Below are 56101 nucleotides of genomic sequence, written 5' to 3' on the forward strand. Positions count from 1 at the left end.
CCGCGCTGTCCGGCTTCCTGCTCGCCCAGCGCGACGGCGCCGATACACGCGAGCGCCTGTTCTGGAACCTGTTCATGTGGGCGGCCATGGCCGGGGCCACGCTGAGCAAGGGGCTGATCGGCATTCTGATTCCCGGCACCACGCTGGCGCTGTACTCGCTGCTGGCCCGCGATGTCCGGCCGTGGACGCGGATGAACTGGCTGCCCGGGCTGGCGCTGTTCCTGGTACTGAGCGTACCGTGGTTCGTGCTGGTGTCGCAGCAGAATCCCGGCTTCGCCCGCTTCTTCTTCATTCACGAGCACTTCCAGCGCTTCCTGACCACCGAACACCGCCGCACCGGCCCGGTCTGGTATTTCGTGCCGCTGCTGCTGGCCGGCTTCCTGCCATGGACCTCCCTGCTGCCGGCCACGCTGCGTGCCGGCTGGCAACGGGAGCCGGGCCGGTTCCAGCCGCGTCGGCTGCTGCTGGCCTGGTCGCTGTTCGTGTTCGTGTTCTTCAGCGTGTCCGGTTCCAAGCTGCCGTCGTACATTCTGCCGATGTTCCCTGCGCTGGCGCTGCTGCTCGGCCGGGAGCTGGAAACGATGACGGCGCCGCGCCTGGCCCGCCACCTGATTGCCCCGGCCCTGCTGTGGCTGGCGGTGCTGGCGGCACTGCCGTTCCATGCCCGTTTCTCCTCGGCCGAGACGCCACCCGCCGCGCTGCACGCGCTTGCCGTCGGTCTGGGCATTGCCGCCATCCTGTTTCTGCTGTGCGCGTGGTTTGCCTGGCGCGCGCTGCGCCGTGACGAACGCGGTCTGGCACTGGCCGCCTGGGCGCTGGGCGGCTTCCTGGCCGTCACTGCCGGGGCACTGGGTCACAACACCTTCGGCCAGCTGAAAAGCAGCAAGGCCGTTGCCGTGGCCGCCGCGCCGCTGCTGACGCCGGCCACGCCGGTGTTCTCGGTGGCGATGTATGACCAGACACTGCCGTTCTATCTGCGCCGGCCGGTCACCCTGGTTGCCTACAGCGATGAGTTCGCCTTTGGCCAGGCCGCCGAGCCGGACAAGTCGCTGCCCGATATCGCCTCGTTCACCCGACGCTGGCGCGAGCTGCCCGCCGCGGCCGCCATGATGGGTCCCGGCACCTTCACCACCCTGAGCCAGGACGGCCTGCCGATGCGCGTGGTCTACCGCGACGCCCGCCGCCTGTTCGTCATCAAACCCACCCCACCGGCCAATGGAGCCAATTAGTGAAACCGCTTGAATTTCTGCTGATCCTGATCGGCGTGCTGCTGAATGCCGGCGCACAACTGCTGCTGAAGGCCGGCGTGCGCCAGATCGGGCACTTTGAATTTACCGCCGCCAATGTGTGGCCGATCGGCCTGTCGCTGGCCGGCAACCCGCCGATCCTGGCCGGACTCGGCTGTTACGTGATCAGTGTCGGCGTCTGGATCATGGCGCTGTCACGCGTGGACGTCAGCATCGCCTATCCGATGCTGTCGATCGGTTATGTCGTCAATGCACTGCTCGCCTGGTGGCTGTTTGGCGAAGCGGTGACCGTCATGCGTCTGATGGGGATCGCCATCATCATCGTCGGCGTGCTCGTCGTCGCACGCAGTTAGCATCAAGGAGTCGTCATACATGGATTTCCTGCCCTTCACCCGCCCCGATATCGACGAGGACACCATTGCCGACGTGGTCGGCGTGTTGCGCTCCGGCTGGCTGACCACCGGCCCGCGCTGCAGCGAATTCGAAGCCGCGCTGTCGGCCCACGTCGGTGGCCGGCCGGTACGGGTGGCCAACTCGGCTACCGCCACGCTGGAGTTCGCGCTGCGCATCGCCGGAGTCGGCCCCGGTGACGAGGTCATCACCACGCCGCTGACCTGGGTCGCCACCGCCAACGTCATTCTGGCCGTTGGCGCCACGCCGGTGCTGGTCGATGTCGATCCGGCCACCCGGCTGATCGATCTCGATCTGGCCGAAGCCGCCATCACCCCGCACACCCGGGCCATTATCGCCGTCGACCTGGCCGGCCTGCCGGTCGACCGCGACCGGCTGTATACGCTGGCCACCCGCCATGGCCTGCGCGTGGTCGAAGACGCCGCCCAGTCGATCGGCGCCAACTGGCGTGGCCGGCGCATCGGCAGCGACGGCGACCTGGTCAGTTTCAGCTTCCATCCGAACAAGAACATCACCAGCGGCGAAGGCGGCTGCCTGGTCATGAACAATGAAAACGAGGTGCGGCTGTTCGAGAAGCTGCGGCTGCAGGGTGTGACCCGCCATGACGACGGCACGATGGATGTCGACATGCTGGGCGGCAAGGCCAATCTGACCGATATCGCCGCCGCCATCGGCCTGGGCCAGCTCAAACGGCTGGACGCATTCAATGCCCGCCGCCAGGCACTGGCGCGACGCTATTTCGAACAACTGCCGGACGATCTGGGCCTGGTGCTGCCGCCGGAGGATTTCCAGCATGGCAACTGGCACATGTTCCAGCCGCTGCTGCCGCTGGCCGACATGCAGGGCACGCGTCACGACTTTATCGCCGGCATGCGCGAACACGGCATCGGCATCGGCGTCCATTACCCGGCGCTGCACCTGTTCTCGCTGTACCGCGGGCGCGGCTTTGCCGAGGGGGATTTCCCGCATGCCGAGGATATCGGCCGCCGCACCGTCACCCTGCCGCTGTTCCCGGCCATGCAGGATGACGACATCGACCGCGTCTGCACGGCGATCGCCCGCGTGCTCCCGCCCCTGCTGGGGAGAGCCGCGTGACCAGCCCGGCAATGCTTTCCGTGGTCATTCCGGTCTACAACGAGGAAGCCACCCTTCCTGCGCTGTTCGACCGGCTGTACCCGGCACTGGACGCACTGGATGTCCGCTACGAGATCATTTTCATCAATGACGGCAGCGTCGACCAGTCGACGTCACTGCTGGCCAGCCAGTTCCATGCCCGGCCGGACGTGACCCGCGTCATCCTGTTCAACGGCAACTTCGGCCAGCATCGCGCCATTCTGGCCGGCTTCGCCCATGCGCGCGGCGAACGCATCGTCACCCTGGACGCCGACCTGCAGAACCCGCCGGAAGACATCCATTTGCTGCTGGCCGAGATGGACAAGGGGCACGACTACGTCGGCACCATCCGCCGCAGTCGCCACGACAGCCTGTGGCGCCATGTCGCCTCGCGGATGATGAACCGGCTGCGCGAGCGCATCACCCGCATCCACATGACCGATCAGGGCTGCATGATGCGCGCCTACAGCCGGCGCATCATCGACACCATCAACCAGTGCAATGAACTGAATACCTTTATCCCGGCACTGGCCTACCAGTTCGCGCAGAACCCGGTCGAGACCGTGGTCGGCCATGAACAGCGCCATGCCGGCGAATCCAAGTATTCGCTGTACAGCCTGATCCGGCTGAACTTCGACCTGGTGACCGGGTTCTCGGTGGTGCCGCTGCAGATGTTCTCGCTGCTGGGCACGCTGATCTCGTTCGGTTCGGCCATCCTGGTGGTCTACCTGCTGCTGCGCCGGCTGATCGTCGGTCCCGAGGCCGCCGGGCTGTTCACGCTGTTCGCCATCAGCTTCCTGCTGATCGGCGTGGCGCTGTTCGGCATCGGCCTGCTCGGCGAATACGTCGGTCGCATCTACCAGGAAGTGCGCCAGCGGCCGCGCTACCTGATTGCCGGCATCCTGGAACACAAGGAAGACGCATCATGACCCGTGCCGTCGTTTTCGCTTATCACGACGTTGGCGTCCGTTGCCTGAAAACCCTGCTGTCGCACGGCATCGATGTGGCGCTGGTGGTGACCCACCGTGACCGGGCTGACGAGAACATCTGGTTCGCCAGCGTCGCCGATACCGCTGCCGACTACGGCATCGAGGTCATCACCCCGGACGATCCGGATACGCCCGAAGTGCTCGACCGCGTTCGCGCCGCGCATCCGGACCTGCTGTTCTCGTTCTACTACCGCCACCTGCTCGGCACGGCACTGCTCGACAGCGCGCCGCTGGGCGCCTTCAACATGCACGGCTCGCTGCTGCCGGCCTATCGCGGCCGCGTGCCGGTCAACTGGGCGCTGATCCACGGCGAGACGGAAACCGGCGCCACGCTGCACGCCATGACCAGCAAGCCGGACAACGGCGCCATCGTCGACCAGATGGCGGTGCCGATCCTGCGCGACGACGATGCGGCCGACGTGTTCGCCAAGATCACGGTCGCCGCCGAAATCGTGCTGTCGCGCAGCCTGCCCGCGCTGGCCGCCGGCCGCGCGACGCTGACGGCGCAGGACCTGTCGCGCGGCGGTTATTTCGGCGGTCGCCGGCCGGAAGACGGCCATCTCGACCCGGTCTGGGACGCCGCGCGCCTGCACAACTTCATCCGTGCCCTGACCCGCCCGTTCCCCGGCGCCTTCGCCAGTCTGGCGGGGCGACAGTTGCGGATCTGGCGCAGCTTCCGTGCCCCGTTCCCCGTCGGCGCCCCCCGGCCCGCACGCGCCAGCCTGATGGCGGCCGGCGGCACCCTGTGGCTGCTGGCGGCCGACGGCCAGGCACTGCGCCTCACCGACGCCGAACTCGATGACCAGCCGCTCGACGCGGCGGCCTTCCATACCCTTTTTGATCAACAGACCCTCGAGCTGGCCTGACGCCTGCCCCGGCCTCCACCTGCTGGAACCCACCATGAAAAAAGTCCTCATCCTCGGCGTCAACGGCTTTATCGGCCATCACCTGACCCGGCGCATCATCGACACCACCGACTGGCACATCTACGGCATGGACATGAACTGCGACCGGATCCAGCCGTGGCTCGACCATCCGCGCTTCCATTTCTTCGAGGGCGATATCGGCATCAACAAGGAGTGGATCGAATACCACGTCCGCAAGTGCGATGTGGTGCTGCCGCTGGTGGCCATCGCGACCCCGGCCACCTATGTGAAGGCACCGCTGCAAGTGTTCGAGCTCGATTTCGAGGCCAATCTGCCGATCGTTCGCCAGTGCGTGAAGTACAACAAGCGCGTGGTGTTCCCGTCGACCAGCGAGGTCTACGGCATGTGCGGTGACGCAGAATTCGACCCGGAGAACTCGCCGCTGGTCTACGGCCCGATCAACAAGCCGCGCTGGATCTACGCCTGCTCGAAGCAGCTGATGGACCGGGTCATTGCCGCCTACGGCCAGCAGGAAGGGCTCGACTACACGCTGTTCCGCCCGTTCAACTGGATCGGGCCGGGCCTGGACAGCATCCATACGCCGAAGGAGGGCTCGAGCCGGGTCATTACCCAGTTCCTCGGCCATATTGTTCGTGGCGAACCGATCAAACTGGTGGATGGTGGTCAGCAGAAACGCGCGTTCACCTTTGTCGACGACGGCATCTCGGCCCTGGTCAGGATCATCGACAACCCGGCAGGCCGCGCCAGCGGGCAGATCTACAATATCGGCAACCCGACCAACAATTTCTCGGTGCGCGAACTGGCGACCATGATGCTGGAACTGGCCGCCACCTATCCGGAGTATCGCGACAACGCGGCCAGGGTCGAACTGATCGACGTCAGCTCGGGCACGTATTACGGCGATGGCTATCAGGACGTACAGAACCGGGTACCGAAGATCGAGAATACCTGTGCCGATCTGGACTGGGCACCGCGCGTCAGCATGCTCAGCGCACTGAAGAGCCTGTTCGACTTCTATCGCGACGAAGTGGCCAGCCAGCGCGACCTGGTGAGCTGAGCGATGAGCACGCTGGCGCTGAAAATCGACGTCGACACCTGGCGTGGCACGCGTGAAGGCGTGCCACGCCTGGTCGAACTGCTGCAGCGGCACCGGGCCGGCGCGACCTTCCTGTTCAGCCTCGGCCCGGACCATACCGGCCGCGCCATCCGCCGGGTGTTCCGTCCCGGCTTCCTGTCCAAGGTATCGCGCACCTCGGTGCTCGAACACTACGGGCTGCGCACACTGCTGTACGGCACCGTGCTGCCCGGCCCGGATATCGGCCGGCGCGCGGCAGCCACCCTGCGCGCCGTGCGCGATGCCGGTTTCGAGGTCGGCGTGCACTGCTGGGACCACATCCGCTGGCAGGATCATGTCGCCGGCCGTGATGCGGCCTGGACCCGGCGCGAGATGGAGCGGGCCCGCGAGCGCTTCAGCGATATCTTCGGTGAAACGCCGCGCGTTCACGGTGCCGCCGGCTGGCAGATGAACGACGCCGCCTATGCGCTGGAACGCGAGCTGGGATTCGCCTACGCATCCGATGGCCGTGGCAGCGGGCCATTCCAGCCGGTTGACGCCAATGGCCGGCCATTCGGCGTGCCGCAGTTGCCGAGTACGCTGCCGACGCTGGACGAGCTGATCGGCATGGACGGGCTGACGCCGGACAATGTGCACGCGCATCTGCTGGCGCTGACGGCCGACCCGCCAGCGCAGGGCCATGTCTATACGCTGCATGCCGAACTGGAAGGCATGAAACTGCTGCCGACCTTCGAACGCCTGCTGGACGGCTGGACGGCACAGGGCTACCAACTGGTATCGACCGGCGAACAGTTCGCCCGGCTCGACCCGTTTGCCCTGCCGCACTGCAGGGTGTCGATGGGGGAAATCCCCGGCCGCAGCGGCGTGCTGTCACTGCAGGGGGCGGCAGTCTGACACCGGCCGGGGAGCTAGTGTTCCCCGGCCGGCGCCACCCATGTCACCAGCAGCAGCGCCGCCAGCAGCGCACAGCTGCCGGAAAAGGCAAAAGCCAGCAAGGGCGAGCCCAGGGTATACAGCCAGCCGAACAGCAGGGATGCCGGCAGCAGCATGATGCCGGTCACCAGATTGAACCAGCCGAAGGCGGCCCCGCGCCCGCTGACCGGTGCCATGTCGGCCACCAGCGCCTTCTCCACGCCCTCGGTTGCGGCAATGAACAGCCCGTAACCGGCGAACAGCCCGAACAGCCAGGCGCCACTGTGCGTCGCCAGACCGAGCCCGGTGTAACACATCCCGTAGGCGGCATAACCGCAGACCAGCATGCGGATGCGGCCGACCCGGTCCGACAGCGCCGACAGCGGGGTCGAGAACAGCGTCGCCACCAGCGAGACTGCGGCCCACAGCAGCGGCACCTGCGCCTCCGGTACGCCCAGCTCCCGTGCGCGCAGCAGCAGGAACAGGTTCGACGCATTGCCCAGGGTGAACAGCGCAACCACCAGCAGGTAGCGGCGAAACGCCGGCGGCATGTCGCGCAGGCGCTGGCGACGGGCAAAGGCGGTTTTCAGCGCGCTGGCCGCATGCCGGGCGCCGATGCGCTCTGCAGTCACGACCGCCGGCTCGCGGATCGCGCACGCCAGCAGGATGCACAGCGCCGCCGGCAGGGCCGACCACAGGAACAGGTCGCGCAGCGGTACGCCGCGTGCCAGCAGCATGGCGGCCAGCAGCGGACCGATGACCGCACCGGCATTGTCCAGCGCCCGGTGCAGACCGAACACCAGCCCGCGGCGGTCGTCAGGCACGCTGGAAGCCAGCAGCGCGTCGCGCGGTGACGAGCGCAGCCCCTTGCCGACCCGGTCGCCGAAGCGGATCAGCAGCAGCCACGGCCACGAGCTCACGAAGGCGATCAGCGGCCGGCCAACGCCGGCCATGCCGTAGCCGACCAGTATCCACGGCCGCGCGCGGCGGGTGCTGTCCATGACGATGCCGGACAGCAGTTTCAGCAGGCTGGCGGTGGCTTCGGCGATGCCCTCAATCAGGCCGAGCACGCGCGGGCCGGCCATCAGCACCGATGACAGATACAGCGGCAGCAGCGGATAGAGCATCTCGCTGGCGCTGTCATTGACCAGACTGATCAGGCCGATCAGCCAGACCGTTCGCGGCAGGGCCCGCAACGCGGCGAACATATGCCGTCTCCGGTGAGGAATGGGAATGCGGGCAGTTTACCCCACAAGCATGGCCGTCTTGGCCAGCATGCCCAGCGCCACCGCCATCAGCACCAGGGCAAAACCCCGCTGGACCTGCGCCTGTGACCAGCGCCGCGACAGCCAGCGCCCGCCGAGCGCGCCGAGCGCCGTGGCAGCGGCAAAACCGAGCGTAATGCCGGCCGGCATGCTGACACCGTGTGCCAGCGCCGACAGCACGCTGCCGCTGCCGACCAGGGCGATGGTCAGCAGCGAGGTGGCAACGACCCCGTGCATGGACAGATTGGTGAACCGGCGCAATGCCGGCACGATGACAAAACCGCCGCCGACACCGAGCAGCCCGGTCAGCAGGCCGGTCAGCGCCCCGATGCTGCCGAGCAGGCCGGCGGTGGCCAGGTTCCAGTCGAAGCGCCCGGTTTCCGGATTGATCCGCGCCCAGCCCGGCGACGGGCGCTCCAGTTCATCATGGCGCCGCCACATCCGCCCCGCCGCCAGCAGCATGGCCACGGCGAACAGGCCGGTCAGCCAGACCTGTGACGCCTGATGGGCGATCCACAGCCCGAGCGACGAAAACGGCACCCCCGCCAGCGCCATCAGCAGTGACGCCCGGTAGCGTACCAGCCCGCGCCGCCAGCCCTCGAATGCGCCCACGGCGGAACTGCAGGCGACGGCGACCAGCGCGACCGGTGCCGCCTGCTGCATGCTCCAGCCAAGCCCGGCCACCAGTGCCGGCACGCCGAGAATGCCGCCGCCGGCACCGGTCAGACCAAGCACCACGCCGATCAGCACGCCCAGCAGCAGAACCATCAGCATGATCTGCCTCCGTCAGGGTGCCGGATGCCGGTGCGACCAGGCGGCAAACAGCGCCATGCCGGCCAGCATGGCCAGCGTGAACACGATGGCCTTGCCGACCCCTGCCCCGGCCAGCAGCAACGCCGGTCCCGGACACAGGCCGGCCAGGCCCCAGCCGATGCCGAACAGCAGACTGCCGAGCCACAGCCGGCGGTCGATCGCGGTCGCGGTCGGCAGCCGCATCGGCAAGCCCAGCCATGACACGGTCCGTCGGCGGGCCATGGCAAACGCCAGCAAGCCGACCACCACCGCGCCGCCCATCACCAGTCCCAGCGACGGGTCCCAGTCGCCAGCCAGGTCGAGAAAGCCCAGCACCTTGGCCGGACTGGCCATGCCGGCCACGATCAGGCCCAGGCCAAAGACCAGGCCGGACAGCGCCGCAAACAGTATGTTCATCATTGTCTGTCTCACCCCGCCAGCAAATGGCGCATTACGTACACGGTGGCAAAGCCGGTGGCCATGAAGCCCAGCGTGGCGACCAGCGAGCGCGGCGACAGCCGTGACAGGCCACACACCCCGTGCCCGCTGGTACAGCCCGAGCCGAGCCGGGTGCCGAAGCCGACCAGGACGCCGGCCACGATCAGCAGCGGCCAGCCGGCATCGATCACGGCGGACGGCAGCGGCGCGGCAATCCGGTACAGCCACGGCGCCAGCATCAGCCCGGCCAGGAAAGCCACGCGCCAGCCGGTATCACCGCGCAGCGGGCGCAGCAGGCCACCGGCAATGCCGCTGATACCGGCGATGCGACCGTTGCACAATACCAACAGCGCAGCCCCGATACCGATCAGCGCACCGCCGGCCAGGGCGGTCCACGGGGTGAAATGCAGCCAGTCAATGGTCATGGCGTGTCGTCCTTCGGGCAGTACAGCAGGTACAGTGTGCCAAGCAGTGTCAGCACCTTGTCGTCGGCAACCGAGTAGAAAATGCGCTTGCCGTCGCGGCGGGTCGTGACCAGCCCTTCGGCGCGCAGCACGCCGAGTTGTTGCGACAGGGTCGGCTGCCGGATGCCGAGCAGGCTTTCCAGTTCGCTGACCGAGCGTTCGCCCTGCGACAGCTGGCACAGCAGCAGCAGGCGATCCTCGTTGGCCAGCGTGCGCAGCACGGTAGCGGTTTCAGCGGCGGCCAGACGCATGACGCTGATGTTCAGGTCCGGATGGGGTATGTCCATCTTGCTTCCTTGATGCGGATTGCCAATATTATATTGAATGATATTATGTATATCAACATATCGTTTACCTGCCCCCGGAGCCGCCATGTCGCCCAGCATCGAAGCCCTGCATGACAGCACGACCGCCACCGTCACCTATGTCGTCTACGACGCGCCGGGCGGCTACGCGGCCATTATCGATCCGGTACTCGACTACGACCCGAAAGCCAGCCGGACCGGCACGGCCTCGGCCGAACGCGTGCTCGACTGCCTGCGCCGGCACGACTTGCGCGTCGCCTGGATCCTGGAAACCCATGCCCACGCCGACCACCTGAGCGCGGCGCAGTGGCTGAAGGCGCGGGTCGGCGGCACGGTCGCCATCGGCGAGCATATCCGCAACGTCCAGCGGACCTTCAGCGCCCTGTACCACCTTGGCGACGGGGCGCCGGCCGATGGCGCGCCGTTCGATCACCTGTTCCGGGACGGGGACACCTTCGCCATCGGCGCGCTGACGGCCTGCGCCCTGCACGTGCCGGGACACACGCCGGCCGACATCGCCTACCGGATCGGCGACGCGGTCTTTGTCGGCGATACGCTGTTCATGCCCGATGTCGGCACCGCACGTTGCGACTTTCCCGGCGGTGACGCACGCCGGCTGTACCACTCGATCCGCAGGCTGCTCGCCCTGCCCGGCGACACGCGGCTGTTCATGTGCCATGACTACCCGCCGCCGGGCCGCGCCGCCGCCTGGGAAACGACGGTGAGCGCGCAGCGCCTCGGCAATATCCATGTCCGTGACGGCATCGGCGAGGACGACTTCGTCCACATGCGCACGGCGCGCGACCGGACGCTGGACATGCCGGCGCTGATCTGGCCGTCCGTCCAGGTCAACATCCGCGCCGGCCAGTTGCCGGCGGCGGAAAGCAACGGCATGCGCTACCTGAAGATCCCGCTCGACGCGTCATAGCTCAGAGGCGGAAGAACAGCCAGGTCAGCACCAGGAACAGTGGCAGCAGGATCGCGCACGACCACAGCAGGAAGCCGAAGAAGCTCGGCATGGCGATGCCGCGCTGCTCGGCAATTGCCTTGACCATGAAGTTCGGCGCATTGCCGATATAGGTCAGCGCCCCCATGAATACGGCCCCCATCGAGATCGCCAGCAGGGTCTGCGGCAGTTGCGTCATCAGCGTGAACGCATCACCGGCGGCCAGGTTGAAGAACACCAGGTAGGTCGGCGCATTGTCGAGGAAGCCGGACAGGAAGCCGGTCATCCAGAAGTACATGGCGTTGATCGGCAGGCCGTCCTCGCCGGACACCAGGCTGACGATGGCCGCCAGATGGCCGTCACTGCCGGCGCGCAGGATGGCGATGGCCGGCGCGATGGTAATGAAGATGCCGGCGAACAGCTTGCCGACTTCCAGGATCGGGTCCCAGTTGAATTCGTTGCCGGCCCGCACCTGCTTCGGCGTCAGCAGCAGCGACAGCAGCGCCAGTCCGATCAGCAGCAGGTCGCGCACCAGGTTCTGCAGTTCCAGCGGGGTACCGAGCACATCGAAGGCGATGCCGGGTTTCCAGAAGCCGGACAGCAGCACGGCACCGATCACACCAGGCAGCAGCAACAGGTTCAGGCGGCCATACAGCTTCAGCGGCGTCGGCGGCGCGCCATCGTCCACGGCGACGCCATCGCGGCGGAAGTAATAGCTGTCGATCACGTAGAACACGGCCAGCAGCGCCAGCGACAGCAGCAGCACCGGCAGCGCCATGGCCTTGACGGTCCAGAAGAAGTCGACCCCCTTCAGGAAACCGAGGAACAGCGGCGGATCGCCCAGCGGCGTCAGGCCACCGCCGACGTTGGCGACCAGGAAAATGAAGAACACCACCACGTGCACGCTGCTGGCGCGGCCATGGTTGGCTTTCAGCACCGGCCGGATCAGCAGCATGGCCGCGCCGGTGGTGCCCATCAGCGAGGCCAGCAATGTGCCGATGGCCAGCAGCCCGGTGTTCAGCGCCGGCGTCGCACGCAGCGTGCCCCACACCAGGATGCCGCCGGACAGTGTATACAGAGAGAACAGCAGGACGATGAACGGGATGTACTCGGCCACCAGCGCATGCGCCAGCAGCGCCAGGGTGGTGGAACTGCCGAAGGTGATGGTGAACGGCAGCAGGAACAGCACGGTCCACAGGGCGGTGATCTTGCCGAAATGGTGATGCCAGATGCCCGGCGCAAAGATCGGGAACAGGGCAATCGACAGCAGGATGCCGCAGAACGGCAGGGTCCAGCCCAGACTCAGTGTGGTGCCATCGAGGTCGGCAGCACTCGCCACGCCGGGCAGCAGGAACAGAAACGGCAACAAGTGTTTCAGGATCGGCTTCATTCAGTCTCCAGCCCGGCTGGTACCGGGCATTCTGATGGGTCGAGGGAAATCGCAGGCGGAAAGCAGGCGGGAAACGCTAAAGTCGGCATAAAATATGCCGTTGAAAAAAAGCGAACGCACTGCACCATGCAGCAGCGAACAAGATAACGCCCTGTGACCACAAGACTCAAGTCGACGATCCATGCCGCCGCTCAGCCGGGTGCCGGTCGCCGGCCTGACACCGGACAAAACCATATCAAGTCATGAGTGAAGACAACAGCAACAGCAGTGGATACAACTATGCACTGGAAGTCAGGTTCGCCATCGGCGTCCAGCCGCGGGACGTCCGTATTCTCCACCGCTCGATGGCTTTCAAGTCGCATCTGGTCAGCGAATGGGCATTGATGCAGGAAGCCAAGGATTTTGCCCGCCGCCAGCTTGAGGATGAGGGTTTCCCGGCCAGCGAGGTCCGCATCCTCAATGTCACCGCCACGCTCGGCAAGAAGGTGATCGGCAACGAGAGTCGCTGAGCACCGCTTGCCGGTGCAGGCATGAAAAAACGGCGCGACAGATGTCGCGCCGTTTTTCACTTGATGACGCTCGCCAATCAGTGACCGCCGCCGATGGTTTCCAGCACGGTCCAGTTGCCGCCCTGGGCCTTGTAGACGGTGATGCCGCCTTCCTTCAGGTCGCCCTTGTCGTCATACGCCCAGGCCGACGAGGTCACGCCCGAGTAGTTGATCTTGGCCAGTTCCGGCAGGTACTTCGCCGGTTCGGCCGAGTTGGCCTTCTTCATGGCTTCGATCATTGCGCGGGTCGCGTCATAGCCGTACGGCGAGTAGGTCGCCACGTCCTGCTTGAAGCGGGCCTTGTAGCGGGTCTCGTAGTCCTTGCCCTTCGGCATCTGTTCCAGCGGCAGACCGGCCAGCGAGGCGATGGTGCCGTCGGCTTCGGCGCCAGCCAGCTTCAGGAAGGTCGGGGTCTTGGTCATTTCGCCGGAAACCAGCGGGGCCTTGATGCCCAGGCGCTTCATCTGCTTGGCCATCGGGGCCGATTGCGCATCGGCGCCACCGTAGTAGACCACGTCCGGGTTCACGCCCTTGATGGCGGTCAGGATGGCAGCGAAGTCGGTCGCCTTGTCGGTGGTGAACTCGCGCTTGAGGATTTCACCGCCGGCAGCCTTGGCCGCCTTCTCGAACTCGTCGGCCAGACCCTGGCCGTAAGCGGTGCGGTCGTCGATGACGACGATCTTCTTGCCGAGTTTTTCCACGACCCACTTGCCCATCACGCCACCCTGCTGGGTGTCGGACGTCATCGAACGGAAGGTGGTCTTGAAGCCCTGCTGGGTGTAGTTCGGTGCGGTCGCCATGGCGATGTTCGGAATGCCGGCATCGTCATAGATCTTCGACGCCGGGATCGCGGTGCCGGAGTTGAAGTGGCCGATCAGGCCGCTGATCTTCATGTCGGCGAACTTTTGCGCGATCTGCGTCGCGGTCTTCGGGTCGGCCTGGTCATCTTCAGCCACCAGTTCGAACGTCACCGGCTTGCCGTCGAGGGTCGGCTTTTCCGCGTTGGCATCTTCGATGGCCAGCGTGACGCCGTTCTTGTATTCCTCGCCGTAGTGGGCTTGCGGGCCGGTCAGCGGGGCGACGAAACCGATCTTCACCACGCTGGCGCCAGCGGCGGCAGCAGGTTGATCGGCAGCCGGCGCGGCCGCTTCATCCTTCTTGCCGCAGGCCACCAGGGCCAGGGCAGCTGCAACAGCAGCGGTAATCGTCAGCAGTTTGGTCTTGTTCATAGTCTTCCTCTCTACTTTGCAGGGCGAGCCCAAGAAAATATACGCCGTTTTGCCCGAGTGTCAGGCAAAGATGCCGTGCGGCATTCTAGCGAATTGTCATTGACCAAGGTATAGCCCTGGTTCTTCTTTTTTCGGGGTCGTGTTTTCGAGGGAGCGAGGGGCAAAGCCCCCCGCTCTCTCAGGCATCAGTCACCGATGCTCATCAGGCTGGCGTTGCCGCCGGCCGCCGTCGTGTTGATGCTGACGGCACGTTCGTGGACCAGGCGGAACACGTCGTAGCGGCCGTTGTCCCGCACCCGGTTCAGGCCGACGATTTCGCCGTCGCGACCGGCCAGTGCCGGCCGCAGCGAGGCGGCGACCTCGTCGTCATCGTACAGCGCAGCCTGTACCGGCGCCCGTTCGATACTGTCGGCCACGGCGATCTGCAGACCGGCCGGCAGGCGTGCAGCCAGCCCGGCGGCAGCCGATCCGGCCAGCACATAGGCCATGTTGCCGGTAGCAAAGACCGCGACCAGCTGGCGGGCCAGTCCCGGCAGCGTCGTCGCCAGGCACAGCACATTGCCGCGCGGCACGAAGCGCAGGCGGTTGATTTCGCCGGTCGGGCCGGCAAACTCCATCGGCGTCAGCAGCGGCGAATGCTTGCGTTCATGACCGATCAGGCGGCTGATCGCCTCGCGATCGGCCTCGTCCAGTCCCAGCGTCGGCAGCAGGCCGGCCAGCGTTTCCAGCAGGGTCAGCCCGGCATCGCCGGCGGCAGTCCCCACCTTCGGCCGCTTGCCGGTCTCGCACAGGCGGTACAGATAGCACGGGCCGCCGGCTTTCGGACCGGTACCGGACAGACCCTCGCCACCGAACGGCTGCACGCCGACCACGGCACCGACAATATTGCGGTTCACGTACAGGTTGCCGACATGGGCCGTCTCGGCGATCAGGTCGATGGTTTCGTCGATGCGGCTGTGCACGCCCATGGTCAGGCCGTAGCCGGCGGCATTGATGTCGCGGATGACCTGGGCCATTTCGGCAGCGTGGTAGCGGACGATGTGCAGCACCGGGCCGAACACTTCGCGCTGCAGCTCGCCGATGGAACCGATCTCGCAGACGAACGGGGCGACGAAGGTACCGGTCGCCGGCACGTCCAGCGTGTGGAACCACCGGGCTTCGCGCTTCATCCGCTCGATATGTGCCAGCAGATTGCGCTGTGCCTCACCGTCGATGACCGGACCGACGTCGGTCGACAGCACGCGCGGATCGCCGACCACCAGTTCGTCCATCGCGCCACGGATCATGGCGATGACCTTGTCGGCCACGTCATGCTGCACATACAGCACGCGCAGCGCCGAGCAGCGCTGGCCGGCCGAGTCGAACGCACTGACCAGCACGTCGCCCACCACCTGTTCGGCCAGGGCCGAGCTGTCGACGATCATGGCGTTCATGCCGCCGGTTTCGGCGATCAGCGGGATGTCGCCGCCCCGGCGGGCCAGCGTACGGTTGATGATATGGGCGACATCGGTCGAACCGGTAAACAGCACGCCCTTGACGCGGCTGTCGGCGGTCAGGGCGGCACCGACGGTTTCGCCGCGGCCCGGCAGCAGTTGCAGCGCATCGCGCGGCACGCCGGCCTCGTGCAGCAGGCGCACGGCAAAGGCGGCGATCAGTGCGGTCTGCTCGGCCGGCTTGGCCAGTACCGGGTTGCCGGCAGCCAGGGCCGACACCACTTCGCCGCAGAAGATCGCCAGCGGGAAGTTCCACGGGCTGATCGCCACCACCGGCCCCAGCGGGCGATGGGTGTCATTGCTGAACTCGTTGCGGGCCTGCTGCGCGTAGTAGCGGCAGAAATCGACCGCCTCGCGCACTTCGGCAATCGCATTGGACAGGGTCTTGCCCGCCTCGCGCACGGCCAGCGCCATCAGCGCCGGCATGTTTTCTTCCATCAGGTCGGCGAAGCGCTCCAGGCAATCGGCGCGTTCGGCCGGCAGGCGATGCGGCCAGTCGGCCGCTGCGGCGGCCTCGAGGGCGACCGGCACGTCCTGCAGCCCGGCTTCGACCACGCTGCCGACGATATCGGCCGGATCGGCCGGGTTGCGCACCTCGGTGCGGAGCTCGCCGCTGTGGCTGCCGCCGGCCAGCAGCGGTTCGGCCAGCCACTGGCGGGCGCAGGCGTCATCCAGTCCGAGCTGCAGCGCGGCCAGCGTCTGCTCGTGGCTCAGATCGAGGCCGGACGAGTTGCGACGTCCGGCACCGTACAGGTCACGCGGCAACGGAATGCGGGCATGCGGCTCGCCACCGATGCGCGCCGCTTCGGCCACCGGATCGGCCACCAGCTCGTCGATGGACACCGCCTCGTCGACGATGCGGTTGACAAAGGAACTGTTGGCACCGTTTTCCAGCAGCCGGCGCACCAGATAGGCCAGCAGCGTTTCATGCGAGCCGACCGGCGCGTAGATGCGGCAGGCGCGGCCGAGCTTGTCGCCGCCGACCACCTGGTCGTACAGCGTTTCGCCCATGCCGTGCAGGCACTGGAATTCGAACTGCTTGCCTTCGCCAAGGTGATAAACCGCCGCCAGCGTAAAGGCGTTGTGGCTGGCGAACTGCGGGAAGATGCAGTCCTGCGCGGCCAGCAGGCGCTTGGCGCAGGCAAGGTAGGACACGTCGGTGTAGACCTTGCGGGTATAGACCGGATAGCCGGACTGGCCATCGACCTGGGCGCGCTTGATTTCGGCATCCCAGTACGCGCCCTTGACCAGCCGGACCATGAAGCGACGACCGGCGCGGCGGGCGAGGTCGATCAGGTAGTCGATGATGAACGGACAGCGCTTCTGGTAGGCCTGCACCACGATGCCGATGCCGTCCCAGCCGGCCAGGTCGGCGTCGAACGCCAGTTTTTCGACCAGATCGAGCGACAGCTCCATCCGGTCCGCTTCCTCGGCGTCGATGTTGATGCCGATATCGTAGCGCCTGGCCAGCAGCATCAGCTGTTTCAGGCGTTCGTACAGTTCGCTCATCACCCGGTCGCGCTGGGCGCGGCTGTAGCGCGGGTGGATGGCGGACAGTTTTACCGAAATGCCCGGGCCCTCGATGATGCCGCGGCCATTGGACGCCTTGCCGATGGCGTGGATCGCCATCACGTAGTCATCCATATAGCGCTGGGCATCGGCTTCGGTCATCGCCGCTTCGCCGAGCATGTCGTAGCTGAAGCGATAGCCGCGCGATTCGCGCTCGCGACCATTGGCCAGCGCCTCGTCGATGGTTTCGCCGGTCACGAACTGCTTGCCGAGCATGCGCATCGCCATGTCGACGCCCTTGCGGATCAGCGGTTCGCCGCCCTTGGCGATCAGCTTGGTCAGCGCGTTCGACAGCCCGGCCTCGTTATGGGTGTTGACCAGCTTGCCGGTGATCACCAGCCCCCACGCTGCGGCATTGACGAACAGCGAGCGGCTGTTGCCGATATGGCTCGACCAGTCGCCACGGGCGATCTTGTCGCGGATCAGCTTGTCGGCGGTCGCCCGGTCGGGAATCCGCAGCAGCGCTTCGGCCAGACACATCAGCGCAATGCCTTCGTGGCTCGACAGCGAGAATTCGTGCATCAGCGCGTCGACACCGCTGGCCCGCGTACGCTTTTCCCGTACCTCGGTCACCAGCTTGCGTGCCAGCGACTGGACGCTCGCCAGCGTATCGGCACCCAGCGCCGCCTGCGGCAGCAGTGCCGATACGCACTCCTTTTCGTCGCGGCGCAAGGCGGCGGTAATCACGTCCATCAGCGGGCCCTGAGGGCGGGACAGCGTGGCGAAAGTCATTGCAGCTTCTCCTGATTTGCAGTTCTTCTACGTCTGTTGGTCTGTCCGACACGCGGTTTGCCAGATACTTGTAGCGCGCCAGTATTGGCTGCAATATTATGACAATGCATAGAAAACTACATTCTGATTACACGTGACATCACAGAGTTTTGCTTGCCAAAAATACAAAAACACAGCATAAACCACGACAGTCGCAGCAAAACAACAAAACATAAATACCAGCCAGCCCGACACGCTGAGCAGGTAACAAAATACAGATCATTCATCTACAAAAACGGAGAAACAGAGGATGAAAAGAAGCAAGCCAAGGAAGACGCTTGACCTCATCGACCGGAAAATCCTCGCGCTTTTGCAGGACAACGCCAAGATATCGAACGTTGATCTGGCCGAACAGGTCCACCTGTCGCCCACTCCCTGTCTGGAGCGGGTAAAACGTCTGGAATCAGATGGTTATATCCGCAAGTACGCCGCTCACCTGAATCCGCAGGTGCTGGACGCCGGCATGCTGGTCTATCTCGAAGTCAGCCTGCAGAACACGACCAGTGAAATCCTCGAAGAGTTCAACAGCGCGGTGCAGGGCATCCCGCAGATCCTCGAGTGCCACATGGTTGCCGGCGGCTTCGACTACCTGCTGAAGATCCGCGTGCGCGACATCCACGAGTTCCGCGACATGCTGGGCGAAATGCTGTCCCACCTGCCCTACGTAAGGGAAACCCATACCTACGTGGTGATGGAAGAGGTCAAGGAGTCGTCGCAGATTCCGCTGCGCCCCTGAGCAGGACCGGCAACAGCGGCTATAACGAGGCGGACGGGCGCGATACCGCACATGCGATTGTCCTCGACTTGATGTCGATCAAGACGACGGGATGGGCGCTGTATTCGAATGCCCCTCTTGCCGTCCGGTTTTGCCGGCCCCGGCCTGATTCATTCATCATGCACAGGAGATCTTCATGATCCGCAAACTCCTCGTTACCGCCCTGCTCTGCGCCGCCGCCACCCCGGTGCTCGCTGCCGCCCAGTGTTCGGTCGATATCGAAGCCAACGACGCGATGCAGTTCAACAAGAAAAGCATCGATGTCAGCAAGAGTTGCAAACAGTTCACCGTCAACCTGAAGCATGTCGGCAAGATGCCGAAGACCGCCATGGGTCACAACTGGGTGCTGACGGCCAAGGCCGACGAGCAGGCCGTGATCAGCGACGGCTCCAAGGCCGGCCCGGCAGCCGACTACATCAAGGCCGGCGACGCCCGCGTCATCGCCCACACCAAGCTGATCGGCGGCGGCGAATCCGCCACGGCCACCATCCCGGTCGCCAAGCTCAAGGCCGGCACCGACTACGTGTTCTTCTGCTCGTTCCCGGGCCACGCCGCCATCATGAAGGGCACGCTGAAGCTCAACTGAGCCAGCGCATCGTCAGGAACCCCCAGGCAGCAGACCTTCCCGGTCTGCTGCTTTTTCATGCCCTGCCGCCGGTCGAAGCGGTTGGGCCGCGCGAACATCAGGAGTAACATCACGTTCGCGCATCCCCATACATAATCGGGCGTGCTGCGCGCGCGGGTCGAGCGCGCGCAACCCCGGACTGCTCACCCCCATCCAGAAGCAAACAAAGGAAAGAGAAAGTGGAACTCTCGCACCGCGTGAACGCCATCAAGGAATCGCCGACGCTCGCCATCAACGCCAAGGCGCAGAAACTGAAGGCGGACGGCCGCGACGTCGTCATTCTGGCCGCCGGCGAACCCGATTTCGATACCCCGGACCACATCAAGGCCGCCGCGATCGAAGCGATCAACAAGGGCTTCACCAAGTACACGCCGGTTTCCGGTACCCCGGGTCTGAAAAAGGCCGTGGCCGCCAAGTTCAAGCGCGACAACGGGCTCGACTACGCCGTCAACCAGATCCTGGTGTCGGTCGGTGGCAAGCAGAGCTTCTACAATCTGTGCCAGGCCTACATCAACGACGGCGATGAAGTGATCATCCCGGCGCCGTACTGGGTGTCCTACCCGGACATGACCCTGCTCGCCGGTGGCGTGCCGGTCATCGTCGAATGCGGCATCGAGCAGGGCTTCAAGCTGACCGCCGCCCAGCTGGAAGCGGCCATTACGCCGAAAACCCGCCTGCTGGTGATCAACAGCCCGTCCAACCCGACCGGCGCCGTCTACACGCTGGACGAGCTGAAGGCACTGGGCGACGTGGTCCGCAAGCACCCGAACGTGCTGGTCGCCTCCGACGACATGTACGAACACGTGATGCTCGGCGACACCCGCTTCCACACGCTGCTGAACGCCTGCCCGGACCTGAAGGAACAGGTCATCGTGCTGAACGGCGTGTCCAAGGCCTACTCGATGACCGGCTGGCGCATCGGCTACGCCGCCGGCCCGCAGAAGCTGATCAAGGCGATGGAAAACATCCAGTCGCAAAGCACGTCCAACCCGACGTCGATCTCGCAGGTGGCCGCTGAAGCCGCGCTGAACGGCGATCAGGGCTGCATTGCGCCGATGCTGAAGGCCTTCAACGAACGTCACCAGTACGTGGTCGACTACTTCAACCGCATGCGCGGTCTGAAGTGCCTGCGTGCCGGTGGTGCGTTCTATGCCTTCGTCGACGCCCGCGAAGCAATCCGCGTGCTGGCCGCCGAAGGCAAGCTGGCCGAACAGACCGACATGGCGCTGGCCGCCTACCTGCTGGAAACGCAGGATGTCGCCGTGGTGCCGGGCTCGGCCTTCGGCGCGGAAGGTTACTTCCGCATCTCGTTCGCCACCAGCATGCAGAACCTGGAAAAGGCCCTGGGCCGGATCGAAAAGGCACTTGCTGCCTGAGCGGTTTGTCCGCCGTCGATCAGAAAGGACCCCGAGGGGTCCTTTTTTTCGCCTGCCGTCCATGCGACGTCCGGCCGCCCGGTTTGGCGGCGGCCCGTCGCTTTTTTTCCGATAACAAGAATGCCATGACAAGAAAACTGCATGTATCCGACGACGCCGACAGCGTCGCCTGCGCCGCGGCCGAGGCGCTGATCGTCCATCTCGGCCATGCCATCCGCACCCATGGCCGCGCGCTGCTGGCGCTGGCCGGCGGCCGCACGCCGGAGGCGCTGTACCGGTGGCTGGCGGCGCCGGCCCAGTCTGCGCGCATCGACTGGCCACACGTGGTCCTGATTGTCGGTGACGAGCGCTGCGTGCCCGTCGACCACCCGGACAGCAACGAATGCATGATTCGTCATCACCTGCTCGACCGTCTGCCGACGGCACCGGCCGCGCTGCTCGGCTGGCACTACCACGGCGACCCGCAGGCAGCCGTGAACGCGTTCAGCCATGCCTTTGCCGCGCTGGACGGCGGTGTCGCGCCGCGACTCGACATCGCCCTGCTCGGACTGGGCCGTGACGGCCACACCGCATCGCTGTTCCCGCAGCAACCCTGCCCGCCCGGTATCGCCGCCGTGACGCATGCACCGGACGGCCAGCCGCGCATGACGCTCGGCCACGAGACCCTGGCCGCCGCCCGCGCCCGGCTGTTCCTTGCCTGCGGCCGCGACAAGGCACACGCACTCGGCCTGGTCTGGCAGGGCACCGACCTGCCGGCCACCGCGCTGGCCAATGCCGAGTGGTTTGTCGACGAGGCCGCCGCCATTCACGCCGATGACGAGATGTAGGGCAACCGCAACAGGCGGCACCCGGAATGGCAAATATGGCCATATATGGCTATATTCGGATCAGGCAGGATTCACAGGGCAAAGACCATGAGCACCACTGCACTCGCTGAAGCCAAGAATCATCTCTCCAGGCTGGTGGATGAGGCGGTTGCCGGCCGGGAAGTCATCATTTCCCGCCATGGACGCCCGGTAGCCAGGCTGGTCGCGATAGATCATTGCACGGTGCCGCGTTTCGGTGCGCTCAAGGGCCGGCTCGATATCCCGGACGACTTCGACCAGCCACTGAGCGACGCGGAACTGGCCCTGTTTACCGGCACTGACTGATGCACCTTCTGCTGGATACGCACATTCTGCTGTGGGCCCTGGCAGATGATGACAGGCTGTCCCCGAGAGCACGGCGCGTCATTCAGGAAGCCAGTGACATTCATGTCAGTGCCGCAAGCTACTGGGAACTCGCCATCAAGATCGGACAAGGCAGGCTGCGGGCAGACCTGGCGGAAATTCGTCTTGCTGCCGGGCAAAGCGGCTTTGCCGAGATCGCCGTCAGTGGCGGGCACGCCCAGGCGACCCTGCATCTGGCAAACCACCACAAAGACCCGTTCGATCGCCTGATTGTGGCGACAGCCATGACCGAACCCATGCGACTGCTGACGGCAGACAGTCTGGTCGCGCAGTACACGGAACTGGCTCTGCTCTGCCCGTAGCAGCGACTCACTTTCCCGGACCGGCCGTCCGGTGCCAGCCGCCATTGCGCTGGATAAAACGGTTGGCCTCCTCCGGCCCCCAGCTGCCTGCCGCATACGGATAGACCGGACCGTGATCGGCCAGCACCGGGTCGACGATGCGCCAGGCCGCGTCCACCTCGTCCTCACGGGCAAACAGCCCGCCGTCGCCGCGCACCGCATCCAGCAGCAGCCGCTCGTACGGGCCGGCCGCGCCGCTGCTCTGGTGGGTGGCAAACAGCTCGGTGGTCTCGCCCATCAGCGTGTCGCCACTGGCCTTGACCTGCACCCCCATCGCAATCACCACTTCCGGGCTGAGCCGGAAGCGCAGGTAATTGCCGTGCCCCGGGTGGTGCTCGCCGAATACCGCCTGCGGCGGGCCGCGAAACTCGACCAGCACCTCGGTCGCCGACAGCGGCAGCTGCTTGCCGGCGCGCAGATAGAACGGCACGCCGGCCCAGCGCCAGTTGGCAATCGACAGCCGGACGGCGGCAAAGGTTTCGACCCGGGAATCTGCGGCAACACCGGCTTCCTGCCGGTAGCCGAGATACTGGCCGCGCACCACGTTGCGGCTGTCCAGCGGCTCGATGGCACGCAGCAGGCGGGCTTTTTCGTCGCGGATGGCCTCGTCGTCGCTGCCGGTCGGCGGCTCCATGGCCAGGCAGGCCAGCACCTGCAGCAGGTGATTCTGGATCACGTCCCGAATGGCGCCGGCCTCCTCGTAGAAATGCCCGCGGCTGCCGACGCCAAAATTTTCCGCCAGTGTGATCTGCACATTGTCGATGTAGATCCGGTTCCAGACCGGTTCCAGAAAGCTGTTGGCAAAGCGGAAATACAGCAGGTTCTGCACCGCTTCCTTGCCGAGGTAGTGGTCGATGCGGAACACCTCGCGCTCGCGGAACACGCCATGCAGCACCCGGTTCAGCGCCCGCGCCCCGGCCAGGTCGCGCCCGAACGGTTTTTCCACCACGATGCGCGCGCCACGGGCCGCACCGGACTGCTCCAGCCCCTTGATCACCGCCGGGAACAGCGAGGGCGGAATGGCCAGGTAGTGCAGCGGGTGCGCACTGCGCGCCAGGGCGATCCGCAGTCGCTCATAGGTCGCCGGGTCACCGTAGTCGCCGGCGACGAAGTCCAGCCGGGCTTCCAGCCGCGCCAGCGCGGCAGCATCGGCACCCGGGTCGGCCGCCAGCGCCGCCTCGCGCACCCGGCGGGCGAATGCCTGCCGGTCCAGTGCGGTCCGGGCCACCCCTATCACCGGCAAGTCGATCTGGCGGCGAGCGAACAGCACCTGCAGCGCCGGAAAAATCTTGCGGAAGGCCAGGTCGCCGCTGGCCCCGAAAATCACCAGCGCGTCGGCGGCGGCGGACTTCATTTCTCCGGCACCGGGCCCGGGCCGGCAACGTGGCCGCCGAACTGGTAACGCAGCGCCGACAGCAACCGGCGGCCGAAGGCGTCCCGGTCACGCGAGCTGAAACGCTGGTACAGCGCCGCGGTCAGCACCGGGCTTGGCACGCCTTCGTCCAGGGCGGCACGCACCGTCCAGCGACCGGCACCGGAATCGGGCACCTGCTCGCTGAAGTCCGCCAGATCGCCATCCAGCAGCAGCGACATGGCCGACAAGTCCAGCAACCATGACGAAATCACGCTGCCGTGACGCCAGACTTCGGCAATATCGGCCAGATTGAAGTCATAGGCATAGTGCGCCGGGTCGATGCCGGGCCCCACCGTCTCGCGGCGGGCAAAACCGGCGCCACGCAGGATGTCGAAGCCCTCGGCCAGCGCCGCCATCACCCCGTATTCGATACCGTTGTGCACCATTTTCACGAAGTGGCCGGCTCCGGCCGGCCCGCAGTGCAGGAACCCGCGCTCGGCCCCCGCCGCGCCACTGTCATCGCCACTCGCCGGCGCCAGCGTCATGAACAGCGGTTCGAGCCGCTGCACGACCGCCTGCTCGCCACCGATCATCAGGCAATAGCCTCGCTCGCGGCCCCATACCCCGCCGCTGACCCCCACGTCGACAAAGGACAGACCGAGCAGGCCGAGGGTGCGGGCCCGCCGGATCGAATCCTGATAGAAGGTATTGCCGCCGTCGATCACGCAGTCGCCGGCACTCAGGAGCGGCGCCAGGGTGGACAGCGTATTGCTGATCTGGCTGGTCGGCAGCATCAGCCAGATCACGCGTGGCGCGACCAGTGCATGCACGAGCGCTTCCAGCGACGCGGCAGCCTTGCCACCATGGGACTGCAATACGCTCACTGCCTGCGGATCGGCGTCATACCCGGTAATCCGGTGGCCGCCATGCAGCAACCGCCGACTCATGTTTGCGCCCATCCGGCCAAGTCCGACCATGCCGATATCCATCTCCATCCCCTTGCTGCCGTGCGGCGTGCCCGATTGTCGTTATAGCAAGGCATGCAGGGAGCGCGGCGGGATCAAGGCAAAAGGTGATGTCAGAACGAAATCAGCAGGTCTTCGGTCACGGCAATATGACAGGCCAGGCGCGGCAGGTCCGGCGAGTCAATGAAGTCATCGTCAGCCAGTGCCGTCTTTGGCAGGTAGCCCTGACGGATCATGACGTTGCGTTCCTTGCGCCCGAGCCGGAACGGCACCGGCTGGCCGGCGTGCGACACCCGCACCAGGCAGGCACCGCAAGTGCCGTGACCACAGCGCCACCACAGCGGCAGTTCGGCGCGCCGGACCACCTCGAGCAGCAGCTCGCCGGCCGCGGCCTCGACGCTGACCGGCGCCGGCAGGCGGTCGGAAACAAAGGTCACGGTCGGCATGGCGGCGGCGCGTTCATTCCTTCAGGACGGTATCGCGGCCATCGCGCACGCTGACATGGACCGGGACCCCGGCCGAGATGCTCTGCGAGACGGTGCAGAACGGCTCGAACTGGCCGAGGATGCGGTCGAGATGCTCGATTTCGGCCGCCTCCTTGCCCAGGCGCAGCACGACGTCGATCGACAGCACCCGCATCCGGCCTTCGGCATTGCGACCGACTTCGCAGCGGGCTTCGGCCGTCAGGCGACCCGCGTCCTGCTTGTACTTGGACAGGGAGAACAGGAAGCTGGCCAGCAGACAGTTGGCCGCGGCCGCCACCAGCAGGTGGGCCGGCGACGGACCGCTGTCCTCGCCCAGCGGCGGCGGTTCATCCGCCAGCAGCGTCGGCATGGCCGCACCGAAGTCGATCAGAAACTGGTAGCCCTGCTGCTGGGTCAAGGTGACGTGCACGATATCGCTCATGGTGGAGTCCTGCATGGTCAAAGGGAGGCCGGTGGGCACCCGGCCGGAAGCAGATCAGAGGGTGCGGCCGACCGCCTGGGCAATCAGGCGCAGCGAATCCATCAGCTCGGCCAGCTCGGCCGGCGACAGCGCCTGGTCGGCGTCGCACCAGGCATCGCACGGCGACGGATGCATTTCGATCAGCAGCCCGTCGGCGCCGGCGGCGATGGCGGCGCGCGCCAGTTGCGGCACCATCCACGCCTTGCCGCCGGCATGGCTCGGGTCGACGATGACCGGCAGGTGACTCTCGCGCTTGGCAACCATGACCGCCGTCAGGTCCAGCGTATTGCGGTAGGCGGTTTCAAAAGTACGGATGCCGCGCTCGCACAGGATGATGTGATGATTGCCGCCGGCGGCGATGTACTCGGCAGCCATCAGCCATTCCGACACGGTGTTGGCCAGTCCGCGCTTCAGGACCACCGGCTTGTTGATGCGGCCGACTTCCTTCAGCAGGTCGAAGTTCTGCATATTGCGCGCGCCGATCTGGATCACATCGACGTCATGCTCCATGAAGGTGTCGAGCATGCGCACATCCATCAGCTCGGTCACCACCGGCAGGCCGGCGGGCCGGGCCGCCGCCAGCAGCAGCTCCAGCCCTTCGACGCCAAGTCCCTGAAAGCTGTACGGACTGGTACGCGGCTTGAATGCCCCGCCGCGCATCATCCGGCAACCGGCAGCCCTGACGCCGGCGGCCGACAGTGCCATCTGTTCCGGCGTTTCCACAGAGCAGGGGCCGGCGATGACCTGCAGCTGCGGACCGCCGATCCTGACGCCATGGATGCTGACCACGGTGTCCTCGGGCTGGGTTTCGCGGCTGACCAGCCGGTACGGCTTGACCACATGCAGCGCACGCTCGACGCCGGGAAGGGGTTCGAAGTGGCGTGGCTCCAGCGGTCGTTCGTCTCCGATCGCGCCAATAATGGTGCGTTCGGAACCTTTTGACACATGTTCGCTGAGGCCGTGCTCGCGAATCCGGGCCACGACAGCATCGATTTCGGCGTCACTGGCGCCGCGTTGCATGACGATGATCATGGGGTCACGTCGTTCCGTTGCAAAAGCGCTACCTTACCGCGTTTTGCGCCCCGCGTGCAGCGAGGCTGCCAGCGCGCATTGCCGGACAATCGCACCGACCGACCGGCTTACCCGGAAACCCGATTCCTGTTCAATGATCCACATCAATTCATGCAAATGTAGGGTTTTGTTGCCGTTCGTCGACACAATTTACATATTTTCGACATAAATTCAGTCTTTATCGAAAATCCGGCAAGAAAATTTGATACGAATTGAAAATTTCTTGTTCATAACAAAAAACCAATAGTTATACTGCGCGACCTTGGCACCAGTGCAGCACGACACTGGAGAATGACAGCTAAATAACCCGAAGGGGTGGCCATCGGCAGTCTGCCGGTGGTCATGGAGAGCTTCTATGCAGTCAAAACGACTAACACAATACATTCTGCTTGCCCTGGTGCTCGGCATCGTCTGCGGCTACATCGTCAACCAGCATGGCGGCGAAGGCGGCTTCATCACCGAGTTCGCCAGCTACATCTCGCTGCTGACCGATATCTTCCTGCGCCTGATCAAGATGATCATCGCGCCGCTGGTCTTCACGACGCTGGTGGTCGGGATTGCCCGCATGGGCGATGGCGCGACCATCGGCCGCGTCGGCGCCAAGACTTTCGGCTGGTTCATCTGCATGTCGCTGATGTCGCTGCTGCTTGGCCTGATCATGGTCAACCTGCTGCAGCCCGGCGTCGGCCTCCATCTGCCACTGCCCGACGTCAATGCGGCCAGCGGGGTGGAAAAGGCGGCGATGTCACTGAAGGACTTCCTGCATCACGCGTTCCCGACCAGCATCATCGATGCCATGGGCAAGAATGAAATCCTGCAGATCGTCGTGTTCGCCATCTTCTTCGGCGTTGCCGCCGCAGCCCTCGGCCCGAAGGCCGAGCCGCTGATCAAGGACATGGACATGGTCGCCCACATCATGCTGAAGGTGACCACCTACATCATGAACTTCGCTCCGGTCGCGGTGTTCGCCGCCGTGGCGGCGGTGGTGGCCGAAAACGGGCTGCGCGTGCTCGCCACTTACGGCACCTTCATGCTGAGCTTCTACGGCTCCATCCTGCTGCTGTGGCTGGTCATCATGCTGCTGGGCTCGCTGTTCCTCGGCAAGAGCGTGTTCCGCCTGGCGCGCTCGATCCGCGAACCGGTGCTGCTGGCCTTCAGTACCGCCAGTTCGGAAGCGGCCTACCCGAAGACGCTGGAGAACCTCGAACGCTTCGGCTGCAACAACAAGATCGCCTCGTTCGTGCTGCCGATCGGTTACTCGTTCAATCTGGACGGGTCGATGATGTACTGCACGTTCGCAACCATCTTCATTGCCCAGGCCTATGGCATTGAGCTGACGCTGACCCAGGAAATCATGATGCTGCTGATCCTGATGGTCACGTCCAAGGGCATGGCCGGGGTGCCGCGTGCCTCGCTGGTGGTGATCGCGGCGACGCTGGGCCAGTTCAACATTCCGGAAGCCGGTCTGCTGCTGATCCTCGGCGTCGACCACTTCCTCGACATGGCCCGCTCTGCCACCAACGTGCTCGGCAATGCCGTTGCCACGGCAGTGGTGTCGAAGTGGGAAGGCGAGCTGGACACCAGCAAGCACGGAGACATGTAGCCCGCAGTGGGACCGGAGGCGGATCTGCATCCCCTCCGGCTGCGAGGCAGCAAAAACAATGGCCGGGCAATTGCCCGGCCATTGTCATCCATGGTGCCGAAACCTTCAGGCGGCCTCGCCGACGGCCGGTCCGGCCAGGGCATCGGCCGGCATCGACAGTGCCGCGACCCGTTGCCGGGTGGCGCGGAACGCCTCGCTGTCCAGGTGGGCGCGCCAGGTATCGACATCGCCCTGCCCGGCCATGGCATCCAGCCGTGCCGCCAGCGCCGGCAGTGCCGGTGCGCTGAAGCGCGAGAACAGCTCGTCGACCACGTCCGGCCGGTTGCAGACCAGCGCCATGTCGCAGCCGGCGGCAAAGGCCGCTTCGGCACGGGCGACGATGTCGCCAACGCCGGCGGCGCCTTCCATGCACAGGTCGTCGCTGAACAGGGTGCCGGTGAAGCCGAGCCGCTCGCGCAGCACGGTGCCGATCCAGAACGGCGAGAAGCCGGCCGGATTCGGGTCGACATGGTCGTAGACCACGTGGGCCGGCATCACGGCGTGCAGACCGGCACGCACCAGACGCGCAAACGGCACCAGGTCGTCGCGCTCGATCTCGGCGTAGTCGCGATGGTCGACCGGAATCTCGTGGTGCGAATCGCCGGCCACGAAACCGTGCCCGGGGAAATGCTTGCCGCAGGCGATCATGCCGCCAGCCGCCAGCCCCCCGATCAGCGCGGCAGCCAGTTCGGCCACCACTTGCGGGTCGCGGTGGAAGCTGCGGTTGCCGATCACCGCGCAGACGCCATGATCGAGGTCGAGCACCGGCGTGAAGCTCAGATCGACGCCGCTGGCGCGCAGCTCGGCCGCCAGCACTTCACCGACGGCGCGAGCGGTGTCACGGGCCTGATCCGGCGAGCGCGCCCACATCTCGCCCAGCACGCGCATTGGCGGCAGGCGGGTAAACCCGTCCAGGAAGCGCTGGACGCGCCCCCCTTCATGGTCGACCGCAATCAGCAGGTGCGGGCTGCGCAGCGCACGGATCTCGTCGGTCAGCGCACGCAGTTGTGCGACCGATTCGAAGTTGCGCCGGAACAGGATCACCGCGCCAACCAGCGGGTTGGACAGGCGGTGCTTTTCTTCGTCGGTCAGGCGGACGCCGGCGACGTCGATCATCACCGGGCCGCGAGGCAGTTGCAGGGTCATGACAGGGTCCAGGTGGATTGACGGGTCAGCCTTGCACGGAGGCGCGAAGGCGGGCCAGCACCGCGTCGCGACCGATCAGCGCCAGCACGGCATCGACCGACGGCGTCTGCGCGGTTCCGCATACGGCCACCCGCAGCGGCATGCCGAGCAGGCCCATCTTGATGCCCTCGTCGGCGCAGAACGGCTTGAACAGTTCATGGATCGCTTCCGCGTTCCACTCCGGCAGCGCCGCCAGGCGTTCGCCGAAGCGGCCGATGCGCGCCCGGGCGTCAGCGTCGAAATGCTTGGCCAGATCGGCGTCGACCGGCGTGCGGCGCACATAAAAGTAGTCGCACTGCGCAGCCAGTTCGTTCAGGTCGTGCGCACGTTCCTTGACCAGCGCGATCACGTCGGCCAGCGCCGGACCGTTTTCGGCCTTCACGCCCAGCTTGTTCAGCCGCGGCTCGACCAGTGCGGCCAGCCGGCCATTGTCGGCCACCTTCATGTGCTGCTGATTGACCCAGAGGAATTTTTCGCGGTCGAAGCGGCTCGGGCCCGGATTGACGGCCTCGAGACTGAACCATTCGACGAACTGTTCCATGGTGAAGAACTCGTCGTCGCCATGGCCCCAGCCCAGCCGGGCCAGGTAGTTCAGCAGCGCTTCGGGCAGAATGCCCTGCTCGTCGTACTGCACCACGCTGACCGCATCGCGCCGCTTGGACATCTTGTGGCCGTCGGCGTTCAGGATCATCGGCAGGTGCGCATACTGCGGCAGCGGTGCATTCAGCGCCTTCAGGATGTTGATCTGGCGCGGCGTGTTGTTGACATGATCGTCCCCGCGGATCACCTGGGTGATATTCATGTCCCAGTCGTCGATGACCACGCAGAAATTGTAGGTCGGGCTGCCGTCCGGGCGGGCAATGATCAGGTCGTCGAGTTCTTCATTGGCAAATTCGATACGGCCCTTGACCAGGTCGTCCCAGGCAACGGTGCCATCCAGCGGCGTGCGGAAGCGCACGACCGGTTCGACTCCTTCCGGCACCGGCGGCAGCGTCTTGCCGGGTTCCGGACGCCAGCGGCGGTCATAGCGCGGCTTCTCGCCGCGGGCTTCCTGACCGGCGCGCATTTCGTCCAGCTCTTCCTTGCTGCAGTAGCACAGGTAGGCATGGCCGGAAGCCAGCAGGTCTTTCACTACCGCCTTGTAGCGATCGAAGCGATGGGTCTGGTAGAACGGACCTTCGTCATAGTCGAGACCGACCCAGTGCATGCCGTCGAGGATCGCCTGCACCGACTCGGGCGTCGACCGCTCCAGGTCGGTGTCTTCGATGCGCAGCACGAAAGTGCCGCCATGCTTGCGGGCATAGGCCCAGGAAAACAGTGCGGTGCGGACACCGCCGATATGCAGGAAGCCGGTCGGGCTCGGAGCGAAACGGGTACGGATCATGTCGGAATGCATTCGGTAGGATCAGGCGAAGACCCGTATTCTACGCGGACCGCAGATTGTCCATAACCCTTGCGACGTACAACGGGTGCCGGAGTCCGGCAGGCTGACGGCGTGCCCACCAGTTCCGCAATCAGTCGGGCCTGCACCGACGCCACTGCAGCCGGCCGGCCGCACCCACACCGTCACGTCGTTCCACGAAGAACGGACGAGCGCAGCGAGGTCCCCTCGCGGCGGCGAGGGCGGAGGGTGTCGGAATCGGACAGGCTGACGGCGTGCCCACCAGTTCCGCAATCAGTCGGGCCTGCACCGACGCCACTGCAGCCGTCGGTGCCCACCCCCCGTTACCGTCAGAACAGCGGCGACGGATCCGTCTGCGCCGAGCCGCTGAGCCAGTGCACCGGCGCCAGACCGGCCTGGGCCACTTCCGGCCGGCTGCCGCTGCAGGTCACGCAGACCGGCTGGCCGGTCCGCTTGCCGAGCACCGCCTTGACCAGCCTGCCGTCGACCTTGCGATTGTGCTCGCTGCCCCACTTCTCGGCAGCGGCGGTGACTTCCGCCGGGCCGGTGGTCGCGGTCTTGTAGATGTCCGGATAGGACGTCAGCCACAGGTCGCCACGCGCGTCGGTATTCATGATCACCGACTGGTTGATGACCGAGACAGGTACATCGGTCGACACCGTCCGGGCCAGGGTCAGCACGTCGTCGTTGCGCATGCGCACGCAGCCGTGGCTGCGGAAACCCGGCACGCTGGACGGCGCATTGGTGCCGTGAATGCCGAGACCCAGCCGGGGCTCGCCAAAGCGGACAAACACCTTGCCGAGCGGATTGTTCGGCCCGGCCGGCACCACAGTCTGCACCGTCCTGCCGTTTTTCTTCATCTCGGCCTGGATCGACTTGGGCACATGCCAGGCCGGGTTGTGATAAATGCCGGTCACCCAGTATTCGCCGGCCGGTGTCTGGGTCAGCGTCTTGCCGACCGCAACCGGGTAAATCGTGTCCAGTTTGCCGTCGCGATACAGGAACAGCCGGGTCTGCGGCAGGTTGATCACCACGTGATAACCGGTCTCGCTGACCTGCACGTCCGGCACCGGCGCCGCGCGCGACGGGGCCGCCACGGCGGATGCGCCGAGCAGGACCAGGGTGAAAAGAGAACGTCGGATCGGGGTGAGCATGGGCATTAGATACTCGTGGCCTCAGGAAAGGTCTGAACGACTGCGCGTTTTTTGAGAAAATAGCGTTTTCGCGTGAATTGTAAACATATGTTACCCATCGCCACCATCGAATCGCTCGACCATGACGGCCACGGCGTGGCCCACGTCGACGGCAAGACGCTGTTCATCGACGGCGCGCTGCCTTTCGAGCGTGTCGAATACCAGTCCTACCGGAGCAAGGCCACCTACGAGAACGCCGACTGTACCCGGGTGCTGGAAGAAAGCTTCATGCGCGCCAGACCGCGCTGCCCGCATTTCAATGTCTGCGGCGGCTGCTCGATGCAGCACGTCGAGTTCAATGCCCAGGTCGCCGTCAAGCAGCGCGTGCTGGAAGACAACCTGATCCGGATCGGCAAGGTCACGCCGGAAGTCGTGCTGCCGGCCATCTATGGCCCGGAATGGGGCTACCGTCATCGCGGCCGCATGTCGGCGCGCTGGGTCGCCCGCAAGGGCAGCGTGCTGGTCGGTTTCCATGAAAAGCGCTCCAGCTTTATCGCCGACATGACCGAGTGCCACATCCTGCCGCAGCGTATCTCGGTGCTGCTGGTGCCGCTGCGCGGGCTGATCGCCTCGCTGTCGATCTGCGAGCGCATGCCGCAGATCGAATATGCCGGCGGCGAGGATGTCGACGTGCTGGTGCTGCGCACCATGGACCCGCTGACCGCTGCCGACGAGGCGCTCGTGCGCGATTTCGCCGACCGCCACAATGCCGGTCGCGCCCTGCCGCTGCAATTCTGGCTGCAGCCGAAAGGTCCGGACACCGCCCACCCGTTCTACCCGCTCGACGCCCCGCGCCTGTGCTACCGCCTGCCGGAGTTCGGTATCGAGATGCCGTACAAGCCGACCGAATTCACCCAGGTCAACCCCGGCATCAACCGGGTGATGGTCCAGCGTGCGATGCGCCTGCTCGACCCGCAGCCGGGTGAACGCATCGCCGACATGTTCTGCGGACTGGGCAATTTCACGCTGCCGATCGCCCGCTCCGGCGCGACCGTGCTCGGCATGGAAGGCAGCGCACAGCTGATCGAGCGCGCCATCGAGAACGCTACCCACAACGGCCTCGACCATCGAGTCGACTACCGCATGGCCAATCTGTTCGACCTGACCGAGGCATCGCTGGCCGCCCTCGGCAAGTTCGACAAGATGCTGATCGACCCGCCGCGCGACGGCGCCATCGATCTGGTCAAATCGCTGAACGAAGACGCGCCATCACGCATCGTCTACGTGTCGTGCAACCCGGCCACCCTGGCACGCGATGCCGGCGTGCTGGTCAATATCAAGGGCTACACGCTGAAGGCAGCCGGCATCGTCAACATGTTCCCGCATACCGGCCACGTCGAGAGCATCGCCTGGTTCGAGAAGACCGGCCCGGGTCTGAGTCGCGAGGAAGTCGCCGCCCTCGATGCGGCTGAAGCCGAAGCGCGCGAGGCCGCCAAGGCCGCGAAAAAGGCCCGCAACGCGGCGGCGGCCAAGGCCAAGGCCGACGAGGAAGCAGCCCGCGTCGCCCGCAAGGCCGCGCGCCTTGCCCACTACCTGGCCAATCAGGCCGCGTACGACGCCCGCAGCGCGAAGAAGTAAGCCCCGGATGCCGTTGCCGGCGAATCAGGCCGGCAACGGCGTCGCCGCTCCCGGCGCCTGGGCGTAAAATGCCCGCCTCGGCCCATCCGGGCCCCGGCACTGACAGGAACATCACCATGGCACATTGCATCGAGGGCGGCCGTCTGGTCGCACTGACCAAGGACCCGCTGTTTGCCGACGATCAGGACTGCGACGACGTCGAGGCCTATCTGCAACAGCTCGGCTTTACCCGGGTCGGTGCGGCCGAGGGCGTGGGCTCGGTGTGGAGCACGGCGTTCGCCGAGCAACAGCCGGTGACGCTGGACGGTTTCGGCCCGGTCGCCTTTCTGCTCGACATCGAGATCGGCGGGCTGATCGAAACCATCCTGTGCCGTGATTTCGGCGAATACCTGCAGGCAATGAAGCTGAGCCAGGGCCACTTTGCCGCCGCGCCGTTGCTGTTCGCCGATATCGATGCGGTCCACGATCATGAACACGATCACGACGACCACGGCTGCGGTGAAGGCTGCGGCTGCTCGCACTGAGCTCGCCCCGCCACGGCAATCGTCATCCATGAGCGCCGAGCGCAAGATCATCCATGTCGACTGCGACTGCTTCTACGCGTCGGTCGAGATGCGCGACAACCCGGCGCTGCGCGAGGTGCCGCTGGCCATCGGCGGCGCCTCCGACCAGCGCGGCGTCATCGCGACCAGCAATTACCTGGCCCGCCGTTTCGGCGTGCGTTCGGCCATGTCCACCCGCCGCGCGATGCTGGCCTGCCCCGACCTGGTGCTGCTGCCACCGGACTTCCCGCGCTACCGCGAGGCGTCGCAGGCCATCCGCCGCATTTTTCTCGAGTACACCGACCGGGTCGAGCCGCTGTCACTGGACGAAGCCTATCTCGATGTCAGCGGCCAGCCGCACTGCCTGGGCAGCGCGACACGGATGGCCGAGGAGATCCGGGCGCGGATCGCGCGCGAGGTCGGCATCACCGCCAGCGCCGGCATCGCCGGCAACAAGCTGCTGGCCAAGATCGCCAGCGACTGGAACAAGCCCGACGGCCAGTTCGTGGTACCGCCGTCCGCTGTCGACGCCTTTATCCGCCCGCTGCCGGTGTCAAAACTGTGGGGCGTTGGCCAGGCAACCGCCGCCCGGCTGGCCCGGCTCGGCGTCAGTGATTGCGCCAGCCTGCAGGCATGGACGCCGGAAGCGCTGGAGCAGCATTTCGGCAAGCTGGGCCGTTCGCTGTACCACCAGTGTCGCGGCATCGACAGCCGGCCGGTGGTCAGCGAGCGGGTGCGCAAGTCGCTGTCGGTCGAGTACACCTATGCCCAGGATCTGCCCGACCTGGCCGCCTGCCGGGCCGCACTGCCGGCGCTGTGCGACGATTTCTTCCGCCGCCTGGCCCGCGCTGCCGATCCGCGCACGCCGCACAAGGCCATCGTCAAGATCCGCTTCCACGACTTCCGCCAGACCAGCATGGAATGCCTGTGTGCACAGCCGGACCGCGAGGTGTTCTCGCTGCTGCTCGACAGCGCCTGGGCACGCGGCGGCAAGCCGGTGCGCCTGCTCGGCGTTGGCGTCCGCTTCGGGGACGACGACGATGCCGGCATCGGCATCACGCTGCCGCTGTGGGACGCAGCATGAATCGCCACGCCCGCCAAATGTCTATACATATCCGGTAATGAATTCTTAAATATTCACTAATTCCCCATTATTCTGGGCGCAAACGGGAATAAATCGTCTTTCTGTCTGACAATATAGCCAGACGAATTGACTATACATTACACTCATCCGCACTCCGACCCGCTCACAGGATGACTGTATGCTCACGCTCACTCCCGGCGCCCTGACCCTGGCGCAACTGCGTCTTGTCGACCGTGACGCGCCCCCGCTGGAACTCGATCCGGCCGCCGCTGCCGCCATCGACGCCTGCGCCGATACCGTGGCACGCATTGCCGCCCGGGGTGCGCCGGCCTATGGCATCAACACCGGCTTCGGCCGGCTGGCCAGCACGCACATCCCGCACGATCAGCTCGAACTGCTGCAGCGCAATCTGGTGCTGTCGCATGCGGTCGGCGTCGGCGAGCCGATGCCGGCGCCGGTAGTCCGGCTGATGATCGCCCTGAAGCTGTCCAGCCTCGGCCGGGGACATTCCGGCGTCCGCCGCGTGGTCATGGACGCCCTGATTGCGCTGTACAACGCCGACGTGCTGCCGCTGATTCCGGTCAAGGGTTCGGTCGGCGCTTCCGGCGACCTGGCACCGCTGGCGCACCTGTCCGCCGCGCTGCTCGGTGTCGGCGAGGTATTCATCGCCGGCCGGCGCGCGCCGGCGGCGGAAGGGCTGACCGCCGCCGGCCTGCAACCGATGACCCTGGCGGCCAAGGAAGGGCTGGCCTTGCTGAACGGCACCCAGGCGTCGACGGCGCTGGCGCTGCACAATCTGTTCGCGATCGAGGATCTGTTCCGTACCGCGCTGGTGGCCGGCAGTCTGTCGGTGGATGCCGCCGCCGGCTCGACGGCGCCGTTCGATCCGCGCATCCACGCGCTGCGCGGCCAGGCCGGCCAGATCGACGCTGCCGCGGCTTACCGCACGCTGCTGGAAGGCTCGGCCATCAATCTGTCACACAGCGACTGCGGCAAGGTGCAGGACCCTTACAGCCTGCGCTGCCAGCCCCAGGTCATGGGCGCCTGTCTCGACCAGATGCGCCATGCCGCCTCGGTGCTGCTGATCGAGGCCAACGCCGTATCCGACAACCCGCTGATTTTCCCGGACAGCGACGAAGTGCTGTCCGGCGGCAATTTCCACGCCGAACCGGTCGCCTTCGCCGCCGACAACCTGGCGCTGGCCGTCGCCGAGATCGGCTCGATCGCCGAGCGGCGCATTGCGCTGCTGATCGACGCCACGCTGTCCGGCCTGCCACCGTTCCTGGTCAGGGATGGCGGCGTCAATTCCGGCTTCATGATTGCCCATGTCACCGCCGCCGCGCTGGCCAGCGAAAACAAGACCCTGGCCCATCCGGCCTCGGTCGACTCGCTGCCAACCTCGGCCAACCAGGAAGACCATGTGTCGATGGCGACTTTTGCCACGCGCAAGCTGGCCGATCTGGCCGACAATACCGCAGCCATTCTCGCCATCGAGCTGCTGGCGGCGGCACAGGGCATCGACCTGCGCGGCCCGCACGTCACCAGCCCGCGCCTGCGCGAGGTCATGTCGCTGCTGCGCCGCCATGTGCCGCATTACGATATCGACCGCTATTTCGCCCCCGACATTGCCGCCGTGACCGCCCTGGTCCGCGAGGGCGCGTTCGCCGCGCACAGCCCGCTGGCTTTCGACTAGCGCCGGTCGACAAAGCGCCGCACGTAGTCGTCGACCGGCCGGTTGACGATATCGTCGGCGTCGCCGACCTGGACCAGCCGGCCATCGCGCAACACGGCGATGCGCTGGCCGAGCCGCAATGCCTCGTCGATATCGTGGGTGATAAAGACAATGGTCTTGTGCAGTGTCGCCTGCAGCTCAAGCAACTGGTCCTGCATTTCCCGCCGGATCAGCGGGTCCAGTGCGGAAAAGGCCTCGTCCATCAGCAGGATGTCGGTATCGGCGGTCAGCGCCCGCGCCAGCCCGACCCGCTGGCGCATGCCGCCGGACAGCGTGTCGGGCCGCATGGCCTCATAGCCGGCCAGCCCGACCTTGTCGATCCAGTGCCGTGCCGCCTCGCGCGCACTACCCGTTTTTTCGCCACGCACCACCAGCCCGTAGGCCACGTTGTCGAGCACGCTCTTGTGCGGCAGCAGGCCGAAGTGCTGGAACACCATGCTGACCGAGCGCCGGCGCAAGGCGCGCAACCCGGCAGCATCCAGTTGCAGGATGTCTTCGCCATCGATCAGGATTTCACCGGCGGTCGGGTCGATCAGCCGGTTGAAATGGCGCACCAGCGTCGACTTGCCGGAACCGGACAGCCCCATGATCACGAACACCTGCCCGGCGTCGATCTCCAGCGACACATCGTCGAGGCCGACCGTGCAGCCGGTCGCGGCCAGCACCTCGGCCTTGGCCGCCCCCTGGCGCAGCATGGCCAGTGCCCGCTCACTGCCGTGGCCGAAGATTTTGACAATGTGCCTGGCGACGATTCTGGGCATGTCGCTCACTCCCCGCATGACTGGATTCCCGACCAGCATACCGCAGCGTCCCGGCGCCGTCCGCCGCGCCCGGTTGGCTATACAAGCCATGCTATAGTGCCGGCCATTCCGTCGCCGGCCCTGCCCATGCCCAGCCCCGTCCAGCCCAAACCCGTTCCCGCCTATGCCCAGATCAAGGCCTATGTCCGCCGCCAGATCGAGCAGGGCATCTGGCAGACCGGCGAGCAGATTCCGTCCGAGCACGAACTGCTCAAGCAGTTCGCCGTGTCGCGGATGACCGTGCACCGTGCCTTGCGCGAGCTGACCGCAGAACAGGTACTGACCCGGATCCAGGGCGCCGGCACCTTTGTCGCCGGGCAGAAGTACCAGTCCACGCTGGTGCAGATCCGGAATATCGCCGACGAAATCGCCAGCCGCGGCCATCACCACCACTGCGAGGTGCTGCTGCTGGAACGGACCCGCGACCGCGCGGCACTGCAGGCGCTGGAACTCGATCTGGGCGACGAAGCATTCCACTCGCGCCTGCTCCACTTCGACAATGACGTGCCGATCCAGCTCGAGGACCGCTTCGTGAATCCGCAGCTGTATCCGCACTATCTGAAGCAGGACTTCCGCACCCTGACGCCGAACGCCTACATGACGCGCGAAGCGCCGATGCAGCGGGCCGAATACCTGATCATCGCGCGGATGCCGGATGCGACCGCGCGGCACCGGCTGCGGATGGACATCGGCGACCCGTGCCTGGTCCTGCAGCGTCGCACCTGGGCGCACGGGCGCATCGCCACCGATGTCACGCTGTGGCATCCGGGATCGCGCTTCCAGTTTGCCGGCGCATTCTGAGTGGGCACGATGGCCAGCCATGACATAAGCACATAACGTATCGGCTACAATGCGCCTTCGTCATAGCCATGGTCCCATCATGCACGTCAAGAAAACCACGATTGCCCTGTTCCTGTCCTGCGCTGCCAGCCTGATGCCGGCAGCCGCCTTCGCCAAGGGCGCATCCGAAACCGCCAGCCTGGGCGGGATGTCCGTTGCCGCCTCGCCGCTGCTGTCGGTAACCGGCCATCCGCTCCAGGGCTCGGTCGCCGGGGCGTTCGGTTCGGGCCTGGTCGTGGTGTCACTGGTCGAAGGATCGGCCGACACCTTCCGCGTCGTGCTGGAAAAAGCGGCCGACGGCAGCAAGGCCACGGTGGCCATGTCCGCCTCCGCCGTGCGCGCCGCCGGGCTGTCCGTCGGCAAGACAGTCAATGTCGTGTCCGAGGCCACCGGCCACTCGCTGGTCTATATGGGCAAGCTGCTGGCCTTTATCCCGAACACGGCCGGCGAAGCGCTGCTGCACCGCAGCCGGGTCGACCAGGAAGCCGCACCGGCGCTGCAACCATGAACGCGCGCCGCCTTGCCTGCCTGCTGCCGCTGCTGACGGCGATGCTGGCTGCCCTGCCCGCCCATGCCGGCCAGACCTGCCACGAAACCCCGCTGGAACCGGCCACTGTGCGCAGCGCCTTCCGCAGCGGGCTGGCCCTGCAACAGCAACTCGACCAGTTGTCGCCCGATGTGGCCGTGATTGCACGGGTCGGCCAGGATCTGTCCGAGTACGGGCTGCACTACTCCCACGCCGCCTTTGTCACCCGCGATGCCCCCGGCCAGCCGTGGCGGGTCAGCCACCTGCTGAACGACTGCGGCCAGGCCACCTCGGTGCTGTGGCGCGAGGGGCTGGCCAATTTCTTCCTCGACGACATGTTCTCGTACGAGTCGCTGGTCGTGATTCCCGACGCACAGACCCAGGCCCGCCTGCGCCTGCTGCTGCGCAATCCGGCCTCGCTGGAGCAGATGCACGCGTCCCGTTACAACATGCTGGCCTACCCGTACTCGACCCAGTACCAGAACTCCAACCAGTGGGTGCTGGAAGTGCTGTCGGAAGCGCTGGCCGGTCGCCAGTTTGCCCGTCGTGCCGACGCGCAGGCCTGGCTGCAATCGGCCGGCTATCAGCCCGGCACGCTGCAGATCGGCGCGATGAAGCGGCTGGGCGGGCGGATGTTCCGTGCCAATGTGGCGTTCGACGACCATCCGACCCAGCGCCGGATGGCCGGCCAGATCGACACCATCACCGTCGAGTCCGTGATCGAGATGCTGAAACGGAGCAGCCCGGGAACGCAGCTCAAACCGGTCCCGGCACCCGCCGCCTGATCTTCCGCTCCCTCGCCCGTGCTTTGTCGCGGGGAGCAGAGACAGTCCAGACCGCCCTCGTGGCGGTTTCTTTTTGCGGCGCACGTACGCCACAACTTGTCTATACAAATTCTCCGCACTACACTCGGTGACAGTTGCCGGCCACGGCGTGCGCGCCCCGCATGTCGGACAGCCTGACATGCACACACTGCGGAGATTTTCCCATGCCCCACTCGTCCCTGACCGACCCGCGCCTTGATCCGTCCCGCGAGATACACGCGCCGCGCGGCACCACGCTGTCGTGCAAGAACTGGCTGATCGAGGCCGCCTACCGGATGATCCAGAACAATCTCGACCCCGAGGTGGCGGAGCATCCGCAGGCGCTGGTCGTCTATGGCGGCATCGGCCGCGCCGCGCGCGACTGGGCGTGTTTCGACCAGATTCTCGCCTCGCTGCGGGCGCTGGACGAGGACGAGACGCTGCTGATCCAGTCCGGCAAGCCGGTCGGCGTGTTCCGCACCCACGTCGATGCGCCGCGGGTGCTGATTGCCAACTCGAACCTGGTCCCGCACTGGGCCACCTGGGAGCACTTCAACGCGCTGGATCGCAAGGGGCTGATGATGTATGGCCAGATGACGGCCGGCAGCTGGATCTACATCGGCACCCAGGGCATCGTCCAGGGCACGTATGAAACCTTCTTTGCCGTCGCCCGCCAGCACTTCGACGGCCAGCCGGCCGGGCGCTGGATCCTGACCGGCGGACTGGGCGGCATGGGCGGTGCGCAGCCGCTGGCCGCCACCATGGCCGGCTTTTCGATGATCGCGGTCGAATGCGACGCCTCGAGAATCGACTTCCGCCTGCGTACCTGCTACCTCGACCGCAAGGCCGACACGCTGGACCAGGCGCTGGAGATGATCGAAACCGCCCGCCGTGATGGCCGGCCACTGTCGATCGGCCTGCTTGGCAATGCCGCCGACGTCTTCTGCGAGCTGGTGGCACGCGGCATCACCCCGGACGTGGTCACCGACCAGACCAGCGCCCATGACCCGGTCAACGGCTACCTGCCGCAGGGCTGGGATATCGACCGCTGGCACGAGGCCCGGCGCCGCGATCCGCAGTCGGTCATCCTGCCGGCCAGACAGTCGATGGCCGTTCAGGTCCGCGCCATGCTGGCGCTGCAGGCACGCGGTGCGGCAACGCTGGACTACGGCAACAACATCCGCCAGGTGGCGCTGGAGATGGGTGTCGACCGGGCGTTCGATTTCCCCGGCTTCGTGCCGGCCTATATCCGGCCGCTGTTCTGCGAGGGCAAGGGCCCGTTCCGCTGGGTCGCGCTGTCCGGCGACCCGGAGGACATCTACCGTACCGACAGCAAGGTCAGGGAGCTGATCCCGGACGATGCCCACCTGCACCACTGGCTGGACATGGCGCGCGAGCGCATCGCCTTCCAGGGGCTGCCGGCACGCATCTGCTGGGTCGGCGTCCACGACCGCTACCGGCTCGGCCTGGCTTTCAACGAGATGGTGCGCAACGGCGAACTGAAAGCGCCGGTGGTCATCGGTCGCGATCATCTCGATACCGGCTCGGTCGCCAGCCCGAACCGCGAGACCGAGGCCATGGCCGACGGCTCGGACGCGGTGTCGGACTGGCCATTGCTGAATGCGCTGCTGAGCACCGCCGGTGGTGCCACCTGGGTATCGCTGCATCACGGCGGCGGGGTCGGCATGGGCTTCAGCCAGCATGCCGGCATGGTCATCGTCTGCGATGGCAGCGAGGCGGCCGACCGCCGGCTGAAGCGGGTGCTGTTCAATGACCCGGCCAGCGGCGTGATGCGGCACGCGGATGCCGGCTATCCGCTGGCCCGGCAAACCGCGCGTGACGCCGGCCTGCAATTGCCTATGCTGGATCACTGACCTGATGGAGGCGCCATGCAAGCCGATCTGCTGATCCGCCGCGTACATCTCGCCGGTGTCGAAGGCGGCGCTGGCAGTTACGGCGAATGCCGGGATGCCGCACTGAGCATCCGCGATGGCCGCATCGACTGGCTCGGCGCCGACAGCGCCGTGCCGGCCGGGCTGGCCGCACGGCGGGAAATCGACGGCCATGGCGGCTGGCTGACGCCCGGGCTGATCGACTGCCACACCCACCTGGTATACGCCGGCAACCGTGCCCGCGAGTTCGACCTGCGCCTGAACGGCGCCAGCTATGCCGATATCGCCCGCGCCGGTGGCGGCATCCGCTCGACCGTGCGCGACACCCGCGCCGCCGACGACAACAGCCTGTATCTCAGCGCAAGAAAACGGCTGGCCGCGCTGATCGGCGAGGGCACGACCACGGTCGAGATCAAGTCCGGCTACGGCCTCGATCTCGACACCGAACGCCGGATGCTGCACGTCGCCCATCGCCTCGCGGCCGAAGGCGTCACCGTCCGCACCACTTTTCTCGGCGCGCACGCCGTGCCGCCGGAGTATGCCGACCGCGCCGACGACTATATCGACCATCTGGTCGAGGTCGTACTGCCGGCGCTGGACGACGAAGGACTGATCGACGCCGTCGATGCGTTCTGCGAGCAGGTCGGTTTCACCCCGGCCCAGGTCGGCCGGCTGTTCACGGCCGCGCGCGAACGCGGCATCGCCTGCAAGCTGCATGCCGAGCAGTTGTCCGACCAGGGCGGTGCGACGCTGGCCGCCGGGTTCGGCGCCCTGTCGGCCGATCATCTTGAATGGCTGTCGGCCGTCGGCATCGCGGCCATGCGCCGCGCCGGCACCATCGCCGTGCTGCTGCCGGGCGCCTTTCACTTCCTGCGCGAAACCCGGCTGCCACCAGTCGCCGCGCTGCGCGACGCCGGCGTACCGATGGCACTGGCAACCGACTGCAATCCGGGCACCTCTCCGCTGACCTCGCTGCTGACCACCATGAATTTCGGCTGCACCCTGTTCCGCCTGACGCCGGCCGAGGCGCTGGCCGGCGTGACCCGCCATGCAGCGGCCGCGCTCGGTCTCGCCGACCGCGGCCGGCTGGCCATCGGCCTGCGTGCCGATCTGGCACTGTGGGAGATCGGACATCCGGCCGAGCTGTCCTACCATCTGGGCTACAACCCGCTGGCCCAGCGCATTTTCAACGGGATACCCGATCATGTTCCTTCCGTTTGACCCGTCCATCTGGCATGGCCGCATCGACAGCGAGGAAGGCCCGCTGGGCCGGCGCTGGCACCAGCAGGTCCTCTCCCCGCGCGCCGATGCCCCCGGCACGGCGCTGATCGGCTTCGCCTGCGATGCCGGCGTTGCCCGCAATCACGGCCGCATCGGTGCGGCCGGCGGGCCGGCAGCGATCCGCAGCGCGCTGGCCGGACTGGCCTGGCATGGCGAGCGGCCGCTGTACGACGCCGGCGACGTGCGCTGCGACGGTGACGCCCTGGAGGCCGCCCAGCAGGAGCTCGGCGAACAAGTGGCGACACTGCTCGATGCCGGACACCGCCCGCTGGTGCTCGGCGGCGGCCACGAGGTGGCTTTCGGTTCCTGGCAGGGGCTGGCGGCGCACTGCGCCCGCCAGTCGCGGCCACTGGTCATCGGCATCATCAATCTCGATGCCCACTTCGATCTGCGCGCCGGTGACCGCGCGACCTCCGGCACGCCGTTCCGCCAGATCGCCGACGACTGCGCCGCCCGGGGCTGGCCATTCCACTATGCATGCCTCGGTGTCGCCGCGCCGTCCAATACCGCCGCGCTGTTCGCCCGCGCCCGCGAACTCGGTGTGCAGTGGGTGGACGACCAGTCGATGCGGGACTGGCATCCGGCCATCCTCGGCGATTTCATCGACCGGGTGGACGTCATCCATTTGAGCATCGATCTGGATGTGCTGCCGGCCAGCGTCGCACCCGGCGTGTCGGCGCCGGCGGCGTTCGGGGTCGAGCTGGCGGTCATCGAGCGCATCGCAGCCCAGGTCCGCGCCAGTGGCAAGCTCCGGCTGGCCGAACTGGCCGAACTGAACCCGCGCCACGATATCGACAGCCACACCGCGCGGATTGCCGCCCGGCTGGTCTTCCAGTTGCTGTAACTCGCCGGGGCCAGGCGCTTGCGGGTATCCTTTCGCCCTCCGTATCCGAAAGGCTGCTGTGGCCTCGTCCTTTGCCTTCTTCCCGACCCGTCGTTTCCTGCCGCTTTTCTGCACCCAGTTTCTGGGCGCGCTGAACGACAACCTGCTGAAAACCGCCTTCCTGGTGCTGGTCAGCTATGCCGGGCTGTCCTTCGCCGGCCTGCCGCCGGCGCAGATCGTCAACATGGCCGCCGGCGTGTTCATCCTGCCGTTCTTCCTGTTTTCGGCCACGGCCGGCCGGCTGGCGGAGAAAATCGACAAATCGCGGGTCGCGCACTGGGTCAAGATTGCCGAAGTCGCCATCATGCTGCTGGCCGCCTGGGGCTTCTATACCCACACCGTCGGCGCCCTGCTGACCGCGCTGTTCCTGATGGGCGCCCATTCGACTTTTTTCGGCCCGGTCAAATACGCGGTCCTGCCGCAGCATCTGCGCGAGCACGAGCTGATCGGCGGTAACGGCCTGATCGAAATGGGAACCTTTGTCGCCATTCTGGTCGGCCAGATCGGCGGCGCGCTGATGGTCCAGTCCGGCTCGCACACCACGGTCGGGATTCTGGTCGCGGTCGCCCTCGCCGGCCTGCTGGCCAGCCTGCTGATTCCGGCCGCCCCGGCCCCCGCTCCGAAGCTGCGCCTGTCAGCCAATATCGCCGGCGATACCTGGGTGCTGCTGCGCCGGGTGCGCCGCTATCCGGATGTCGGCTCGGCCATCATGGGCATTTCCTGGTTCTGGCTGCTCGGCGCGGTCTATACCACCCAGTTGCCGACGTTTACCCGGCTGCACCTCGGCGGCGACGCCAATGTGTATACGCTGATTCTGGCGCTGTTCTCGATCGGCATTGCCAGCGGATCGATCCTGTGCGCAAAGCTGTCGGCCGGCCGGCTCCAGCTCGGTCTGGTGCTGCTGGGCGGCGCCGGCATGACCCTGTTCGGCATCGATCTGTTCCTGTCCACCCATGCCCCGTGGCAAGGCCCGCTGCTGTCGATGGCCACTTTCCTGACCAGCCCGGCACACTGGCGCGACATGGCCGACCTGTTTCTGCTCGGCGTGTCCGGCGGCTTCTTCACCGTGCCGCTGTACACCTGGCTGCAGACTGCCGCACCGGAGGATTTCCGTGCCCAGGCCATTGCGGCGAACAATATCGTCAACGGTCTGTACATGGTGGCCGCTACCGTCGCCAGCGCCGTGGTGCTGGCGCTGACCGACAGTATCTCGCTGCTGTTCCTGCTGGTGTCGCTCGGCAATCTGCTCGCCATGCTGCTGCTGTGCCGCCGGGCACCGAGGATCTGGCGCGAACGGCTGGCGTGGATTGGCGGGGCCAGGCAGGCGCCCTGACGCGGCAGGCACGGGTCAGCCGGCGCGCCCCGCCCCGTCGTCCGCGTCGGCATCCCGCGTTGCCGGCCGCACTTCCCACCAGGTGCGGATCACCCAGTCCAGCGGCTGGTAGTAGCGCGGCAGCGTCTTCGGGTAGCCAAAGCGGTTCCAGTAGGCAATGCGGTGCCTGGCCAGGTGCCAGTTCGGCACCATCAGGTAGTCGGCACGCAGCACGCGGTCGAGCGCATGGCTGGCCGTGACCAGCTGTTCGCGATTCTGGAAACGGGTGAACTCGCCAAGCAGGTGATCAACCACCGGGCTCTTCAGCCCGACGGTATTGGTCGACCCGCGCGATTCGGCAGTTTTCGAGCCGAAGAACTCGAACATCTCGTTGCCCGGCGACAGCGACATCGGATAGACGGCCACAGTCATGTCGAAATCGAAATCATCACTGCGCTGCTGGTAGATCGCCGGATCGACCGTCCGCACGCTGAGCAGGATGCCGAGCCGGGCCAGATTCCGCGCGTACGGCGCGATGATGCGCTCATAGGTCTTGGAAAAGGTCAGGAACTCCAGTTCCAGCGGCCGGCCGCGCGCATCGACCCGCTGCGCGCCGCGCATCGGGTAGCCGGCCTCGGTCAGCAGCGCCGCCGCCCGGCGCAGATTGGCGCGCAGCGCCGCCGGCGAGCCATTGTCCGGTGCCGTGACTGCCGGGCCAAAGACCGCTGGCGGCAGTTGCCCGCGATACGGTTCCAGCAGTTTCAGCTCGGCCGCCGACGGCATGCCCTGCGCCGCCAGCTCGCTGTTGGAAAAGTAGCTATTACTGCGCGAGTACTGGTCATAGAACAGCTTGTGGTTGGCCCACTCGAAATCGAAGGCCAGCACCATGGCCTCGCGCACGCGACGGTCCTGGAACGGCGCCCGGCGCAGATTCATCGCGAAGCCCTGCATTCCCTGCGGGTTCTGGTGCGGAAAGGTCGCCTTGACGATGCGGCCATCGTCGAAGCGCTCGCCACGGTAGCCGCGCGCCCACTGCTTGGCGATATTTTCCGACGACACATCGTATTCGCCAGCCTTGAACGATTCCAGTCGCACCGTGTCGTCACGCAGATAGCGGAACACCACCTGGTCGAAATTGAACATGCCGCGCCGGACCGGCAGGTCACGGGCCCAGTAGTCATCACGGCGCTCGAACACGCTCTGCCGGCCAAGCTGATAGCTTTTCAGCCGGTACGGACCGCTGCCGATCGGCGCGATCAGCGTCCGTTCGCCGAGAGGCTTGCCATTGCCCCACTTGCGCGAAAAAATCGGCAGTTCGGCAATGATCATGTGCAGCTCGGCATTGCGCTCGCGAAAGTCGAACCGCACCGTCAGCGGGCCGACCGCCACCGCGCGGGTAATGTCGGCCCAGTAGAAGCGGTAACGCGGGTGGGCCGACTTGTCACGGGTCAGGGCATTGAACGACGCGACCACATCGGCCGCCAGGACCGGGTCGCCATTGCTGAAGCGGGCGCGCGGATTCAGGTGAAAGGTCACCGACTTGCCGTCCGGCGCCAGCCGCATGTCGTCCGCAAGCAGCCCGTACAGCGAGAATGGCTCGTCCAGCGATTTTTCCGCCAGCGTATCGAACATCAGCGCGGCGACGCCAGCCTCCTTGTCGCCCTTCAGCGTAAACGGATTCAGTGTGTCGAAGCTGCCCAGCGCAGGCAGTCGCAGACGCCCTCCCCTGGGCGCGTCGCCGTTCACGTAATCGAACTGGCGGAAGCCGGCCGGGTATTTGGGCGTATAGCCGAGCGCCACCGATGAGGAGGCCATGGCGGCGGGTACGACGCAGGCGAGAGCCACCGTCATCAGGACTGCAGGGAGTAGGCGCATCGGGACCAGGCAGCGGGTTGTGGTCTGACACGCTATAATCGCGCAATTCCAACCGAGAAGGATAGCCAAATGGGATTTCTGCAGGGCAAGAAGATCCTGATCACCGGACTGCTCTCCAACCGTTCCATCGCCTACGGCATCGCCGAAGCCTGTAAGCGTGAAGGCGCTGAACTGGCCTTTACCTATGTGAGCGACAAGCTCAAGGATCGCGTGGCCGATCTGGCGAAGAACGATTTCGGCAGCGAACTGGTGCTGAAGTGCGACGTCACCGTGGACGAGGACATCGACCAGTTGTTTGTCGAGCTCGGCCAGCACTGGGACGGCCTTGACGGTCTGGTCCATGCCATCGCCTTTGCACCGCGCGAATCGCTGGAAGGCAACTTCCTCGACAGCCTGTCGCGCGAGGCGTTCCGCGTCGCGCACGACGTGTCGTCGTACAGCTTCCCGGCGCTGGCCAAGGCCGCGCGTCCGATGATGCAGGGGCGCAATGGTGCACTGCTCGCACTGACCTACCTCGGCGCCGTGCGCGCCGTGCCGCACTACAATGTGATGGGCCTGGCCAAGGCCAGCCTGGAAGCCAGCGTGCGCTTTACCGCGTCGGCAGTCGGCCGTGACGGGATCCGTGCCAACGGCATTTCCGCCGGTCCGATCAAGACCCTCGCCGCTTCCGGCATTTCCGGCTTCTCCAAGTTGCTGAAAATGGCTGCATCCAACTCGCCGCTGCACCGCAACGTGACGATCGAGGAAGTCGGCAACACGGCCGCTTTCCTGCTGTCCGATCTGTCGTCGGGCATTACCGGCGAAATCACCTATGTGGATGCCGGCTATTCGATCAACGCGTTGAACGCGCCTGACGAAGAATAAGTCGCCAGCCCCCGGAAAGGACGCCAGCCCCACAGGCTGGCGTCCTTTGTTTTGTCTGCGGCCGGCTTGAATCTCCATCCCGCCGGCAAAAACTGTTGTCCTTGTTTCAAGCGCGCGTTCCCTGTTTCGATGCCACTCCGGGCCGATATCATCGCGGGCATCGAATTTGCCCGTCAGCACCAAACAGAGGACCCTCCCTTGAACAGATTCAGGATTGGCCACCGCCTGGCCATCGCATTCGGCGCCATTACCTTGTTGCTGATCAGCATGGCCATGCTGGTTATTTTCGGCGTCAGACAAATCGAGCAGGATACGTTGGGCGTTTCCGACAACAGCCTGCCGATGCTGGAAAATGCCTCCCAGCTGGAGATTCTCCAGTTGCGGGAACGCATCCTGCTGCGTGACCTGGTATTGACCAGCGACCCGACATTAATGGTCAGCTACAGCCAGGAATTGAAGCAGTTGCAGGCGGACATGATGAGCCTGTTCAATAAACAGCAAAAACTGCTGGCCCGCTTCGACCGAAGCAGTCCCATTCATGTGCTGGCAGCCAGCATCCGCGACCGGTACCAGGCACTCAAGCCCGCCCAGCTGGACATTCTCAGGCTCGGGCTGGCCAATCGCCATGACGAGGCCACCGCGGCACTGATCAGGCAGAAGCCGCGCCATCTGGAATTGATGCAATTGCTCGAGCAGCTGAATCACCAGTCCTCCGTGCTCGCCAACCAGGGGGCGCTGAATGCCGAGCAGACGGCAGAAGGACTGTTCAGTATTGCCGTCGGCATCTCCGCATTCTGCCTGCTGCTGATGCTGATCATCGCCATCGCCATTACCCGTTCCATCACCCGGCCGCTGGCCCAGGCCGTTGCCAGTGCCGATCGTGTCGCGTCCGGCGACCTGCGCCCGACGGCTGTCGAGGCCGGCCATGATGAAATCGCCGTACTGCTGCACAGGCTGGACAGCATGCGCCTCTCGCTGGTCAAGGCGATCGGCAGCGTGCACCACGGCGTCAGCCGGACCAGCGAACTGGCCGGCAGCCTGTCCACCTCATCCACCCGGGTCGAAACCGCTTCCCATGCCCAGAACGAGGCGGCGGCGGCGACAGCTTCCATCGAGCAACTGACCGTCAGCATCAGCCAGGTCGCGGATACCGCAGCCGACCTGCACCATCATGCACACTCCAGCCATGACACGGCCGGTATCGGCAAGATGCGCCTGCAGGCGCTGATCACGGAGATGGCCGGCGTCACCGGGTCGGTGGATGCGGTATCCAGCACGGTGCTGGCCTTTATCAGCGATACCCGCCGGATCGCCAGCATGACCGGAGAAGTTCGCGATATCGCCGACCAGACCAATCTGCTGGCGCTGAATGCGGCCATCGAGGCCGCACGCGCCGGGGAAAGTGGTCGCGGCTTCGCCGTGGTCGCCGATGAAGTGCGCAAGCTGGCGGAAAAGTCGGCCCACTCGGCCAATGCCATCGCCGCGGTCACGCAGCAACTGGAGCAGCGCTCCAGCCAGCTGGAATCCGCACTGGACAACAGCCGGAACGCGCTTGCCCGCAGTGTGCAGGGCATCGGCCAGGTCGAGACCGCGTTCGACGACTGCGAAGCCGCCGTCAGCGCCACCAGCCGCAGCGCCGATCTGATTGCCGCCTCGGTGCACGAGCAGAAAGTCGCCAGCACGGAGATCGCCCACCACATGGAGCAGGTCGCGCAGATGGCAGAAGAAAACACCGCCATCGTTCATACCGTATCGGGCAACACGCAGGATATGGAGCGTCTTGCCCTCGATCTGAACGAGGCGGTGGCCTGGTTTACCCTGCCGGGCAAGCCGGCATCGGCTTAGCGCTGCGCGTAGACGCGGGTCTTGCCATCAGCGGTAAAGGCAATTACCGCATACGGATGGTTGCCCGGCAGATCCATGCCGGGCGCGCTCTGCGGCATGCCGGGTGCAGCCAGCCCGGCCAGCTTCGGCTTTTCCTTCAGCACGCGGCTCACCAGATCGGCCGGTACGTGTCCTTCGAACACATAGCCGCCGATCTGCGCGGTGTGGCATGAACGCAATGCCACCGGCACATGGTTCTTTTCCTTGACCGGCGTGACGTCATCGAGGGCAACGCTCTTGACCCGGAAACCATTTTTTTCCAGATGCTGCGCCCATTTGTCGCAGCACAGGCAGCCCTGGTTCTTGTACATGGTCACATCGCGCACCGCGGCCTGGGTCAGCGGAGAGGCAAGCAGGAACAGCACCGCCAGCGTGGCGGCAGAGGAAGGGTATTTCATTGGGTGAACTCCTGTTCGGGCGGCATGGCCGGCCCGTTTGTGGCAAGCGCCGGTGCGGTCAGCTGACCGTCCGGCAATCGGCTGGCACGGGAGTTCAGGCCCGGGGCGGGCGCTCGGGCGGTGCCCAGGTACGGCCGGCAGGCAGCGCCGCCACGGCCGCGACAGCAGGCGGCAGCAGTGGCATGACCGTCCCCGGCATGGCGGCCGGCAAGGCCGGCAGTGAAGGCGAACAGCAGTCGGGCTGCGCCGGCGTACGATTCGGACAAGGGGCCGATCCGCATTTCCTGTCATCCATGCCGTCCATGCCGGCATGGGCCGACAGGCCGGCTGCCACGACCGGCATGCGCATCGATGCCGCGTGCACCGGCGCCAGCGCCAGGGCAACGATCAGGCAGAACATGCGCAGCAGGGTCGTCATGATCAGGCTTTTGCGGTCTTCATTTCAGCCGCGCTCTGGTCGAGCAGGCTCTGTGCATCGAAGCCGACCCGCAGGGCGCCCCACGGGCGGCCACCAACCGTCACCGGCAGCGCCAGCTCGGACAGGATTTCGCCGGTGTCGCGCATGTAGGTCTGCAGCAGGAACGGCTGCCGGTTGCGCGCGGAACGCAGCCCGGTCGGGTCGTTGAACATGCGCTTGTCGCGACTGGCCTGCAGGTCGACGGCAGGGTCACCGGTCAGCGGTTGCGAGTTGCGGCTGATATGGGTCGGTGCATAGCCGTTTTCGTCGACCAGCAGCGCAAAGCGGCCACCAGCCACCTCGGCGGTCAGCGCATCGTAGACGACCTGCAGTTCCCGCTCGACGCGGGCGTCGTAGCTGGTGTGGAATTTCTGCGGATTGGTGCCGGCAATCGGCTGGTAGTGGCGGTCGAACAGGTTCAGGCCCTGGGCCTGCCATTCGTTCAGCCGCGCTTCCAGTGCGTCGCGCTGCTGGCGCGACAGCTGCAGGGTGCGGTCGAACTCGCCCTCGCCGATCACGAAGCGGCTGACCAGCTCCTGCACCTGCTCGGTTGCGCTCGACAGGTCGCGCGACACTGCCGCCGAATGCGTGAGCTTGTCGCGCACGCCGGACGACAGTTCGCGGATCTCGCACACATTGGCATTGACCTGGGAATTGTTGCCGGCAAACGTGTGCATGGTGCTGGCAATGTCGGCCAGGCTGGCCGACGTGTGCTCGAAATCGTCGACCATGGTGACGAAGTGATGCGATGCACGGTCGACCACTTCGGTCGCGAACTGGGTGTCGGCAGTGATTTCCAGCGTTTCCTGCTGCGTGGTGACCACCAGCCCGACCATGGTTTCGATATTGCCGGAGATTTCATCGGTGGCGCCGCGCACGCGCTCGGCCAGCTTGCGCACCTCGTCGGCGACCACGGCGAAACCGCGGCCGGATTCGCCGGCGCGCGCGGCCTCGATGGCGGCGTTCAGCGCCAGCAGATTGGTCTGCTCGGCAATTTCCTTGATCAGGTTGAGGATTTCCTTGATCGACGTCGAACGCTGGTTCAGTTCGCTGACGGTCACATTGAAGTGGGCAATGCGTTCGCTGACCGCGCCGATCCGCCTGGCCACCTCGTCCAGTTCGACCCGGGTTTCGCGGGCCAGATTCAGGTTGGCCGCCGTGGTATCGGCAATGCGCAGCGTTTCGCCGGACACCTCGTTGATGCCGGAGGTGTTCTGCTCGCTGGCCGAACCGACCTGGGTGGCCAGCGTCTCCTGCTTTTCCGCCGAGCCGAGCGATTCGTTGACGTTCTTCAGCGAACGCGCCGATTCCATCGCGATGCGGACCGACATCAGCCGCACCTGGCTGATGATTTCGCGGATTTTCTTCAGGAAGCGGTTGTAGGCCTCGGACAGGTCGCGGATTTCGTCATAGGTCATGGCCGGAATGGTGCGCGACAGGTCACCGACGCCTTCGCCGATATCATTGAAGATATCGATGATCATGCGGATCGGCCGTACGATCAGGAAGCGCAGGTACCAGAACATGAAGCCGATAAAGGCGAACGACATCACCCACAGTGCGACGGCGCCATACAGCGCCTGGTCCAGCAGCGACTGGACATCGGCACGGGTGGCGACGGACAGCTGTGCATCCTGCGTCAGCGCGGTACGAATGCCGTCACTGGTGTGCCACACCAGCAACACAAAGCCGAGTTGCAGCACCGAGATGAGGAACAGGCTGCCCAGTTTTCGCGACAGCGAATTCCAGAACGTCTTTTCGACAAAGCGGTATGCCTGCAGGAAACCGTCCATTCTTCCTCCCCCTGCTGTTTTTACTTTGAGAAGCTATTTGACGCATGAATATATAGGATTGTGCTGTTTGCCGCTCGCACAATCCATTCCGCATGGACAAAACTTGCGGGCGGGTTGACCGGCGGCAAGCCCGGCGGCAAGCTTCGGCCTTTTGCAGGGGTATTACATGCGGGCAACCGTTCTGGCAGGCATGGTACTGATGTTCTTCGGCGTGGCTTTCGGCGCATTTGGCGCCCATGCACTCGCCCCGCAGTTGTCGCCACAACAGGCCGGCTGGTGGCATACCGCGGTCCAGTACCAGTTCTGGCATGCCGCCGCCCTGATCGCGCTTGCCGGGCTCGGGCGGCCGCAACTGGCACAGGCGGCCGGCGTGCTGCTGATCGGTACGCTGCTGTTCTGCGGCACCCTGTACGCGATGGCGCTCGGCGCCCCGCTCTGGCTCGGCATGGTCACCCCGGTCGGCGGCACGCTGCTGCTGATCGGCTGGGCACTGGCGATCTGGACCTACCTGCGCTGCCGCTGATCCCGGAACGACAACGCCCCGCGCCAAAGCGCGGGGCGTGAAAAAAGACAGCCGGGGCTGTCTTTTCCGATCGGGGCGATCGCCGTCGATTACGAACGGGCGAACTTGCCGAACTTTTGCTTGAACTTGTCGATGCGGCCTGCCGTGTCCATCACCTTTTGCTTGCCGGTGTAGAACGGGTGGCATTCCGAGCAGACTTCAACGTGGAAGCTGTCTTTGCCCAGCGTGGAACGGGTCTTGAACTTGTTGCCGCAGGAGCAGTTCACTTCCAGGTCGGTGTAATCCGGGTGAATATCGGTCTTCATGATTTTTCCTTGGTGTCGGGTGCAGGGGTTTTGCCTGCACTGCTTTACGAAAGGGGCGCATTGTAGCGGTTTTCGGCCCGCCCGGATAGTCCCCTGGCCAGGCCGTCGCTGCACTGCCGGCCTATGCACGTCTCCATGTGGTGCCTTGCGGGCCATCTTCAAGCACGACATGGTCCGCCGCCAGCTGATCGCGGATACGGTCGGACTCGGCCCAGTTGCGTGCGGCACGGGCCTCGCGGCGCGCGGCGATCAGCGCGTCGATCTGCCCGGCGGACAGCGCGCCTTCCAGCGTCCCGCCCTGCAGGAACTCGCTCGGCTCGCGCTGCAGCAGGCCGAGCACGCCACCCAGCGCCCGCAGCAGGCCGGCATCGGCAGCCGATTTGCTGCGGTTCACCTCGTTGGCCAGCTCGAACAGCACCGCGCTGGCCTCGGCGGTATTGAAGTCGTCATCCATCGCCGCCTTGAAGCGTCGGGCGAAATCGTTGCCGGTCCAGTCGATGTCGACCTGGTCGGCGCCAACCAGCCGCAGCGCGGTATACAGCCGCGACAGCGCCCCTTTGGCGTCTTCCAGGTGGGCATCCGAGTAGTTCAGCGGGCTGCGGTAGTGTGCACGCAGGATGAAGAAGCGCACCACTTCGGCATCGAATTTCTGCAGCACTTCACGGATGGTGAAGAAATTGCCAAGCGACTTCGACATCTTCTCGTTGTCGACGCGGATAAAGCCGTTGTGCATCCAGTAGTTGACGAAGGTGTGATCGTGCGCGCCCTCGCTCTGGGCAATCTCGTTCTCGTGGTGCGGGAACTGCAGGTCGGCGCCGCCGCCATGAATGTCGAAATGGTCGCCGAAATAGTGCTCGTTCATCGCCGAGCACTCGATGTGCCAGCCCGGACGGCCCTGCCCCCACGGACTCGGCCAGGCCGGCTCGCCGGGTTTGGCCGCCTTCCACAGCACGAAGTCCATCGGATCGCGCTTGTTCGGGTCGACTTCGACACGCTCGCCGGCGCGCAGGTCGTCCAGCGACTTGCCGGACAGCTTGCCGTAGCCGGGAAACTCGCGCACCGCGTAGTACACGTCGCCATTCGGCGCCGGGTAGGCACGGCCCTTGTCGATCAGGGTCTCGATCATCGCCTGCATGTCCGGCACGAACTGGGTGGCACGCGGTTCGAAATCCGGCTTGCGCACGCCGAGTGCGGCGGCGTCCTCGTCCATCGCGTCGATAAAGCGCTGGGTCAGGACATTGATCGGTTCCTGGTTCTCGGCCGCGCGGCGGATGATCTTGTCGTCGATGTCGGTGATGTTGCGCACATAGGTCAGGTCATAGCCTTCGGCCCGCAGCCAGCGCGCCACCATGTCGAACACCACCATCACCCGCGCGTGCCCGAGGTGACAGTAGTCGTAGACGGTCATCCCGCAGACATACATGTTGACCTTGCCCGGGTGGATCGGCTTGAAGACTTCCTTTTGACGGGAAAGGGTGTTGTAAAGGTGGAGCATGGTGGGTTCCATCACAGTCGATCGGATCATTGTAACAAAGCTGTCAAGCCCGGCCGGCGGCTAATAATGCGGCGGCACGTCGTCCAGCAGCGAACGCGCCGGGGCATCCGACGGCGATTGCGTGCGCATTTGCTGGTACAGCAGGCGCAGCTGTTGCTGCAGCTGGTCGATCTGCTGTTGCTGGCGGGCCACGCTCAGGTTGAGCGCATCGAGCAGCTCGTCCTGAAACGCGATCCGGACTTCGAGTTCGGACAGGCGGGATTCCATCGGGACACTCCTCGGGAACAGCGGCAGGGAGCGCGATTGTAACGCAGCGCGTCAGCCTGCTGGCAGGGCAGACCGCCGCCGGGTCGCGGTGGGAAGCGCACGGCCCCGCCCCTGCGTCAGTTGCCGGTCCCCGGCACGCCGCGCATCGCCCGTGGCGAATCCACCATGACCGCATCGACGCCAAGGGCGGCTGCGGCACGATAGTCGTCGGCCGTATTGACGCCGATGGCGAGAATCCGCACCGGCGCCACGCTGCGGAAGCAGGCCACCGAGGCCGGCGTCCACAGTGTGGCCCGTACCGGGCTGCGCCCTTCCCCCAGCGTGAACTTTTCCACCACGTCGAGCGCGCGCCGGTACTCGAATGCCGCCCATACCGGTCTGGCCGGTGCATCCACGCACTGCTGCTGCAGCGCGACCTGCGCCAGCCGGCCGCGCGTCGCGTCGCGCGTCTCGAACAGCCTGGCCCGTGGATAGGCAGCAAAGGCCTGCTGATACGCGGCCTCGGTCGAGTACAGCGTGGCCCGGTCCCAGGCATGGGCGTGATCCAGCACCCGGGCCACCGCGTCGGCCTGCGGACCGGCCGGCAGTGCCTTCATGTCCAGCATGACCGGCATGCCGGGCGGCAGGCTGGCCAGCGCTTCGCGCAGCGTGGGGATCGGTACCGGCCGGTCACGATAAGGATAGGTGATGGCGCCCTGGCTGTCGGTGGCCCGGAACTGCCAGCCGGCATTCAGCTGCTGCAGCTGCTCGACGGTCTTGTCGGCCACCGGGCCACTGCCATCGGTATTGGCGGCCAGATCGGCCGGGCGATACAGTACCGGCACGCCATCACGGCTCAGCTGCACGCTCAGCCACATCGCGTCGGCGCCATTGCGCAATGCCGTGCGAATGGCGACCAGGGTGTTTTCCGGCGCGTCGGCCGCGCCGGCGCGGTGAGCCACCAGCAGCGGGCGGGAGCCGGCTGCTGCCGGCGGCGCTTGCGGCGAGCTGCAGGCGCCGAGGCCGATGGCGAGGGCACAC

55 protein-coding genes (2 of these 55 only partly in view) are annotated in these 56101 nt (G+C 65.8%); 30 read left to right on the forward strand and 25 right to left on the reverse strand.

Features of this window, described 5'->3' with window-relative positions; all coding sequences use genetic code 11:
• The 7 genes in view from Q352_RS0107485 to Q352_RS0107515 are tightly spaced (at most 34 nt apart) and all read left to right on the forward strand, a layout consistent with a single transcriptional unit that may run on beyond the window.
• Positions 1–1229, forward strand: partial view of a phospholipid carrier-dependent glycosyltransferase gene (locus Q352_RS0107485; protein WP_051528757.1) — the 3' portion only. Its footprint begins 445 nt before the window's first position; only the last 1229 of its 1674 coding nucleotides appear in the window; its start codon lies beyond the left edge, outside the window; the stop codon is at positions 1227–1229.
• A complete protein-coding gene (locus Q352_RS0107490) occupies positions 1229–1600 on the forward strand; it encodes an SMR family transporter (RefSeq protein ID WP_028498816.1) in 372 nt (123 codons plus the stop codon). The genes Q352_RS0107485 and Q352_RS0107490 overlap by 1 nt, the downstream gene beginning before the upstream one ends.
• A 19-nt stretch (positions 1601–1619) precedes the next feature.
• On the forward strand, positions 1620–2753 hold the full coding sequence (locus Q352_RS0107495) for a DegT/DnrJ/EryC1/StrS family aminotransferase (RefSeq protein WP_028498817.1): 1134 nt from the start codon (positions 1620–1622) through the stop codon (positions 2751–2753).
• Entirely contained in the window at positions 2750–3700 is a 951-nt protein-coding gene (locus Q352_RS0107500) for a glycosyltransferase (protein WP_028498818.1), read from the forward strand. Before Q352_RS0107495 ends, Q352_RS0107500 begins: the two co-directional genes overlap by 4 nt.
• Positions 3697–4626 carry a formyltransferase gene (locus tag Q352_RS0107505; protein WP_028498819.1) on the forward strand — a complete coding sequence of 310 codons (930 nt, stop codon included), beginning with the start codon at positions 3697–3699 and terminating at the stop codon, positions 4624–4626. Before Q352_RS0107500 ends, Q352_RS0107505 begins: the two co-directional genes overlap by 4 nt.
• A gap of 34 nt (positions 4627–4660) precedes the next feature.
• Entirely contained in the window at positions 4661–5704 is a 1044-nt protein-coding gene (locus Q352_RS0107510; protein ID WP_028498820.1) for a bifunctional UDP-4-keto-pentose/UDP-xylose synthase, read from the forward strand.
• Positions 5705–5707: 3 nt separating this feature from the next.
• Positions 5708–6616: a polysaccharide deacetylase family protein gene (locus Q352_RS0107515; RefSeq protein WP_028498821.1), complete on the forward strand. Its 909-nt coding sequence runs from the start codon at positions 5708–5710 to the stop codon at positions 6614–6616.
• Positions 6617–6630: 14 nt separating this feature from the next.
• On the opposite strand, the gene Q352_RS0107520 is transcribed toward Q352_RS0107515, so the two are convergent.
• The 5 genes from Q352_RS0107520 to Q352_RS0107540 are packed head-to-tail and all read right to left on the reverse strand — an operon-like array spanning position 6631 to position 9844.
• A complete protein-coding gene (locus Q352_RS0107520; protein WP_028498822.1) occupies positions 6631–7842 on the reverse strand; it encodes an MFS transporter in 1212 nt (403 codons plus the stop codon).
• A gap of 36 nt (positions 7843–7878) precedes the next feature.
• The gene (locus tag Q352_RS0107525) at positions 7879–8673 is read right to left on the reverse strand and encodes a sulfite exporter TauE/SafE family protein (RefSeq protein ID WP_028498823.1); all 795 of its coding nucleotides are present in this window, start codon (positions 8671–8673) and stop codon (positions 7879–7881) included.
• Between the two features lie 12 nt (positions 8674–8685).
• Entirely contained in the window at positions 8686–9111 is a 426-nt protein-coding gene (locus Q352_RS0107530; RefSeq protein WP_308417832.1) for a DUF6691 family protein, read from the reverse strand.
• Positions 9112–9119: 8 nt separating this feature from the next.
• On the reverse strand, positions 9120–9554 hold the full coding sequence (locus Q352_RS0107535) for a YeeE/YedE family protein (protein WP_028498825.1): 435 nt from the start codon (positions 9552–9554) through the stop codon (positions 9120–9122).
• A complete protein-coding gene (locus tag Q352_RS0107540) occupies positions 9551–9844 on the reverse strand; it encodes an ArsR/SmtB family transcription factor (RefSeq protein WP_084299967.1) in 294 nt (97 codons plus the stop codon). Before Q352_RS0107540 ends, Q352_RS0107535 begins: the two co-directional genes overlap by 4 nt.
• A 121-nt stretch (positions 9845–9965) precedes the next feature.
• Between Q352_RS0107540 and Q352_RS0107545 the strand changes: the two genes are divergently transcribed.
• A complete protein-coding gene (locus Q352_RS0107545; protein ID WP_028498827.1) occupies positions 9966–10826 on the forward strand; it encodes an MBL fold metallo-hydrolase in 861 nt (286 codons plus the stop codon).
• Between the two features lies 1 nt (position 10827).
• On the opposite strand, the gene Q352_RS0107550 is transcribed toward Q352_RS0107545, so the two are convergent.
• Positions 10828–12234, reverse strand: a complete 1407-nt coding sequence (locus tag Q352_RS0107550) for a sodium:proton antiporter (protein WP_028498828.1) — start codon at positions 12232–12234, stop codon at positions 10828–10830.
• A gap of 242 nt (positions 12235–12476) precedes the next feature.
• Here Q352_RS0107550 and Q352_RS0107555 point away from each other — a divergent pair, with 242 nt between their 5' ends.
• Positions 12477–12743, forward strand: a complete 267-nt coding sequence (locus Q352_RS0107555) for a hypothetical protein (protein ID WP_028498829.1) — start codon at positions 12477–12479, stop codon at positions 12741–12743.
• Between the two features lie 77 nt (positions 12744–12820).
• On the opposite strand, the gene Q352_RS0107560 is transcribed toward Q352_RS0107555, so the two are convergent.
• Both Q352_RS0107560 and putA read right to left on the reverse strand, forming a co-directional pair.
• On the reverse strand, positions 12821–14011 hold the full coding sequence (locus Q352_RS0107560; RefSeq protein ID WP_028498830.1) for a branched-chain amino acid ABC transporter substrate-binding protein: 1191 nt from the start codon (positions 14009–14011) through the stop codon (positions 12821–12823).
• A gap of 185 nt (positions 14012–14196) precedes the next feature.
• Positions 14197–17805, reverse strand: a complete 3609-nt coding sequence (gene putA / locus Q352_RS0107565) for a trifunctional transcriptional regulator/proline dehydrogenase/L-glutamate gamma-semialdehyde dehydrogenase (RefSeq protein ID WP_028498831.1) — start codon at positions 17803–17805, stop codon at positions 14197–14199.
• A 289-nt stretch (positions 17806–18094) separates the two neighbouring features.
• On the opposite strand from putA, the gene Q352_RS0107570 reads away from it, so the two are divergent.
• The 6 genes from Q352_RS0107570 to Q352_RS0107595 all read left to right on the forward strand — a co-directional run bounded on the left by Q352_RS0107570 (position 18095) and on the right by Q352_RS0107595 (position 22151).
• Positions 18095–18580, forward strand: a complete 486-nt coding sequence (locus tag Q352_RS0107570) for an Lrp/AsnC ligand binding domain-containing protein (RefSeq protein ID WP_028498832.1) — start codon at positions 18095–18097, stop codon at positions 18578–18580.
• Positions 18581–18755: 175 nt separating this feature from the next.
• A complete protein-coding gene (gene azu / locus Q352_RS0107575) occupies positions 18756–19205 on the forward strand; it encodes an azurin (RefSeq protein ID WP_028498833.1) in 450 nt (149 codons plus the stop codon).
• Between the two features lie 218 nt (positions 19206–19423).
• Positions 19424–20620, forward strand: a complete 1197-nt coding sequence (locus Q352_RS0107580) for a pyridoxal phosphate-dependent aminotransferase (protein ID WP_028498834.1) — start codon at positions 19424–19426, stop codon at positions 20618–20620.
• 125 nt (positions 20621–20745) lie between these two features.
• Entirely contained in the window at positions 20746–21447 is a 702-nt protein-coding gene (gene pgl, locus Q352_RS20190; protein WP_156952488.1) for a 6-phosphogluconolactonase, read from the forward strand.
• Positions 21448–21534: 87 nt separating this feature from the next.
• On the forward strand, positions 21535–21771 hold the full coding sequence (locus tag Q352_RS0107590; protein ID WP_028498835.1) for a type II toxin-antitoxin system Phd/YefM family antitoxin: 237 nt from the start codon (positions 21535–21537) through the stop codon (positions 21769–21771).
• On the forward strand, positions 21771–22151 hold the full coding sequence (locus Q352_RS0107595; RefSeq protein WP_028498836.1) for a type II toxin-antitoxin system VapC family toxin: 381 nt from the start codon (positions 21771–21773) through the stop codon (positions 22149–22151). The genes Q352_RS0107590 and Q352_RS0107595 overlap by 1 nt, the downstream gene beginning before the upstream one ends.
• A gap of 7 nt (positions 22152–22158) precedes the next feature.
• Here Q352_RS0107595 and zwf read toward each other — a convergent pair whose 3' ends face one another.
• From zwf to aroF, 5 genes are all read right to left on the reverse strand, one after another.
• Positions 22159–23544: a glucose-6-phosphate dehydrogenase gene (zwf, locus tag Q352_RS0107600; RefSeq protein ID WP_028498837.1), complete on the reverse strand. Its 1386-nt coding sequence runs from the start codon at positions 23542–23544 to the stop codon at positions 22159–22161.
• Positions 23541–24521, reverse strand: a complete 981-nt coding sequence (gnd, locus tag Q352_RS0107605) for a phosphogluconate dehydrogenase (NAD(+)-dependent, decarboxylating) (protein WP_244879563.1) — start codon at positions 24519–24521, stop codon at positions 23541–23543. The genes zwf and gnd overlap by 4 nt, the downstream gene beginning before the upstream one ends.
• 101 nt (positions 24522–24622) lie before the next feature.
• On the reverse strand, positions 24623–24955 hold the full coding sequence (locus tag Q352_RS0107610; RefSeq protein WP_028498839.1) for a 2Fe-2S iron-sulfur cluster-binding protein: 333 nt from the start codon (positions 24953–24955) through the stop codon (positions 24623–24625).
• A 13-nt stretch (positions 24956–24968) separates the two neighbouring features.
• Positions 24969–25415 carry an OsmC family protein gene (locus tag Q352_RS0107615; protein WP_028498840.1) on the reverse strand — a complete coding sequence of 149 codons (447 nt, stop codon included), beginning with the start codon at positions 25413–25415 and terminating at the stop codon, positions 24969–24971.
• Positions 25416–25469: 54 nt separating this feature from the next.
• Positions 25470–26486, reverse strand: coding sequence for a 3-deoxy-7-phosphoheptulonate synthase (gene aroF, locus Q352_RS0107620; RefSeq protein WP_028498841.1), 1017 nt, complete (start codon positions 26484–26486; stop codon positions 25470–25472).
• Positions 26487–26880: 394 nt separating this feature from the next.
• Between aroF and Q352_RS0107625 the strand changes: the two genes are divergently transcribed.
• Positions 26881–28128, forward strand: a complete 1248-nt coding sequence (locus Q352_RS0107625; protein ID WP_028498842.1) for a dicarboxylate/amino acid:cation symporter — start codon at positions 26881–26883, stop codon at positions 28126–28128.
• 105 nt (positions 28129–28233) lie between these two features.
• Here the strand turns inward: Q352_RS0107625 and nagZ are convergent, their stop codons facing one another.
• The 3 genes from nagZ to Q352_RS20195 form a co-directional block, all read right to left on the reverse strand.
• Entirely contained in the window at positions 28234–29313 is a 1080-nt protein-coding gene (nagZ, locus tag Q352_RS0107630; RefSeq protein ID WP_028498843.1) for a beta-N-acetylhexosaminidase, read from the reverse strand.
• 25 nt (positions 29314–29338) lie between these two features.
• Positions 29339–30736, reverse strand: a complete 1398-nt coding sequence (gltX, locus tag Q352_RS0107635; protein WP_028498844.1) for a glutamate--tRNA ligase — start codon at positions 30734–30736, stop codon at positions 29339–29341.
• 347 nt (positions 30737–31083) lie between these two features.
• The gene (locus tag Q352_RS20195) at positions 31084–31914 is read right to left on the reverse strand and encodes a L,D-transpeptidase (protein ID WP_051528759.1); all 831 of its coding nucleotides are present in this window, start codon (positions 31912–31914) and stop codon (positions 31084–31086) included.
• Positions 31915–31995: 81 nt separating this feature from the next.
• On the opposite strand from Q352_RS20195, the gene rlmD reads away from it, so the two are divergent.
• From rlmD to hutH, 4 genes are all read left to right on the forward strand, one after another.
• Positions 31996–33525, forward strand: coding sequence for a 23S rRNA (uracil(1939)-C(5))-methyltransferase RlmD (rlmD, locus tag Q352_RS0107645; RefSeq protein WP_028498845.1), 1530 nt, complete (start codon positions 31996–31998; stop codon positions 33523–33525).
• A gap of 116 nt (positions 33526–33641) precedes the next feature.
• Positions 33642–34049 (forward strand): hypothetical protein, encoded by a 408-nt coding sequence (locus Q352_RS0107650; protein ID WP_028498846.1) that lies wholly within the window; start codon positions 33642–33644, stop codon positions 34047–34049.
• A gap of 28 nt (positions 34050–34077) precedes the next feature.
• Positions 34078–35151 carry a DNA polymerase IV gene (dinB, locus tag Q352_RS0107655; protein WP_028498847.1) on the forward strand — a complete coding sequence of 358 codons (1074 nt, stop codon included), beginning with the start codon at positions 34078–34080 and terminating at the stop codon, positions 35149–35151.
• Positions 35152–35329: 178 nt separating this feature from the next.
• Entirely contained in the window at positions 35330–36844 is a 1515-nt protein-coding gene (hutH, locus tag Q352_RS0107660) for a histidine ammonia-lyase (protein WP_028498848.1), read from the forward strand.
• Here hutH and Q352_RS20200 read toward each other — a convergent pair.
• Complete coding sequence (locus tag Q352_RS20200; protein ID WP_036385687.1) at positions 36841–37644, reverse strand: quaternary amine ABC transporter ATP-binding protein; 804 nt, start codon at positions 37642–37644, stop codon at positions 36841–36843. The two genes, hutH and Q352_RS20200, sit on opposite strands and share 4 nt — an antisense overlap.
• Positions 37645–37770: 126 nt before the next feature.
• Here Q352_RS20200 and hutC point away from each other — a divergent pair, with 126 nt between their 5' ends.
• From hutC to Q352_RS0107700, 7 genes are all read left to right on the forward strand, one after another.
• Positions 37771–38484, forward strand: a complete 714-nt coding sequence (hutC, locus tag Q352_RS0107670; protein ID WP_036385690.1) for a histidine utilization transcriptional repressor HutC — start codon at positions 37771–37773, stop codon at positions 38482–38484.
• 79 nt (positions 38485–38563) lie between these two features.
• Complete coding sequence (locus Q352_RS22225) at positions 38564–39031, forward strand: hypothetical protein (protein WP_051528760.1); 468 nt, start codon at positions 38564–38566, stop codon at positions 39029–39031.
• The gene (locus tag Q352_RS0107680; protein WP_028498850.1) at positions 39028–39834 is read left to right on the forward strand and encodes a DUF2145 domain-containing protein; all 807 of its coding nucleotides are present in this window, start codon (positions 39028–39030) and stop codon (positions 39832–39834) included. The genes Q352_RS22225 and Q352_RS0107680 overlap by 4 nt, the downstream gene beginning before the upstream one ends.
• 218 nt (positions 39835–40052) lie before the next feature.
• On the forward strand, positions 40053–41726 hold the full coding sequence (gene hutU, locus Q352_RS0107685) for a urocanate hydratase (RefSeq protein WP_199905577.1): 1674 nt from the start codon (positions 40053–40055) through the stop codon (positions 41724–41726).
• A 15-nt stretch (positions 41727–41741) separates the two neighbouring features.
• Positions 41742–42965: an imidazolonepropionase gene (gene hutI / locus Q352_RS0107690; RefSeq protein WP_028498852.1), complete on the forward strand. Its 1224-nt coding sequence runs from the start codon at positions 41742–41744 to the stop codon at positions 42963–42965.
• Entirely contained in the window at positions 42949–43869 is a 921-nt protein-coding gene (gene hutG, locus Q352_RS0107695; protein ID WP_028498853.1) for a formimidoylglutamase, read from the forward strand. The genes hutI and hutG overlap by 17 nt, the downstream gene beginning before the upstream one ends.
• Positions 43870–43927: 58 nt before the next feature.
• On the forward strand, positions 43928–45241 hold the full coding sequence (locus tag Q352_RS0107700) for an MFS transporter (RefSeq protein ID WP_028498854.1): 1314 nt from the start codon (positions 43928–43930) through the stop codon (positions 45239–45241).
• 15 nt (positions 45242–45256) lie between these two features.
• On the opposite strand, the gene Q352_RS20210 is transcribed toward Q352_RS0107700, so the two are convergent.
• Positions 45257–47071 (reverse strand): extracellular solute-binding protein, encoded by a 1815-nt coding sequence (locus tag Q352_RS20210; RefSeq protein WP_373280115.1) that lies wholly within the window; start codon positions 47069–47071, stop codon positions 45257–45259.
• Positions 47072–47164: 93 nt separating this feature from the next.
• Here Q352_RS20210 and fabI point away from each other — a divergent pair, with 93 nt between their 5' ends.
• Both fabI and Q352_RS20215 read left to right on the forward strand, forming a co-directional pair.
• Positions 47165–47959, forward strand: coding sequence for an enoyl-ACP reductase FabI (fabI, locus tag Q352_RS0107710; RefSeq protein ID WP_028498855.1), 795 nt, complete (start codon positions 47165–47167; stop codon positions 47957–47959).
• 198 nt (positions 47960–48157) lie between these two features.
• On the forward strand, positions 48158–49804 hold the full coding sequence (locus Q352_RS20215; protein WP_051528762.1) for a methyl-accepting chemotaxis protein: 1647 nt from the start codon (positions 48158–48160) through the stop codon (positions 49802–49804).
• Here Q352_RS20215 and Q352_RS0107720 read toward each other — a convergent pair.
• The 3 genes from Q352_RS0107720 to Q352_RS0107730 all read right to left on the reverse strand — a co-directional run bounded on the left by Q352_RS0107720 (position 49801) and on the right by Q352_RS0107730 (position 52491).
• The gene (locus Q352_RS0107720) at positions 49801–50241 is read right to left on the reverse strand and encodes a DUF411 domain-containing protein (protein WP_051528763.1); all 441 of its coding nucleotides are present in this window, start codon (positions 50239–50241) and stop codon (positions 49801–49803) included. The genes Q352_RS20215 and Q352_RS0107720 overlap by 4 nt on opposite strands.
• Before the next feature lie 94 nt (positions 50242–50335).
• Positions 50336–50659, reverse strand: a complete 324-nt coding sequence (locus tag Q352_RS0107725) for a hypothetical protein (RefSeq protein ID WP_028498857.1) — start codon at positions 50657–50659, stop codon at positions 50336–50338.
• A 2-nt stretch (positions 50660–50661) separates the two neighbouring features.
• On the reverse strand, positions 50662–52491 hold the full coding sequence (locus Q352_RS0107730; RefSeq protein WP_028498858.1) for a methyl-accepting chemotaxis protein: 1830 nt from the start codon (positions 52489–52491) through the stop codon (positions 50662–50664).
• A 166-nt stretch (positions 52492–52657) separates the two neighbouring features.
• Here Q352_RS0107730 and Q352_RS0107735 point away from each other — a divergent pair, with 166 nt between their 5' ends.
• Entirely contained in the window at positions 52658–53014 is a 357-nt protein-coding gene (locus Q352_RS0107735; protein WP_028498859.1) for a DUF423 domain-containing protein, read from the forward strand.
• 89 nt (positions 53015–53103) lie between these two features.
• On the opposite strand, the gene rpmE is transcribed toward Q352_RS0107735, so the two are convergent.
• From rpmE to Q352_RS0107755, 4 genes are all read right to left on the reverse strand, one after another.
• Positions 53104–53319, reverse strand: a complete 216-nt coding sequence (rpmE, locus tag Q352_RS0107740) for a 50S ribosomal protein L31 (RefSeq protein WP_028498860.1) — start codon at positions 53317–53319, stop codon at positions 53104–53106.
• A gap of 121 nt (positions 53320–53440) precedes the next feature.
• Positions 53441–54814 carry a cysteine--tRNA ligase gene (cysS, locus tag Q352_RS0107745; protein WP_028498861.1) on the reverse strand — a complete coding sequence of 458 codons (1374 nt, stop codon included), beginning with the start codon at positions 54812–54814 and terminating at the stop codon, positions 53441–53443.
• Positions 54815–54874: 60 nt separating this feature from the next.
• Entirely contained in the window at positions 54875–55081 is a 207-nt protein-coding gene (locus Q352_RS0107750; RefSeq protein ID WP_028498862.1) for a SlyX family protein, read from the reverse strand.
• 116 nt (positions 55082–55197) lie between these two features.
• A protein-coding gene (locus Q352_RS0107755) for a glycerophosphodiester phosphodiesterase family protein (protein ID WP_028498863.1) crosses the window boundary here: on the reverse strand, positions 55198–56101 show its 3' portion. The gene runs 20 nt beyond the window's last position; only the last 904 of its 924 coding nucleotides appear in the window; its start codon lies off the right edge, out of view; it ends in the stop codon at positions 55198–55200.

It is taken from the genome of Microvirgula aerodenitrificans DSM 15089 (assembly GCF_000620105.1).
Lineage (GTDB): Bacteria > Pseudomonadota > Gammaproteobacteria > Burkholderiales > Aquaspirillaceae > Microvirgula > Microvirgula aerodenitrificans.

What these genes read in the sequence shown, in the direction of transcription:
- Q352_RS0107615 (WP_028498840.1), bottom strand. Translation starts at nt 25,415, where the DNA reads ATGAGCGATATCGTGCACGTCACCTTGACCCAGCAGCAGGGCTACCAG.
- Q352_RS0107750 (WP_028498862.1), bottom strand. Translation starts at nt 55,081, where the DNA reads ATGGAATCCCGCCTGTCCGAACTCGAAGTCCGGATCGCGTTTCAGGAC.
- Q352_RS0107560 (WP_028498830.1), bottom strand. Translation starts at nt 14,011, where the DNA reads ATGAACAAGACCAAACTGCTGACGATTACCGCTGCTGTTGCAGCTGCC.
- Q352_RS0107730 (WP_028498858.1), bottom strand. Translation starts at nt 52,491, where the DNA reads ATGGACGGTTTCCTGCAGGCATACCGCTTTGTCGAAAAGACGTTCTGG.
- dinB (WP_028498847.1), top strand. Translation starts at nt 34,078, where the DNA reads ATGAGCGCCGAGCGCAAGATCATCCATGTCGACTGCGACTGCTTCTAC.
- hutH (WP_028498848.1), top strand. Translation starts at nt 35,330, where the DNA reads ATGCTCACGCTCACTCCCGGCGCCCTGACCCTGGCGCAACTGCGTCTT.
- hutG (WP_028498853.1), top strand. Translation starts at nt 42,949, where the DNA reads ATGTTCCTTCCGTTTGACCCGTCCATCTGGCATGGCCGCATCGACAGC.
- azu (WP_028498833.1), top strand. Translation starts at nt 18,756, where the DNA reads ATGATCCGCAAACTCCTCGTTACCGCCCTGCTCTGCGCCGCCGCCACC.
- Q352_RS0107650 (WP_028498846.1), top strand. Translation starts at nt 33,642, where the DNA reads ATGGCACATTGCATCGAGGGCGGCCGTCTGGTCGCACTGACCAAGGAC.
- Q352_RS0107525 (WP_028498823.1), bottom strand. Translation starts at nt 8,673, where the DNA reads ATGCTGATGGTTCTGCTGCTGGGCGTGCTGATCGGCGTGGTGCTTGGT.
- Q352_RS0107735 (WP_028498859.1), top strand. Translation starts at nt 52,658, where the DNA reads ATGCGGGCAACCGTTCTGGCAGGCATGGTACTGATGTTCTTCGGCGTG.
- Q352_RS0107725 (WP_028498857.1), bottom strand. Translation starts at nt 50,659, where the DNA reads ATGACGACCCTGCTGCGCATGTTCTGCCTGATCGTTGCCCTGGCGCTG.
- Q352_RS0107555 (WP_028498829.1), top strand. Translation starts at nt 12,477, where the DNA reads ATGAGTGAAGACAACAGCAACAGCAGTGGATACAACTATGCACTGGAA.
- rlmD (WP_028498845.1), top strand. Translation starts at nt 31,996, where the DNA reads ATGTTACCCATCGCCACCATCGAATCGCTCGACCATGACGGCCACGGC.
- hutC (WP_036385690.1), top strand. Translation starts at nt 37,771, where the DNA reads ATGCCCAGCCCCGTCCAGCCCAAACCCGTTCCCGCCTATGCCCAGATC.
- pgl (WP_156952488.1), top strand. Translation starts at nt 20,746, where the DNA reads ATGACAAGAAAACTGCATGTATCCGACGACGCCGACAGCGTCGCCTGC.
- nagZ (WP_028498843.1), bottom strand. Translation starts at nt 29,313, where the DNA reads ATGACCCTGCAACTGCCTCGCGGCCCGGTGATGATCGACGTCGCCGGC.
- Q352_RS0107610 (WP_028498839.1), bottom strand. Translation starts at nt 24,955, where the DNA reads ATGCCGACCGTGACCTTTGTTTCCGACCGCCTGCCGGCGCCGGTCAGC.
- Q352_RS22225 (WP_051528760.1), top strand. Translation starts at nt 38,564, where the DNA reads ATGCACGTCAAGAAAACCACGATTGCCCTGTTCCTGTCCTGCGCTGCC.
- fabI (WP_028498855.1), top strand. Translation starts at nt 47,165, where the DNA reads ATGGGATTTCTGCAGGGCAAGAAGATCCTGATCACCGGACTGCTCTCC.
- Q352_RS0107595 (WP_028498836.1), top strand. Translation starts at nt 21,771, where the DNA reads ATGCACCTTCTGCTGGATACGCACATTCTGCTGTGGGCCCTGGCAGAT.
- Q352_RS0107510 (WP_028498820.1), top strand. Translation starts at nt 4,661, where the DNA reads ATGAAAAAAGTCCTCATCCTCGGCGTCAACGGCTTTATCGGCCATCAC.
- Q352_RS0107530 (WP_308417832.1), bottom strand. Translation starts at nt 9,111, where the DNA reads ATGATGAACATACTGTTTGCGGCGCTGTCCGGCCTGGTCTTTGGCCTG.
- hutI (WP_028498852.1), top strand. Translation starts at nt 41,742, where the DNA reads ATGCAAGCCGATCTGCTGATCCGCCGCGTACATCTCGCCGGTGTCGAA.
- Q352_RS0107625 (WP_028498842.1), top strand. Translation starts at nt 26,881, where the DNA reads ATGCAGTCAAAACGACTAACACAATACATTCTGCTTGCCCTGGTGCTC.
- zwf (WP_028498837.1), bottom strand. Translation starts at nt 23,544, where the DNA reads ATGAAGTCCGCCGCCGCCGACGCGCTGGTGATTTTCGGGGCCAGCGGC.
- Q352_RS0107680 (WP_028498850.1), top strand. Translation starts at nt 39,028, where the DNA reads ATGAACGCGCGCCGCCTTGCCTGCCTGCTGCCGCTGCTGACGGCGATG.
- Q352_RS0107535 (WP_028498825.1), bottom strand. Translation starts at nt 9,554, where the DNA reads ATGACCATTGACTGGCTGCATTTCACCCCGTGGACCGCCCTGGCCGGC.
- Q352_RS0107505 (WP_028498819.1), top strand. Translation starts at nt 3,697, where the DNA reads ATGACCCGTGCCGTCGTTTTCGCTTATCACGACGTTGGCGTCCGTTGC.
- aroF (WP_028498841.1), bottom strand. Translation starts at nt 26,486, where the DNA reads ATGATCATCGTCATGCAACGCGGCGCCAGTGACGCCGAAATCGATGCT.
- Q352_RS0107720 (WP_051528763.1), bottom strand. Translation starts at nt 50,241, where the DNA reads ATGAAATACCCTTCCTCTGCCGCCACGCTGGCGGTGCTGTTCCTGCTT.
- Q352_RS0107570 (WP_028498832.1), top strand. Translation starts at nt 18,095, where the DNA reads ATGAAAAGAAGCAAGCCAAGGAAGACGCTTGACCTCATCGACCGGAAA.
- Q352_RS0107540 (WP_084299967.1), bottom strand. Translation starts at nt 9,844, where the DNA reads ATGCGTCTGGCCGCCGCTGAAACCGCTACCGTGCTGCGCACGCTGGCC.
- Q352_RS0107545 (WP_028498827.1), top strand. Translation starts at nt 9,966, where the DNA reads ATGTCGCCCAGCATCGAAGCCCTGCATGACAGCACGACCGCCACCGTC.
- Q352_RS0107495 (WP_028498817.1), top strand. Translation starts at nt 1,620, where the DNA reads ATGGATTTCCTGCCCTTCACCCGCCCCGATATCGACGAGGACACCATT.
- Q352_RS20210 (WP_373280115.1), bottom strand. Translation starts at nt 47,071, where the DNA reads ATGACGGTGGCTCTCGCCTGCGTCGTACCCGCCGCCATGGCCTCCTCA.
- gnd (WP_244879563.1), bottom strand. Translation starts at nt 24,521, where the DNA reads ATGGTCGGACTTGGCCGGATGGGCGCAAACATGAGTCGGCGGTTGCTG.
- cysS (WP_028498861.1), bottom strand. Translation starts at nt 54,814, where the DNA reads ATGCTCCACCTTTACAACACCCTTTCCCGTCAAAAGGAAGTCTTCAAG.
- Q352_RS20195 (WP_051528759.1), bottom strand. Translation starts at nt 31,914, where the DNA reads ATGCCCATGCTCACCCCGATCCGACGTTCTCTTTTCACCCTGGTCCTG.
- Q352_RS20200 (WP_036385687.1), bottom strand. Translation starts at nt 37,644, where the DNA reads ATGCCCAGAATCGTCGCCAGGCACATTGTCAAAATCTTCGGCCACGGC.
- Q352_RS0107590 (WP_028498835.1), top strand. Translation starts at nt 21,535, where the DNA reads ATGAGCACCACTGCACTCGCTGAAGCCAAGAATCATCTCTCCAGGCTG.
- Q352_RS0107550 (WP_028498828.1), bottom strand. Translation starts at nt 12,234, where the DNA reads ATGAAGCCGATCCTGAAACACTTGTTGCCGTTTCTGTTCCTGCTGCCC.
- rpmE (WP_028498860.1), bottom strand. Translation starts at nt 53,319, where the DNA reads ATGAAGACCGATATTCACCCGGATTACACCGACCTGGAAGTGAACTGC.
- Q352_RS0107515 (WP_028498821.1), top strand. Translation starts at nt 5,708, where the DNA reads ATGAGCACGCTGGCGCTGAAAATCGACGTCGACACCTGGCGTGGCACG.
- gltX (WP_028498844.1), bottom strand. Translation starts at nt 30,736, where the DNA reads ATGATCCGTACCCGTTTCGCTCCGAGCCCGACCGGCTTCCTGCATATC.
- Q352_RS0107520 (WP_028498822.1), bottom strand. Translation starts at nt 7,842, where the DNA reads ATGTTCGCCGCGTTGCGGGCCCTGCCGCGAACGGTCTGGCTGATCGGC.
- putA (WP_028498831.1), bottom strand. Translation starts at nt 17,805, where the DNA reads ATGACTTTCGCCACGCTGTCCCGCCCTCAGGGCCCGCTGATGGACGTG.